Genomic DNA, 50,640 nt, shown 5'->3' on the forward strand with positions numbered 1-50,640 from the left:
TGGCCATATCAGTAAAGCGGTCGGGCAAATTCGGCAAGTCGGTCACCGTCTTACCCGCACGGCGAAGCGCGATAAAATCTTCGCAGGTATTTACCTCTTTCAAAGAATTATCACTTAATTTCAGCGAGATAGGTTGACTATCTTCTTGTAAAGGTTCACTAAAAACACTACCGGAAACGCATGCAAGCAACACACCCACGATAATTTTATAATTCATAATCCCTCTTTAAACACGAAATGTAAGGTGCAAAGACACAATATACTTTACATCGAATTCTGATACCCGCTACCCCCAAAATTCATGGCGCGCTCAGAATACCTGTTTTATTTGTATGGCTGATTTTTATGCCCAGTTAGTAATTCCTCAATCAACTGAGAGATAAAATGCGTACTTCCGCTCCTCGCTCTCAGCAGACCTTCAGCGTCACGTGTTTGTCTGCTGTGTGCCAGTCGCACGCGATCCCATGCTGATCGACGGTGTCTTTCAGATGTTGAAGTCCGTACTGTAAAAGGCGGCGATAAGTATGCGCCTGCTCCAGCTCAGCCGACGTGCTGCCGACGGTATGAGGCAAATCGATAACAAATCCCGAATTACGCGCCGAGGCATTATCCGCAACATCCAGCGCTTCAAGCACCACCACGTCTTCGTGCGGACGAAGTTCGGCAATTCGCCGTGCAAATACCAGCCCCGCAAACCCGGCGCCAATCACCAGCCAGTCAGCCGTAACCTTACCGTGCAAGCCGGGATGACGTGGCGTAATACCCCGCAGCGCGGCCCAACCATTGATATTTTGATCAAGAGGTAAATGTTTAATTTTCATGGGTGAGTCATATCGTTATCCCTGGTGGTGCGATCCTAATAGACAGCCGTATAGATGTCTAATACGTCATTGGGCTAACGATATGCCGCAGCAGGAGATCCGCGTGGGGTAATTTGCGCTTACAAAGGCGAGCGGAAGAAATAGTCTCTCTTCGACGATCGATCGGCCGATCCGGCTCGTATCTATAATTTCGATAGTGATATCGAAATTATCCGTTAGAGCAAAGATGAGAATTACTTTAATAATAGCAACGTGAGCATCGTGTTGAATATTTAGCATTATAACGAGAACACTTATTTCCATGAAATTGAAAAAATAATATGGAGTATTAAATGTTTATTCGGCCACTTAAATTAACTCAGCACGTCGACGTGCAGGGTCAAAAAAATGCAACTACGGTGGTGCTTCTTCATTCTTTGGGGACGGATTTGCACCTTTGGGATTTGCAAATGCCGCGTCTGAGTGAACGTTATCGCGTTGTTCGCCTGGACATTCGCGGGCATGGATTAAGCGCAGTCGACGCTCTGCCATTTTCAATGTCAGATTTGGCAGACGATGTCGTGGCGGCGCTGGATCATCTTCAAATCAATGAGTTCTATGTGGCAGGGGTGTCAATCGGCGGGACAATAGCGCAATGGATTGGATTTAAGATACCCAAACGAGTTAAGGGAATGATTATTATTGATACTGCACTTGTGAATGCCGCCCCGCCTTCGCTCTGGCGAGCCAGGGCTGAAGATGTATTCCACCACGGTGTCGAACATCTGGAGATGGGAATTTTAAGCAAATGGGTGACACCGAAATTTATCGACTCGCCTTACGCAGACGGGATGAAGCAGATGCTGCGCCGGACAACCGTTGAAGCCTTCGCGGGTTGCTCTTATGCCATCGCCGATACTGATCTGACCGATATGACTATTCCGGGGGTAAGGGCTGTTGTGGTGAGAGGGAGCGAGGATCAACTTACGCCCCCGGACTACGCGCAACGGCTGGCCGAAAAGCGTCATGCAGAATTGCATACCCTGCCCGACGCAGCGCATTTACCGAATTTTGAGCAACCCGAGGCGCTTACTGATGAAATCGTCTCGTTTATTGAGAAGAAGGATACGCATTAACACTCGGAGTGAATCTTATGAATCGTCGGTTGTTTATTGGCGCAAGCCTGAGCCTGTGCGCAGGTGCTTTAATGCTTCCTGCCGCATTAAAAGGGTTAATGGATCAGGAGGGCGATCTCCTCGAGATGGAACTGAAGGGGGGAACCGTCACCATCCGTTTATTTTCCGATTTAGCCCCCCGGCATGTTGAACGCATAAAATCTCTGGTGCAGGCCAAATTTTACGATGGCATGCCGTTTAGCCGGGTCATTGAGGGTTTTATGGCGCAAACGGGTGATCCGATAAAAGAGACAGGGCTGGATTACATGAGATTACCGGCGCTGACCGCAGAATTTAATCCTCTGCCTTTCGAGCGAGGTACAGTCGGCATGGCCAGATCACGGCATCCACACAGCGCCAGCCATCAGTTTTTTATCACCTCCGCCAGAGCAGGGTATTTAGACCAAAAATACACGGCTTTTGGGCAAGTCACGCGTGGCATTGAGTTAATTGATAAGCTCCGCCAGGGGGAGCCTGAAATAGGCACGGTGGTTAATCCGGATATCATAAAAAGCATGAGGTTAGTCTCTGCCAGAGCAGTATAAACCGCCCACGGGTTAATTATTCATTCGAAGGAGTCGATGTAAAATGCCCAGCATTACGCTCTATACGTCTGCAAGCCATCGGTTAGATGCAGATTCTTTTGCGGAATTTTCAACCGCTTTAGCCCTTCTCGCCAAAGAGATACTGAAAGCGAAAGAAAATAATATTCACATCAGCGTTCTCACCGCAGAGATAGGTTTTGGCACGCCGGTCTACTTTGAAGCCAGGCTCAGGCAGGAAGTTTTCCGAACGGTGTCCGTGCTGGATGAATTCATGCATCAGGTGGATTTATTAATTAAGGAGAAGACAGGAGTCACAGCGAGAATTCGTTGTTTCTCTTTTGACGCGAGTAATATTTATGCAAAGAACTAAGGAACAGATTATGAATGCCAATTTTCCAACCAGAGATCTCGGCGATACAGAGGTCATAGCGGTGAGCGATGGATATTTGCAGGTCGGGTTCGGAATGCTTTCAAATGTGGATGAACAAGAGTGCGAGGAAATTCAGCGCAGCGCACAAGTCAGTGAACTCAATGCGGTGCATATCAATACCTTCTTAATACGCAGGAAAGGAAAAAATACTCTTATTGATAGCGGGGCAGGTGGTGTTAAGGGATGGGGAGGCAGGCTGATTGCCAATCTCGCCAGGCTGGATATACAACCTGACGATATTGACGCCGTTCTTCTCACCCACGCACATCCAGACCATATTGGCGGTTTATTAAGTGCAGAAGGTGAAGCTGTATTTTCGAATGCCGAATTGATCATCAATGGCGATGAATTTAATTATCTGGAAGACGATGAAAATTTCGCTGCCGTCAGTGACCGGATAAAAGGTAATTTCCTGTTAGCGCGGAGCATATTTAAAAAGTATCAGAAAAGTCTTCGCCTGGTCGACAATGGCGAGATATTTCCCGGCGTTTTTGCCATCCCGCTGAAAGGTCACACGCCGGGGCATACGGGGTACCGGATTGAGGGCAGCAAAAGCAGTCTGTTGATTTGGGGTGATATTGTTCATTTCCCTCATATTCAACTGCTTAAACCGGAGGTTGCCATTGCCTTTGACTATGATCCTCAACTGGCGGCAGAGACACGTACTCACCTGCTTGAGAGGGTTAGCCTGGACAAGATCCTGGTCGGTGGTATGCATTTTGGTGAGCAAGGATTTGGTTATATTGAAAAGCGTAAATCGGGATATGGGATCGTCGATATCGAATAGTTAACAACTGTAGGTATGACGTTCTGCTCTGAAATGAATTTATTTCCTGACCGGCAACGCAACGTGGCATTTTTGGCGATATACCAGACCCACTGACGTTGCCTTGCCGTTATTAATTTTTTCCTGTGTAACATTGTCGCTATACAACTGAATAAATTTTCCGGCATAAAATCCTATCCTCAGGGGGAACGCAATGAATCCTGCAATAAAGAGAGAAATAAGTCTTGATGCTATTCACGGTGACGTAAATGAAGTAGAGAGTCGTAAGTCAATCACGACAGATAAATTACCGCCACCGCCAAAATTGCCATCGCTTACGGGAAGCAGATTCTGGGCTGCTTTTTTAGTATTTTTATTTCACTCATCGCTGGCCAGCGATCTCGCTCCATTTTCAGATCCCACTGTTCAGCATATTTTCACTGTTATCATGGGTAAAGCGGGTTGGCTGGGTGTTTCATATTTCTTCATACTCAGCGGATTTATTATGGTGTGGTCCGCGAAAGATAACGACACCGTGGGTGATTTTTACCTGCGACGGTTTGCAAAGATTTATCCCACCCACTGTCTGACCCTGGTAATGGCGTTCATTATTGGTGCCATCAGCATATATCAATATAAACTATGGACATCAAATCTTCTGCTATTGAATACCTGGGTTGATGATGTTCACTATTTTTTTGTAGGTAACAGACCCAGCTGGTCTCTTTGCATAGAGGCAATGTTTTATCTCTCTTTTCCCTTTCTTTTTAGAGTCATGAAGGCAATACCTAAAAAATTCGATTTACTTGGATTCACAATCGTTACCGCGGCATCCTTATTGGTTCAGACGTATATTTATCTTTGGGTTGAGCCAAACACGATGATGGGGGCGTTTCCTATTTCACAGCAGCACTTTTGGATTTCGTATATTTTTCCTCCATCACGCATCTTTGAGTTTCTGGCCGGTATGTTTGCAGCACGGTTGTTGATGAACGGACGAGCACTCGTACTGACGAAAACGGCTTCGCTTGCCCTGCTTGCCGTGACTTACATCGGATCCATGTACATCCCGTACCAATTCAGTATGAGTGTAGTTTTCATTATTCCTGTCTGTTTATTAATTATTTCGATTGCGGGTGATGATTTAAAAAACCGAAATACAATGCTGAACGCTAAAACGTCTGTGTGGTTAGGAGAGATATCTTATGCATTTTATATGGTTCATTTTTTAGTGCTCTTCTATTTCCTCAATCTCACTGCCGGGAGAAAATTCAGTTTACCGGAAGGTATTATGCTTCTCGTCGTTGCGTTAGTTCTCACCGTCTCATTTGCATCATTCTTGTATAAGTACTTTGAAGTGCCAATGATGAAGTTAATCCTGGAAAAGTGCAGAAAGAAAGGGTTTTTGATTCTGCGTAAGCCGGCATAATCTTTGGCAGGGAATTGATTCTCTCTTTATCAAAAAGCGTTTATTCCGAAAGATTTAGCATATTTTGAGTGGGAGGGCATACGCCAGAGGTATGCTCTCAACCTCTGTTTGATGAGTGGCCATCAATAAGATAGGGAATTTGTTCCTGTTTACGCCGAAAGAGTTAATAACCGATATTGTGCAGTCGGGGATCCTGAAAAACGGAGGTTATTATGCCTCTGAATTTAGTGCTATCCAGGTAAGGTGAATCGGTACGGTAAACAAGTTCTATTTTGAAGTCATTGAACTGGCCACAGAGTTCGTGAATTTTTATCTTGTTTTGCACTTCGCCGCTGATCGAACAACGTAATACTAACGACACGCCTTTTCCCGCAGCAATGCTCGAGAACAGCACGGGATAGGATCCGCATTCGACTACGCGCTTAGGGGTGATATGCCCTTCACTGAAAAGAACATTATAGTTGCGTGTAGTGGTTGCACATTTCTTGCTGCTAAGCAAAAAAACTTCCCCATCCAGACTCGAGATATCTTTTATGGTTGGGTAATCTTTCTCAGTGATAATGACCAGTTCACTGGAGAGTAATATGGAACGTGCATGTTGGGTATTTGAAAAACCTGCGCCGATGATGACCGCATCAAACTCGTTTTGATCAAAAGCGCTGAGTAAGCTTATGGTATTTCCAATTGAAATATCTATGTTCCAACCCAAATCATGTCCTAAATCGATCAGTGAAGTGACAATATAGGGTGGCAAACATTCTATAATGCCAATACGTATATTAAGTTGACTACTTTTAGAGTGGGAAATGTTGTTTTTACAATCATCTGCAAGGTTCAATATTTTAAGCGCGTAGTCATAAAGTATCTGGCCTTGCGCAGTCAGTGAGCATCCATCGTTTTTTCGATCTAATAGGGTGACATCCAGGTTATCCTCCAGGCTCCTGATTCGGTGGGAAATACTCGACTGCACTCGATTAAGACGTTCGGCTGCCTGGGTTATGTTCCCTGTCTCCACGACTGTCACGAACGCAAGAAGTTCACTTAGCTTCATTTGAGACCTCATGCTAAAAATTAGTTCACCGTCACAACAATTATTTATATTCTGTATTAATAAGTTTGTCACTATGTTTTAACCCCCCTGGAGATGCAGGTCCGATCACTTTTTGGCCACGTTAAGGGCGGGTCAGTATTATTACTCTTCAAACAGACATTAATTCTGAATTGTGAATTATAACAACAGACTCTGCTTACACTTCCCCTCAGTAGCTCATTTCCCTGACCAGCACATTATTTTCAATAGGAATATTGTTACGGCATCAATATTTTCGATGAATCCCTCGATTTTATTCGTTGGTATTTTATTGCCATGCCAATTAGGATTAGATTTGTGATGGCGAATTATTTCCATATAAATCAATTTGTTATCCATATCTATTTTCTGCATTTATATATTACTGGGTCTCCATGACTTGTATTTCGATAATTCATTTTTTGGTTATGGGATGAAATATGGCGCACGCAGAGTTTGATGAGCTAATGGTTCAGCTGGTTGACTATGCCTATGAGCAAGCAACTTTCGATAATGAGACTTTACAACTGGCCCGTTTTTGCCTTTTGGATTCGATAGGTTGCGCGATTGCCGCGTCTACCGATCATGACTGTATGAAACTGATGGGCGCTGCTCAGTTCAGCAAGAGCCGGGACGGTGTGCCGGTTGCCGGTACCGGGCTAAGACTAGGACCTGTCGAAGCGGCCTTTCATATCGGTTCGATGATCCGCTGGCTGGAGTTCAATGACACATGGCTTGCGCAAGAGTGGGGGCATCCGTCCGATAATCTGGGCGCTATCCTGGCGGCCGCAGCATGGCAGAGTCTGGCAGCCGCGGATAAGCCAGCGACTGACATGACGGCAGTGTTGAACACGATGATTCGCGCCTATGAGATCCATGGCGTGCTGTGTCTGTCGAACTGTTTTAATGCGCTGGGTATTGATCACGTTGTATTGGTTAAGGTGGCTTCAGCGATCGCCTCTGCTCAACTGCTCGGTTTGTCAAAAGACCAGGCATTAAGTGCACTTTCCAACGCGATTATCGACGGCCATTCTCTTCGAACCTACCGGCATGCGCCCAATGCGGGAACGCGTAAGTCCTGGGCCGCGGGTGACGCGACGGCGCGTGGCCTGCAACTGGCGCTGTTCGCGCAAAGTGGCGAAATGGGTTATCCCACTGCGCTGACGGTGAGTCGGTGGGGATTCGATGATGCGGTTTTGAGAGGCAAACCCTTTAATCTGTCGCGTAACCTGTCAGATTTTGTCATTAAGAATATCTTGTTCAAAGTCCCCAACCCTGCTGAATACCATGCCCAGACTGCGGTAGAAGCGGCCATTAATCTTCGTCAACGGATACTTGCCGCCGGTTTCTCTCCAGAAAGCATCGAGTACGTGCGGGTGGAGACAACGCGTCCGGCGATTCAGATCATTGATAAATCAGGGCCGCTGAATAACTCCGCCGATCGCGATCACTGTCTCCAGTACATGGTTGCGGTAGGGCTTCAAACCGGAAACCTGACGATTAAGGATTTCCACGAGCCGCTCGCCAGCGATCCTTTGCTGGATGCCCTGCGATTGAAGATTACCTGCACTGAACGTCCTTCCTTTACAGAGAGCTACTACGACGCAGAAAAGCGCGCCATTCCGAATGCGCTCTTTCTGAAATGTCATGGAATGACGGAGGAACTCTCTGAAACCATCGAATATCCGCTCGGACATGTCCGTCGTCGTGACGAGTGTTTCGAGGCGCTGCTCACCAAATTCCATCTGAATCTTTCGGACAGCCCGCTGGGTGACCGGTCCCATATTCTGGCCGAAACCCTGATTAGTGAATCGAAACTGGATGCCATGTCCGTTACCGACCTCCTGAGAATGTTTTCCTGGGACTAGGCCGCATCTAAAACACTTTCAGTTATTCCTTTAGCGCGAGGTAGTGAAATGAAAAAAGCAATACTGGTGGGTTGTGGAGCGGAGATCGGCGCAAACCTGCTGATTCAAAATGATCCGGCGAAGGATGGTTTTGCGATTCAAACTGTGGTCACGAATGCGCCTTCTTTAGATAAACATTATCCTGAACTGGGTCCGATTGATGGCATCGTTGCCCGTCTGGCGATGGCGCATCCCGGCATCCAGTCTCAGATCAACATTATCGATGGCAACACCCTCAACATCGACGGGCGTGAGGTGCACTTTTTCTTCGGCGATCTTGCCAAAGAACTTCCTCCGCAAACGGGTCGCTTCGACATTGGTTTTATCGCGACCAGCAAACTGGACATGGACAAGAACAGCCCTGTCGCCCGTAACATGCAAGAACTTGCCGATGTGGTGCTGGGCGTGGCAGAGGCCAATGAACTGCCGAGTATCTATGGCTGCCTGGAAGATCTTACCCGCGATGATATTGGCACGATACAGCGTCAGGTGGTCGATTCTGGCATGTATTGTCTCGGGTCGTGTCAGACGAATGGGATGCATGCCTCGCTGCGCGTATTGGCCGACGCACTGAGATCCATCAATTGCAATGCCTCGCATATCGTGTCGGTTGAAACCGATATCGTCCATCCGGATACGCCTAACGGTGTACTCGGTACCCGATCCTTCGAAGGCCGCCTTCAGGATGCGCGCGACAACCTCCGTCCGAGCTTCTCACAAATCGCCATGAGTCAGGACAAAGTGATGCCCTGGGCACCGTTAGTGAATACCGTTTCATTACGTGCACCGGTACATGCGCCGGGATATCAGATAAACCGTTTTATCGTAAAGGATGACGGCGCGTTGAACAGGGGGCTCATCGAGGAGGCGATTGAGCGAGTGAGCGAAACACATCCTCATGTTGTTAAGGCATCCCGAAGCCCTTTAGGGAGCCGTGCGTATGCTTACGAACGCAGGTGCTCAACGATTCTCTCAGACAAGAATCATCTGCTCATTCTCCGTCCTGCCTATCTGGCAAGCCAGAATTTGAGTGAAATCATTATCCAGTCGTTTGTTAATAACACCGTCGGCTATAGCGCTGTTGTTCGTGCCGTTGCGCGCAGCATCGCGCTTGGCCTGCCCGTTGCCACTTTCCAGGGGATTGAAAAATGACAAGCTCACACACAGTCGATTTCTTGAGTTCAGGCTTCGTCGTGAAGACAGCCATGTCCGAAATGTTCAATGGCAAGCTGAAAGCAGAAGTGGATCAGATACGCGCGTTGCACGATATCTATCCGGAACTGATGGTTCCGGTATTACACGACGGGCTGGCTGCCGGGCGGCAATTTTATATTCTCGAAAAGATGGATTCCCTGCCTTTGTGCAACATCGTGTTCGACGACCAGCGGTCGCTGGCTGAACGCCGGATGATCGTGAGAAATGCACTGGAAAGCGTGCAGAAAGCCATCGGCCTGGAGTCAGAGGCGCCGTCGACGATGACCCATGATATGCCCGCCAGATTATTGGAAGAGTGGGAAGGTACGCGTTTTGCACACGAGCTGTTTGATAAACCTATTCTGCTTAATGGCGCGCGATTTTGCATAACGGCAAGGGAGGTTTTCGAAAAATCTCTGGAACTGGCCAGAACCGAAGAGTTCAGATCGGTAGAAAAAGCCCATTTCAATTTTCATTTTGGCAATGTGCTTTATAACGAGGAACACGCTCAGACCCGCTTCATCGACCCTGATTTTTCGGTCAGGGGGCTTGACCCGCTTTTCGGCTTCTCCCGATTTGCCTTTTCGTTTTGGCATGAACTGGCGGCCGAAGTGAAAGATGCCGTCAAAATGGTCCCCATGACTGATGCACTGATGTTTGTGCTGGCGAAGCCAGACTACGGCAGCATCCTCAGCGAGATCCCGGAGTTAGGCGGTATTTCAGGTCTGCTGCCGCTGATGGGGGAAAGTATGCGAAACCGGTTCTATGTCCTCACGACCTATTGTTTCCTGAGAAGTATCCGGATCAACGGCAGCAAACAACCCTGGAAAGCACCGCGTTCTCCCGTTGTAGCCAGCCCCGAAGAAGTGTTGATGCTGGGTCTGCTGACCTACCTCGAAGGGCCGAGTGCCGAGACTGAAAGCCTCTGTGCGTGATTCCCATTCAATATAGGATGTTAAGGATATGTCGTTGGTAAGCAGCAGTACCTTAGAACAAGGATTTGAGGCCCCAAGGCGCTATATGGCAGCTGCGGCCATTTTGATTGGTGTGATAATGGCGGCGCTGGACAGTTCCATCGTCAATATCTCCTTACCCACTATTTCCGAAGCATTACAGGTGGATTCGGCCTCTGTCATCTGGGTGACCAACGGCTATCAGGTTGCCAGCGCTGCAACGATGTTGATCTGTGCATCGCTGGGTTCGAGGATAGGGGAGCGGCGCTTCTACACGGCGGGCATGGTGTTGTTTACGCTGGCATCGCTGGGTTGCAGCCTCTCCTCGACCTTTGGCATGCTGGTGGCCATGCGAGTCCTTCAGGGGGTGAGTTATGCGGTGATGATCAGTGTCGGGTTGGGTCTCTACCGCGTTATCTTTCCGCCGAATGCGTTGGGAACCATTTTAGGGCTGAATGCGCTGGCATTTGCGGTGGGTACGGCCATTGGTCCTGCGTTAGGTGGCCTGATCATCTCCTATCTTGACTGGCCCTGGTTGTTCTATATCAATATCCCGTTGGGCGTACTTGCCATTGTGTTCTCGCTTATCTCTTTGGGCGTCGATACCGAGAGGGAAAAAGGCTTCGATTGGGGAGGCGCTATCACTTCCGCCGCCGCCTTAGGGCTGATGGTCATGGCTGTTGATCAAATCGGACGCTGGGACAGCCGCATACTGATACTTTGTGGCGTCGCATCGGTGGCGCTGATCGCCATCTTTCTTAAAGCGCAGACGCGTTCAAAGAACCCGCTGCTGCCTCTCGATATATTTCGTTCCCGGAGATATAGCTTCGCGGTGATCTCTTCTGTCTCAATGTTTGTGGCTCAGGGGATGGCGCTGGTCGGTTTGCCCTTTGTACTGCAGCATGCCTATCACTATTCTGTCCTGGAATCGGCGTTCATCTTTACACCGTGGCCAATTGCCGTTGCAATCTGTGCCCCGGTCGCTGGCAGGTTGTCCAACCGTTTAAATCCTACTCAGATATCGACGGTCGGCGTGATGATTTTCTGCCTGGGTTTAGGGTCTCTGGCTCTGCTGCCGGAAGCGGCGACGGTGAATGATTTTCTTTGGCGTGTGGCGGTGTGTGGGGTGGGTTATGGACTCTTCTTGCCGCCGAACAACAAAGAGATGTTTTCCAATGTCGCAGGGAATCGAACAGTAACGGCCTCGGGGGTATTGTCGACCGCCAGAACTGCCGGACAATCTATTGGTGCGGCGTTGGTGGCAATGGTGATTGCACTTTTGAACGGATTGACGGGGCACGCGAGCGCGCAGTTTGGCGTCTATGTCTTTGGGCTGGCGTGCCTTATCTCCGCATTATCGACTTTCACAAGCATGTTACGCCTGCACCGGTAATAAACTGGACAGACATTCGGCTGCATTGTTCAGCGGCGAGGGTTTCTTCAGTAGCCGGGCATGAAAAGCAAAAAGCCCGCTTAAGTTTCCTTAAGCGGGCTTTTCTAATTTGGCTCCTCTGACTGGGATCGCATTTGCCAGTAACTGGCTAATATGAAAGCTAAATCTGAAAACTCTCCCTGTCAAGACCACCAGAATGACCACCAATTAAAACTGGTTAAATAAAACTGATTTGAGTAGTCCCGTGCATTTGGTGATCGCTATTATCGTCACATCTATAAGGGCTGTCAGTTATGTGCCAGAAGCGGACATCAAATCATGCTATCAACATAAATGATGGTTTAGTAAAACCTCAAAGAAGTTAACCGGAGTAAAAAATGCGTAGGATCATTGTTGTGGAGTATGAAGAGCAATGGCATACCCGATATGAGGCTGAAAGGGGCTTATTACAGAACACGCTGGGGAAGGTAATTTCACAGGTTCATCATATTGGCAGTACGTCTATACCGGGACTATCAGCAAAACCAATCATAGATATATTGCTGGAGGTATATGATCTGGATGAGCTGGATAAATTAAACTTTGCAATGGAGCGTGCCGGATACTGCGTTCGTGGTGAAAATGGAATTCCAAATCGAAGATATTTCACTAAAGGAGAAGAGCACCGTAGTCATCACGTTCATGCTTTTGGCGTAGGCAATCCTCAAATAGTAAAACATCTGGCGTTCCGCGATTATTTGAGAAAAAACAAGAAAGAAGCTGATGAGTATGCTGAGATAAAGCATGCTGCAGCACTGGCAAGTGAGGATAATATTCCTCTCTATAGTACTCTTAAAGCCGACTTTATCGCTCATCATCTCCGGCTGGCACTTAGAGACTACAAATAACAAAAGTTACTTTTGGCACAAATGCATGATGTGGTGGTATGTCCGCATTTCGCTCATAGCGGACCTTACTAACTTCATTTTAAGCTCATGCGCGGGGAGCAGGTCAGAGGAACTTCAATTACGCCTTAAATTAGTAATGCCTTGTGTGGTAAGGCCTCAGTTGGTGATCGACTATTGTTCAGAGTACTCAGCCCTTTGGAGCCGTGTTTCCCCCTCAAAAATGATCCACATTTTGCCCAAAACGCTAGGATTTGATGGGATTTATACAGTCTCGTACTACGGTATCTATTCCCGAAGATCTAGGCGGCTCGAGGCCTGAAGAAGTTCTCCTTATTCCATTCTGGAACTATTCATTCCTTTTCGTCATTTCAGATCAATTATTGCCTGCACGTATAGTCGGGATATTCATTCTGGTTATCAATTAAGGCTTTTGTGGACTATCTACCAATATTTGCCGACCTCAAACAACGCCCGGTACTGGTGATGGGAGGGGGCGAAGTCGCTGCTCGCAAAATCGATCTTCTCCTGCGTGCGGGCGCGCAAGTCCGGATAGTCGCGCAGGCACTTTCCTCTGAGCTGGAACAACGCAGACAGGCCGCGGAAGTCAGCTGGCTGGCGCAGGCTTTTCTGCCGGAACAGCTTGATGATGTATTTCTGGTGATTGCAGCCACCGACGATGCGGCGCTGAACGCGGAAGTGTTTGAGCAGGCCAATCAGCGCCACGTGCTGGCGAATGTGGTCGACGATCAGCCGAAGTGCTCCTTTATTTTCCCCTCGATTGTCGATCGCTCGCCGATTGTTGTCGCGATTTCCTCCAGCGGTAAAGCGCCGGTGCTCGCCAGAATGCTGCGAGAGAAGCTGGAAACCTTACTGCCCACCAGCCTGGGGCAAATGGCCGATATTGCCGGTCGCTGGCGTGAGAATGTGAAAACGCAGTTTACTTCGATGCGTGCCCGCCGGCGTTTCTGGGAACAGGCGTTTGCCGGACGTTTTGCCAGCCTCGCTTCTGCGGGAAAGCTCGCAGAAGCGGAGCAGGCGCTGCAACAGCAGCTGGAAAACGCGGAAGACATCTCGCAGAGCGGAAATGTCACGCTGGTCGGCGCAGGGCCGGGTGATGCAGGATTACTCACCCTTCGCGGGTTGCAGGTGATGCAGCAGGCCGACGTGGTGCTTTACGACCATCTGGTCAGCGAAGAAGTGCTGGATTTAGTCCGTCGTGATGCTGACAAAATTTGTGTCGGTAAACGTGCGGGCAGCCATTCTGTCGCGCAGGAAGAAACCAATCGTCTGCTGGTCGAACTGGCGCAGCAGGGGAAAAAAGTCGTACGCCTTAAAGGCGGTGACCCGTTTATTTTCGGGCGCGGCGGCGAAGAATTACAGGCGGTGCAGGCGGCGGGGATTCCATTCCAGGTGGTACCCGGCGTGACAGCCGCCGCAGGCGCCACGGCCTATGCCGGGATCCCGCTGACTCACCGTGATCATGCGCAGAGCGTGGTTTTCGTGACCGGGCATTGCCGCCCGGAAGACGACGGCGTGCAGTGGGAAACCCTCGCCAAAGACAAACAGACCGTGGCGATTTACATGGGCACGCTCAAAGCGGCTGAAATCAGCCAGCAACTGATTGCTCATGGACGCGCAGCGACAACACCCGTCGCGGTGATCGGACGGGGAACGCGTGCGGATCAGCAGGTGCTGACCGGTACGCTCGATAATCTTGAACATCTGGCTCAACAGGCGCCGACACCGGCGTTGCTGGTGATTGGTGAAGTGGTCGCACTTCATCAGCAACTGGCGTGGTTTGGGCATCATCCTGAGACTGACGGCACTCAACGCCCGTCGGTTGTGAATTTGGCTTAAAGGATCTGTTATGGACGAAAAACGACTGACTCATTTGCGGCAACTGGAAGCGGAGAGTATCCATATCATCCGTGAAGTGGCTGCTGAATTCGCCAACCCGGTGATGATGTATTCCATCGGGAAAGACTCCTCGGTCATGCTGCATCTGGCACGCAAAGCCTTCTTCCCCGGCACGCTGCCGTTCCCATTATTGCATGTGGATACCGGCTGGAAATTCCGCGAAATGTACGATTTCCGTGACCGTACGGCAAAGAATTACGGCTTTGAACTGATTGTGCATAAAAATCCGGAAGGCGTGGCAATGGGCATCAATCCGTTTGTCCACGGCAGCGCCAAACATACTGACATCATGAAAACCGAAGGGTTGAAACAGGCACTGAGTAAACACGGCTTTGATGCGGCTTTCGGCGGCGCGCGCCGTGACGAAGAGAAATCCCGTGCCAAAGAGCGTATCTACTCCTTCCGTGACCGTTTCCACCGCTGGGATCCTAAAAACCAGCGCCCTGAGCTGTGGCACAACTACAACGGCCAGATTAACAAAGGCGAAAGCATTCGTGTTTTCCCGCTCTCCAACTGGACTGAGTTGGATATCTGGCAGTACATCTATCTGGAAAACATCGAGATTGTTCCCCTGTATCTGGCCGCGCCGCGTCCGGTACTGGAGCGCGACGGTATGCTGCTGATGGTGGATGACGACCGTATTGATCTGCAACCGGGCGAAGTGATTGAGAAGAAGATGGTGCGTTTCCGTACGCTGGGCTGCTGGCCGCTGACCGGTGCCGTTGAATCTGAAGCGCAAACGCTGCCGGAGATCATCGAAGAGATGTTGGTATCAACGACCAGTGAACGACAAGGACGCGCCATCGACCGCGATCAGGCCGGTTCGATGGAAATGAAAAAGCGTCAAGGGTACTTCTGAGGAGCCGCAGCTAATGAATAACGCAATTGCACAACAAATCGCGGAGCAGGGCGGTGTCGAAGCTTACCTGCACGCTCAGCAACACAAAAGCCTGCTGCGCTTCCTGACCTGCGGCAGCGTCGATGATGGCAAAAGTACGCTGATCGGGCGACTGCTGCACGACACCCGTCAGATTTACGAAGATCAGCTGTCGTCGCTACATAACGACAGTAAGCGTCACGGGACGCAGGGCGAGAAAATCGATCTGGCATTGCTGGTGGACGGCTTACAGGCTGAACGCGAGCAGGGCATCACTATCGATGTCGCGTACCGTTACTTCTCCACCGAGAAACGTAAGTTCATCATCGCTGATACGCCGGGGCATGAGCAGTATACGCGTAACATGGCCACAGGCGCCTCGACCTGCGATCTGGCTATCCTGCTGATTGACGCCCGTAAAGGCGTGCTGGATCAAACCCGTCGCCACAGCTTCATCGCCACGTTACTCGGGATCCGCCATCTGGTTGTGGCCGTGAACAAAATGGATCTGGTGGAGTACAGCGAGAGCGTATTCGAACAATTTAAACAGGATTATCTGGATTTCGCTCAGCAGTTACCGACCGATCTGGATATCAAGTTTGTGCCACTTTCCGCACTGGAAGGCGACAACGTTGCCACGCCAAGCGACAAAATGAGCTGGTACACCGGCCCGACGCTGCTTGATGTGCTGGAAACCGTCAACATCATTAATATCCGCGAACAACAACCGATGCGTTTCCCGGTGCAATATGTAAACCGTCCTAACCTCGATTTCCGCGGGTATGCCGGTACGCTGGCATCCGGTTCCATTCGCGTCGGGCAGAAAGTGAAAGTGCTGCCCTCCGGTGTGGAATCAACCGTGGCACGTATCGTCACTTTCGACGGTGATTTGCAGGAAGCCTGGGCGGGCGAAGCCATTACGCTGGTGCTGGCCGATGAGCGGGATATCAGCCGTGGCGATATGCTGGTGGATGCGAATGAAACCGTGAAGTCAGTACAGAATGCCAAAGTTGACGTGGTCTGGATGGCGGAGCAGCCACTGAGCGTCGGCCAGAGCTATGACATCAAAGTGGGCGGCAAGAAAGCCCGCGCACGTGTAGAAAATATCGATTATCAGGTCGAGATCAATTCTCTGACACAGCGCGTTGTGGAAACACTGCCGCTCAACGGTATTGGTCTGGTGGAACTGGCCTTTGATGAACCGCTGGTGCTGGATAATTATCAGAGCAATGCGGTCACCGGAGGCATCATTTTCATCGACCGCCTGACCAATGTGACCGTCGGTGCCGGTCTGGTACGTGAAGCGCTTGAACAGGTTTATCAGGAGTCCGATAAATACAGCGCATTTGAGCTGGAGCTGAACAGCCTGGTTCGCCGCCACTTCCCGCACTGGGGCGCCCGCGACCTGCTGGGTGGCAAATAAGATGGCGTCACCGGATAGCCTTTCACTGAAAGATGACAATGTTGTCTGGCATCCGCACGCCGTTACGCGTGCGGATCGTGAAAAACAGCACGGTCATCGCGGGGCGGTCTTGTGGTTTACCGGGCTTTCAGGTTCGGGGAAATCCACGGTGGCCGGGGCGCTGGAGCAGGCGCTCCATGCCCTTGGCGTCAGCACCTATTTGCTCGATGGTGACAATGTGCGCCACGGGCTTTGCCGCGATCTGGGTTTTACCGATGACGATCGTCGTGAAAACATCCGCCGTGTGGGTGAAGTCGCCAAACTGATGGTGGATGCCGGGCAGGTGGTGCTTACCGCCTTTATCTCGCCGCATCGTGCCGAGCGTGACATGGTGCGCGAGTTGCTGGAAGACGGGCAGTTTATCGAAGTGTTTGTCGATACGCCGCTGGCCGTCTGCGAAGCGCGTGATCCGAAAGGGTTGTATAAAAAAGCGCGTGCCGGTGAGTTGAAAAACTTCACCGGTATCGATTCAGAATATCAGCCGCCAGAAGCGCCGGATGTGCATCTTGAAGGTGAACAATTGGTAACACATTTGGTTCCCCAATTATTAGATGTGATGCGCCGTCGCGGTATTATCAATCCCTGAATGTTGCCGGCCAAACGCCAGAGAGCGTGCCGGTTTACACTGAACACAGGGATCATCTATGCAGGCTTTATTCAGCAGACTGGTCAGCCGGATCTGGGTTGATCGTATCAGGGGAGACAACGCCCCGGTACCCCGGTTAGCGCAGACCTCAGACGGCGCAGAAAACGAAGATCCTTCTTACTCCATGCAGGGTGGATTTATCGGTTTCGTCTGTTACTGGCTGGCGCTGGCGATCCCTTTTTGGGTATATGGCTCCAACACTCTGTTTTTTCTCCTCTATACCTGGCCCTTCTTTCTGGCACTGATGCCGGTGTCGGTACTTATCGGTATCGCTTTCAGTATGCTTTTTCGCGGCGGATGGCTCATCACACCCGCAGCCACCGGTATTTGCGTGATTGGAATGTTCTGGACCGTCTTCTCATTTTTATCCGGCTGGTAACAGCAATGACCGCCTGGTGACAGCAATAAAGAGTACAAACCGGATCCTGTGAGGATCCTTTTTTTGCGGTGTTTTACTGGCGATTTTCCCGGCAATTCTTTTCCACGATGTAAGCCATTGTGTCATTCTCACCCATAATTGCGTGTGTAAGTCTGATTCTCACCGGCATTTATCCCGCCATAGTGGAGTCAGAAGGAAAGTTGTGGGATGATTGCCCGGCTTTTTTAGGGGGCGGGGATGGGCAAACTCACACTGCTGTTACTGATTTTACTTGGCTGGTTACAGTATTCACTGTGGCTGGGCAAGAATGGTATTCATGATTACGTTCGTGTAAACGATGACGTTGAAGTGCAACAAGCCAACAACGGCAAACTGAAATCACGTAACGATCAACTTTTCGCAGAAATCGACGATTTAAACGGCGGTCAGGAAGCGATTGAAGAACGCGCACGCAACGAACTGGGCATGTTAAAACCCGGCGAGACTTTCTATCGTCTGGTGCCAGACAATAAACGTGCTCCGGGCAGCAATGTTTCGCAAAATAATTCGAATCCATAGCCATGAGCCACACCGCAGTTTCCCTTCCGAAGGTCATTGCCGTTTTACCTGCTGCCGGGATCGGCAGCCGTATGCAGGCAGAATGCCCTAAGCAATACCTTTCTATCGGCGGTAAAACGCTGATAGAACATTCGATCCGCGCTTTATTGCACAACGACCAGGTCACTAAGGTGATCGTGGCGCTTAGCCCGCATGACACTCAGTTTGCGCAGTTGCCTGTTGCCTGCGACCCCCGGATTCAGGTGGTGACCGGCGGCGGCGAGCGTGCAGAATCTGTGATGGCAGGTCTTGATGCGGCGGGTTCCCACGGCTGGGTTTTAGTGCACGATGCTGCCCGCCCGTGTTTGCACCCGGATGATCTGAAAAATCTGCTGGCGATCTCCGCAACCAGTAAAACCGGCGGGATCCTCGCCGCACCGGTGCGCGATACCATGAAACGCGGTGAAACCGGCAGGCAGGCCATTGCCCATACTGTTGACCGGCAAGATCTCTGGCATGCGCTGACGCCACAATTTTTCCCTCTCGAATTACTGAAAATCTGCCTGCGCCGTGCGCTGAATGAAGGTGCCGTGGTCACAGATGAAGCTTCTGCAATGGAATATTGTGGTTATCATCCTGTGTTGATCCCGGCGCGGGCCGATAATATTAAAGTCACCAGGCCGGAAGATCTGGCGCTGGCTGAATTCTTTTTAACCCGCATATCCCACGAGGAGAACGCATAATGCGTATCGGTCACGGTTTTGATGTTCATAAGTTTGGCGGCGAAGGCCCGCTGGTGATCGGCGGTGTGCGTATTCCTTATCCGCAAGGTTTGCTGGCACATTCCGACGGCGATGTTGCATTGCATGCCGCCACTGATGCCCTGCTCGGCGCTGCTGCGCTGGGGGATATCGGTAAATTGTTCCCGGACACCGACCCGGCTTATAAAGGCGCGGACAGCCGCGAGCTGCTGCGCGAGGCTTACCGCCGCATTCGTGCAAAAGGTTACAAGCTGGGCAATCTGGATATCACCCTCATTGCTCAGGCACCTAAAATGGCACCGCATATCCCGCAGATGCGCGTATTTCTTGCCGAAGATTTACAGTGCCACATGGATGATGTGAACGTGAAAGCGACCACCACCGAACAGCTGGGCTTTACCGGCCGTGGCGAAGGTATCGCCTGCGAAGCCGTTGCCCTGCTGATTAAGGAATGATGTTGTGGAAGATTACCGCATGATAGATATGTCCCGTCTCACCTGGTTACTGGGCGAGCCCGTCGCCACCGGCCAGCTGAAAGCCAATCCGGAAGACTTTATTGTCGAAGAAGATCTGGGCTTTGAGCCGGACGACGAGGGTGAACATCTGTTAGTGCGGATCCGCAAAAACGGCTGTAATACACAGTTTGTTGCCGAACAGCTGGCGCGTTTTGCCAAAGTGCATCCGCGTGATGTCAGCTATGCCGGTTTGAAAGATCGTCATGCAGTCACTGAACAGTGGTTTTGCCTGCATTTGCCGGGCAAAGCCGATCCTGATTTAAGTCAGTTCAATCTCGAAGGTTGCGAAGTGATCCGCGCCTCACGCCATCGTAAAAAGATGCGTATCGGTACACTGAAAGGCAACGCGTTTACGCTGGTGCTTCGTCAGATAAGTGATATCGCCGATGTTGAAGCGCGTCTGGAAAAAATTACCCAATGCGGCGTGCCGAACTATTTCGGTACTCAGCGCTTTGGTCGCGGCGGCAATAATCTGGTGCAGGCGAAACGCTGGGCGACTAACGAAGCCCGTCCAAAAGAACGTGCCAAACGCAGTTTCTATCTTTCAGCCAGCCGCAGTGCCTTGTTCAACATTATTGCCAGTCAGCGACTGGCTGATAACACCGTTCGTCAGGCAATGCCTGGCGATGCGTTACAACTTAGCGGTCGCGGCAGCTGGTTTGTCGCGAAGGCCGACGAGTTCGACTCCATTCAACCGCGCGTGGAAAACGCAGAGCTGCTGGTGACGGCGCCTTTGCCCGGAGATGGCCCGCTGGGTACGCTGGAAGACGCTGAAAAATTTGAGCTGGCTTGCCTGAGTGAACAGGCTGATTTACTGTCGTTACTTAAACGCGAAAGAGTCGAGCCTGCACGTCGCGCCATCATGCTGTTGCCCTTGCATCTTAACTGGCAGCGCTGGGATGACGTCACTCTGGAACTCAAATTCTGGCTACCGGCCGGCAGTTACGCCACGAGCGTCGTGCGCGAGCTGATGAATCTGGATGAAAGCAATGCGGATATTACTGAGTAACGACGACGGTATTCTGGCTCCCGGCATTCAGGCGCTGGCGTCCGCGCTGCGTGAGTTTGCTGATGTGAAGCTGGTGGCCCCTGACCGTAACCGCAGCGGCGCATCCAATGCGCTGACGCTGGACGGCCCGTTACGCATTCAGTCCTATCCCAACGGCGATACCGCCGTGATTAACGGCACGCCCACCGATTGCGTGTATCTCGGTGTGAACACCCTGATGCGTCCGCGTCCGGACATCGTGGTATCGGGTATTAATGCCGGGCCAAATCTTGGCGATGACGTGATCTACTCCGGTACTGTGGCGGCGGCCATGGAAGGGCGCCATCTGGGCTTTCCTGCGCTGGCGGTATCACTCGACGGACATCAGCATTATGACACCGCCGCTATCATCACCTGTCGCATTCTCAGGGCGCTGGCCCGCGAGCCATTACGTACTGGCAAAATTCTGAATATTAACGTGCCTGATCTGCCTTTATCCGAGATCAAAGGCATCCGCGTGACCCGATGTGGTAGCCGACATCCGGCCGAAAAGGTATTTTGTCAGCAGGATCCCCGCGGGCAGGATATGTACTGGATCGGCCCGCCGGGCGATAAGTTTGATGTCGCCGCTGACACAGATTTTGCTGCTGTTGCACAAGGTTACGTTTCAGTCACGCCTCTTCAGGTAGATTTAACCGCCTATGCGGCTCAGGATGTCGTAGTCTCATGGTTGGAAAGAGCCGGGGTGAGCGCGAATGGTGAATAAGCCAATGTATAACCTGCTGGAACAGTTGCGGCAGCAGGGCATTCATGATGAGAAACTGCTGCATGCCATTGAGGCGGTGCCGCGTGAGCGCTTTGTGGATGAGGCGTTCCAGCATAAAGCCTATGAAAATACAGCGCTGCCGATTGGCTCCGGCCAGACCATCTCCCAGCCTTATACCGTGGCGAGAATGACTGAACTGCTGCGCCTTGAGCCTTCTTCGCGGGTGCTTGAGATAGGCACCGGCTCCGGTTATCAGACCGCGATTCTGGCCCATCTGGTAGAGCATGTCTTTTCGGTTGAACGGATTAAAGGGTTGCAGTGGCAGGCCAAAAGACGCCTCAAGCAACTTGATTTGCATAATGTCTCAACGCGTCACGGAGATGGCTGGCTGGGCTGGCCTTCGCGTGGGCCGTTCGACGCCATCATTGTCACCGCTGCTCCTCCTGAAATTCCCCAAGACCTGCTGAAACAACTCGATGACGGCGGGGTGATGATTCTGCCTGTCGGCGAAGAGAATCAGATCCTGCAACGTATCACCCGCCGCGGTGATGAGTTCACGGCCGAGACGATTGAAGCTGTTCGCTTTGTCCCGCTGGTGAAAGGCGAACTGGCCTGATTCAGACATCCGGCAGGACTAACCCCTTAAAATTTAAATACAACTGTTATATGGTGCTGTACTGGCTATGTTGATAGCATCCACTACAGTTTTTTATGGCACGGCGCATTCAGGAATTGACCTGAGTGGGCGTGTTGCCTGCCCGCACGGTATGACATGATACGAGAAGCGCCATCTGGCGCGGTGTGCGAGGTTAAAGCGTTATTCTGAGATTGCCGTAACGGGGGAAATATGAGCACGGGAAGCCCAATAAAAACACTAAGCCGCATTGCGGTCTGTACGTTTATCAGTGCCTGGATGGCGGGATGTTCGAACAATTCAACCACATCCGCACCCATCAGTAGTGTCAATGGCGGCGGCGGTGGTAGTCAGAATACTCCGAATTCAGCGACGCCAAATGCTCCTGCGGTCGCCCCCGGTGGACGCATTGTGTACAACCGTAGCTACAACGCTATCCCTAAAGGCAGCTACAGTGGCAGCACGTATCAGGTGAAGCGTGGCGACACCCTTTTTTACATCGCCTGGATCACCGGCAACGACTTCCGGGACCTTGCTGCGCGTAACAATATCGCCGCGCCCTACAGCCTGGAAGTTGGCCAAAACATCCAGATAAATAACGTCTCTTCTGCTGCCAGCACGGGGGGAACTTTAGCCGCGACAGACGCAACTTCTGGCGGTGTTCCTAAAGTGCCGACAGGCGGAATGCTCACAGGTTCTGTGGTTGCATCTCAACCAACTACCACGTATTCTGAATCTTCTGGTAAACAGAATGTAGGTAAGATGTTGCCTTCATCAGGTGCAGTTACTACTACCACACCTGTTGCCGTAGCCAGCACTCCCGTCGCCACTCCAGCAAATAATGGCGGTCCGGTTTCCACATGGAAATGGCCGACCGACGGGAAAATTATCGATAATTTCTCTGCTTCTGAAGGGGGAAATAAGGGGATCGATATTGCAGGTTCGCGCGGACAGTCTGTCGTCGCCACCGCCTCGGGGCGTGTAGTGTACGCAGGCAATGCTCTTCGCGGTTACGGTAATCTAATCATCATCAAACACAATGATGATTACCTGAGCGCCTATGCACATAACGATACAATGCTGGTCCGGGAACAACAAGAAGTGCAGGCGGGACAAAAAATAGCGACTATGGGTAGCACCGGAACCAGTTCAGTAAGATTGCATTTTGAAATTCGTTACAAGGGGAAATCCGTAAACCCGCTGCGTTATCTTCCGCAGCGATAACTCGGGCAGAGTCTTAAATTCTGCCCTCGGGACCACGGGTAGGAGCAGCTTATGAGTCAGAATACGCTGAAAGTTAACGAGTTACATGATGATGTAGATTTCGATGAGAACAGCGCTGAAGCCTTTGACGAGAAAGCCACAGTCGAAGAGACTGCCGATAACGACGCTGAAGAAGAGTTGTTGTCGCAGACTGTAAGCCAACGAGTGCTGGACGCAACTCAACTGTACCTTGGTGAGATCGGTTATTCCCCTCTGCTTACGGCAGAAGAGGAAGTTTATTTTGCAAGACGTGCGCTGCGTGGAGATGTTCCTTCGCGTCGCCGTATGATTGAAAGTAACCTGCGTTTGGTGGTTAAAATTGCCCGCCGCTACAGTAATCGCGGTCTGGCACTGCTGGATTTGATCGAGGAAGGTAACCTGGGTCTGATCCGTGCGGTTGAAAAATTTGACCCTGAGCGTGGATTCCGTTTTTCTACCTATGCGACATGGTGGATACGTCAGACCATTGAACGGGCGATCATGAATCAAACCCGTACCATTCGTTTGCCGATTCACATCGTGAAGGAACTGAACGTTTACCTGCGTACTGCACGTGAACTTGCGCATAAACTTGACCATGAGCCGAGCGCTGAAGAGATTGCAGAGCAACTCGACAAACCGGTACATGACGTCAGCCGTATGTTGCGCCTGAATGAGCGTATTACCTCTGTTGATACCCCGTTGGGTGGTGACTCGGAGAAAGCGCTGTTAGACATTCTGGCGGATGAGAAAGACAACGGCCCGGAAGACACCACGCAAGACGACGATATGAAACAGAGTATCGTGAAGTGGTTATTCGAGTTGAATGCAAAACAGCGTGAAGTGCTGGCGCGTCGTTTCGGCCTGTTAGGTTATGAAGCTGCAACGCTGGAAGATGTAGGTCGCGAAATTGGCCTGACACGTGAACGTGTTCGTCAGATTCAGGTAGAAGGTTTGCGTCGCCTGCGTGAGATTTTGCAGGGACAGGGGCTGAGCATCGAAGCTTTGTTCCGTGAGTAATTCGTTCGGCGAATCATTTACTTTTTAGGCAATACAGCATCAGATTTTGCATCAAAAAAACGGCGGGTTAATCTCCGCCGTTTTTTATGTCTGTCATTTCATTGGCGTTCTGCCGCTTCTACACCAACTCTTTCAAACGATAAATCCATTCCAGTGCCTGCCGTGGTGATAACGAATCCACATCAAGGGCTTCCAGCGCTTCAACTGCCGGAGAGACTTCCTCCGTCAGCAGCGTCAGTTGCGGGCCATCCACTTTGCTGGCGGCGGCGTTATTAGATAACGTTTCCAGCTCTTTCAGTTTTTGGCGTGCGCGCTTAATCACATCGCGCGGGACACCGGCCAGTGCGGCTACGGCCAGGCCATAGCTTTTACTTGCGGCACCGTCTTGCACGCTGTGCATAAAGGCAATGGTATCGCCATGTTCGATAGCATCCAGATGAACATTCACCGTGCCTTCCATTTTTTCCGGCAGCGTGGTCAGCTCGAAGTAATGGGTGGCAAACAGCGTCATGGCTTTTATGCGGCTGGCCAGATTCTCGGCACACGCCCAGGCCAGTGACAGGCCGTCGTAAGTAGAGGTACCGCGGCCGATTTCATCCATCAGCACCAGACTGTTTTCAGTGGCGTTATGCAGGATATTAGCCGTTTCGGTCATTTCCACCATGAAGGTTGAACGCCCTGACGCCAGATCGTCCGCAGCCCCCACGCGGGTGAAGATGCGATCGACAGGGCCAATCGTTGCCGACTCGGCGGGGACGTAGCTGCCAATATGTGCCATCAGAACGATCAGCGCCGCCTGACGCATGTAGGTACTTTTACCGCCCATGTTGGGGCCGGTGATGATCAGCATACGTCGCGCCGGAGACATGTTCAGCGGGTTGGAGATAAAGGGTTCACTGAGCACCTGTTCAACGACCGGGTGACGTCCGCCGGTGATGTTGATCCCCGGTTTCTCGCTCATGGTCGGGCAGGCGTAATTCAGCGTATAGGCACGTTCAGCCAGATTGCTCAGTACGTCCAGCTCAGCCAGTGCACCGGCACTTTGCTGTAAAGCAAACAGATGCGGCATCAGCAGATCAAAAAGCTCTTCGTACAGCGCTTTTTCCAGCGACAGTGCTTTGCCCTTAGACGTGAGAACTTTATCTTCGTACTCTTTCAGTTCCGGAATGATGTAGCGTTCGGCATTTTTTAACGTCTGGCGGCGGACATAGTGGATCGGCACAAGATGGCTCTGACCCCGGCTTACCTGAATGTAATAACCGTGAACGCCATTAAAACCGACCTTCAGCGTATCCAGCCCCAGTTTTTCGCGTTCGCGGATTTCGAGGCGATCGAGATAATCTGTCGCTCCGTCGGCCAGCGCACGCCATTCGTCCAGTTCAGCATTGTAGCCCGGTGCAATCACGCCACCATCACGAACCAGCACCGGAGGACTTTCGATCACTGCGCGTTCCAGCAGTTCCACCAGTTCAGTGAAGTCTCCGGTTTGCTCCACCAGCGTCTGAACATGCTGAGCGCGAGTTTCCTGCAAGATTGCCCGGATTTCCGGCAACTGCTGCAGAGCGTGTCGCATACGGGCCAGATCGCGCGGACGTGCGCTGCGCAGGGCGAGACGTGCCAGAATACGTTCCAGATCGCCGACCTGACGCAGAACGGGCTGTAAGTCCGCCGTGATATCCTGCAACGCACTGATGGTCTGCTGACGGTTTGTCAGCAGCCGGATGTCGCGGCTCGGCATGTGGATCCAGCGTTTGAGCATACGGCTGCCCATCGGCGTCACGGCCTGATCCAGCACCGCTGCGAGGGTGTTCTCCACCCCACCGGCCAGGTTTTGCGTCAGTTCAAGATTTCGGCGCGTGGCCGCATCCATAATGATGCCATCCTGCTGGCGCTCCATGGTCACACCGCGAATGTGGGGCAGGGCGGTGCGCTGGGTATCTTTTACATACTGCAGCAGACAACCGGCAGCGCGCAGAGCCTGAGACGCCTGCTCGACGCCAAAACCGCTCAAATCGCGGGTACCGAATTGCAGATTCAGCTGCTGCTTAGCCGTTTCCAGCTCAAACTCCCACATAGGACGACGGCGCAGGCCGCGGCGGGAAGAAATAAGCGACATGGCTTCAAAGCTTTCCGGATAGAGCAATTCTGCCGGATTGGTGCGTTGTAACTCAGCAGCCATTGTTTCCAGATCGTCCGGCTGGGCGACGCGAAAACGCCCGGAGCTGATGTCCAGCGTTGCGTAGCCGAAACCGCGCCCGTCCTGCCAGATAGCCGCCAGCAGGTTATCGTGGCGCTCGCTGAGTAATGCTTCATCACTGACCGTACCCGGTGTGACGATGCGTACTACTTTGCGGTCAACCGGCCCTTTGCTGAGTGCCGGATCGCCAATTTGTTCTGCGATAGCGACGGATTCACCCAGCTGCACCAGTTTCGCCAGATAGCCTTCTACCGCGTGATAAGGCACACCCGCCATAGGGATCGGCTCACCGGCAGAGGATCCGCGTTTGGTCAGCGAAATATCCATCAGCTGTGACGCACGTTTTGCATCGTCATAAAACAGTTCGTAAAAGTCGCCCATACGGTAAAACAGCAAAACTTCCGGGTTCTCTGCTTTAAGACGCAGGTATTGCTGCATCATGGGGGTGTGGGCTTCCAGTCCGCTCATTGTGTTATGCTTTTTATTGATTTCATTCAATTTTTATTCATCCTGTTGGCTCGCAGCGCCTGATGCAACGACTTTACAACGGATCCTAACGTGAGTGGAGGTAAAAAACCACGTTGCTTACTGAAGATGCGTAACGTCACGCAATTTACGGTAAACGTGAATATCCGGCATCCATGTAAAGACGTTGATTTTCAGTTTTTTCGGCTCTGATAATGCTCTAACATGTCGTCACCTCTTTTATTGCATGGTTACGGACATCCGATGCGCCTTCTGGCAGTCATTCTTCCCCTGGTTTTTACACTTTCTGCATGTAGCAGTCATAAGCCTTCGGCTCAGCCTGACGGCCCGCGCAACCCTTTCTCTGACGGAAGAAATGCGAGTGCCAATACGGCACCCAGCGGCGGTTTTCTGTTGCAGGCTGAACATACCGGTGCCGTTCAGAACGGTGACTTTGCTTACGATCCGGCCATGAATCAGTTTGTTGATAAAATGGTCCGCGAACACGGATTCGACCGTCAGCAGTTGCACGACGTGCTGGCGCAAACCAAACGTCTGGGTTTTGTGCTCAGACTGATGGATCAGCAGGCGCCTTCTGGCGGGCCATCGACCGTACCGAACGGAGCATGGAACCGTTATCGGAGTAAATTCATTACACCGGATAACGTCCAGAATGGTGTGGTTTTCTGGAACCAATATCAGGATGCGCTGCAACGCGCTGAGCAGATTTACGGCGTTCCACCGGAAATCATTGTCGGTATTATCGGCGTTGAAACCCGCTGGGGCCGCGTGATGGGTAAAACACGCATTATTGATGCGCTGGCGACACTTTCCTTTGCGTATCCGCGCCGGGCTGAATACTTCTCCGGTGAGCTGGAAACCTTCCTGCTGATGTCACGTCGTGAAGGTGACGATCCGCTGAGTCTGCGGGGTTCCTTCGCAGGCGCGATGGGGTATGGGCAGTTTATGCCATCCTCCTACAGAGACTACGCCGTGGACTTTAACGGCGACGGACACGCGAATCTGTGGGATCCCGTCGACGCCATCGGCAGCGTGGCTAATTACTTTAAAGCACATGGCTGGACGAAAGGCGCACCGATTGCGGTTCCCGCAGCCGGTCAGGCACCCCTGTTAGAGAATGGTTTCAAAACCAAATATCCGCTGTTTACATTGAAAGCAGCCGGACTCAGCCCGTTAGGCTCGCTCGGCAACTATCAGGAAGCGAGTCTGCTACGCCTTGATATGGGTACCAATTACCAGTACTGGTACGGGTTACCTAACTTCTACACCATCACCCGCTACAACCATAGCGTGCATTATGCGATGGCGGTGTGGCAGCTGGGTGTTGCGGTGAAAGCAGCGCGTTAATGCCCGTTTTTTATCATCTGAAGGCCGCCCGGTGCGGCCTTAGTTTTTGCGTTTAATTCTGATTCTGAATACATCGCGCAAAAAGCAGCGTCAGAACTCGCAGAGCAAAAGAGAAGTGCTAACATCAGGACAGATTCTGATGACCCGCCGGGAGAGGATATGAACGAAGATCGCTTGCATGAATTGAGTGCAGAAATAGGTGCCGAGCTGAAAGCACAAGGCCTGTGGATCACCTGTGCAGAATCGTGCACCGGGGGATGGATTGCTAAAGCCATTACCGACATTGCCGGCAGCTCTGCCTGGTTTGACCGCGGGTTTGTGACTTACAGCAACGCCGCCAAGCACGAACTGCTGGGGGTTTCCGAGAGTACGCTCGAACAGTATGGCGCCGTAAGTGAACAGGTCGTGCGCGAAATGGCGCAGGGTGTGTTGCATGCTGCAGGAGCGGATATCGCTCTGGCAGTCAGCGGTATTGCCGGGCCTGATGGTGGCTCGCAGGAAAAACCGGTCGGTACAGTGTGGTTTGGTTTTGCCGGGAAAGATGGCCGGATCGTGGCGGCAAAACAGCAGTTTTCTGGCGATCGCGACGCTGTACGTTTGCAAGCTGCTGTTTTTGCGCTACAAACAGCATTGTTTGAGTTTCTGCAAAATTAGGCTTGATACTGTATGAGCATACAGTATAATTACTGCCAATTACCTGTTCATAAATTATATTCAGTGATGCGGGCGGGATTTTCCCCTGCATCAGACGAGGAGTAGAAATGGCTATTGATGAGAACAAGCAAAAAGCGTTAGCTGCAGCACTGGGCCAGATTGAAAAGCAATTCGGTAAAGGCTCCATCATGCGTCTGGGTGAAGATCGCTCCATGGACGTTGAAACGATCTCTACCGGCTCTTTGTCCCTGGATATTGCATTGGGCGCTGGCGGTTTGCCGATGGGCCGTATCGTTGAGATTTACGGACCGGAATCTTCCGGTAAAACAACGCTGACCCTTCAGGTTATTGCCGCTGCACAGCGCGAAGGCAAAACCTGTGCCTTCATCGATGCGGAACATGCACTGGATCCGATCTACGCTAAAAAATTGGGCGTGGATATCGACAATCTGCTGTGTTCTCAGCCGGATACCGGCGAACAGGCTCTTGAGATTTGTGACGCGCTGACCCGTTCAGGCGCTGTTGACGTTATCATCGTTGACTCCGTTGCGGCACTGACACCTAAAGCAGAAATCGAAGGTGAAATTGGTGACTCTCACATGGGCCTCGCGGCACGTATGATGAGCCAGGCAATGCGTAAACTCGCAGGTAACCTGAAAAACGCCAACACTCTGCTGATCTTCATCAACCAGATCCGTATGAAAATCGGTGTGATGTTCGGTAACCCGGAAACCACCACCGGCGGTAACGCTCTGAAATTCTACGCTTCTGTCCGTCTTGATATCCGTCGTATCGGCGCTATCAAAGAAGGCGATGTGGTAGTAGGCAGTGAAACGCGCGTCAAAGTCGTGAAGAACAAAATTGCTGCACCGTTCAAACAAGCTGAATTCCAGATTTTATACGGCGAAGGTATCAACATTAATGGCGAACTGATTGACCTGGGCGTTAAGCACAAACTGGTCGAGAAAGCGGGCGCATGGTACAGCTACAACGGTGAAAAGATTGGTCAGGGTAAATCTAACTCCTGTAACTATCTGAAAGAAAATCCGAAAATTGCCGCGGAACTGGATAAAAAACTGCGTGACATGCTGCTGAGCGGCACGGGTGAACTGACCGCTGCTACGACTGCAGAAGTCGCAGACGACGATATGGAAACCAGCGAAGAGTTTTAATTTCGTGGTTGTCTGACAAAGACATTTGAATGATTGGGTTTTTCCCGTCATCTTCAAAAGTCGCTAAAATGCCAGTCTGGTTTCCAGACTGGCATTTTGCATATCAGGGGAAACCTTATGCCTGGTGAAAAAACACCAAATGAAAAAAACATCGATCTGAAAAAGCTGCTCGAAGAAGTCGCGCAAAACAGTGACTCTGGCCTGTTTGAACCTCAGAAAAAAGACGGCGATGCCGCCAAAATCAACACGCTGATTAGCCGTGCCATGCGACTGCTTGCTCAGCGCGACCATGGCGAAACAGAATTGCGCCGCAAGTTGCTCATTCCCCCGATGCCTTTTGTTAAACCGCAGAATAAGAAAAGCAGTTGGTCATCGCGTAAGAAGCAGGCGCAAAATGAGTTCGCCGAAGAAGACATCGTAAGAGCTAAACCGGAGCCACGTCCGGTACCTGAAGAGATCCCTGAAGAGCATGTTCAGGCCGTTATCGACTATTGCTATCAGCACCAGTGGCTGGATGATGCCAAATTTGCCGACCGGTATATTTCTGGGCGCAGTAACAAAGGTTATGGCGCTCAGCGTATCCGTTCAGAATTAATGCAAAAAGGTGTCGATAAAGAAATCATTACCACGGCTCTGGAGAATACTGAGGTCGACTGGTGCATTCTGGCGCGTGAGATTGCGGTCAGAAAATTTGGTGAGAATTTACCTACAGACTGGAAAGAAAAATCAAAAGTTCTGCGTTATTTACTCTATCGCGGCTTCTTTCAGGAAGAAATACAGTCTATTTATCGCGATTTTGACGATTGACCGCATACGGGATTTTACTTCCCCGCGCAGAAATTTTATCTTATCCGCACTTTTTCGTTCGTGAGCTGTACAGATTGCTGCCGTATGCAGCGTGATCCGGCTCAAGAGCCGTTCTTCCAGCATGATTCCGGGATATTTATGAGCAAGAGCACCGCTGAGATCCGTCAAGCGTTTCTCGATTTCTTCCAGAGCAAGGGACACAACGTTGTTTCAAGCAGTTCGCTTGTCCCGACAAACGATCCGACACTGTTGTTTACCAATGCCGGGATGAACCAATTCAAAGACGTTTTCCTCGGTCTGGATAAACGCGATTACAGCCGTGCCACCACGTCTCAACGCTGCGTACGCGCAGGCGGTAAACACAACGATCTCGAAAACGTCGGTTATACCGCTCGTCATCACACCTTCTTCGAAATGCTGGGCAACTTCAGTTTCGGTGATTACTTCAAGCATGATGCAATCAACTACGCCTGGGAATTACTGACCGGCGAAAACTGGTTTAACCTGCCGAAAGAAAAATTGTGGGTCACTGTCTATGAGACAGATGACGAAGCCTTTGAAATCTGGGAAAAAGAAGTTGGCGTTCCTAAAGAACGTATTATCCGCATTGGCGATAATAAAGGCGGCGCTTTCGCCTCTGACAACTTCTGGCAAATGGGCGACACCGGCCCTTGCGGCCCTTGTACTGAAATATTCTTCGATCATGGAGATCACATCTGGGGTGGCCCTCCGGGTTCAGCCGAAGAAGATGGCGACCGTTATATCGAAATCTGGAACATCGTGTTCATGCAGTTCAACCGTCAGTCTGACGGCACGATGCTGCCATTGCCAAAACCGTCCGTAGATACCGGGATGGGGCTTGAGCGCATCACCGCTGTTATGCAGCATGTGAACTCAAACTATGACATCGATTTATTCCAGAAGCTGATCGCCGCCGTGGCAGAAGTGACCGGCGCTACCGATCTGACCAGCAAATCCCTGCGTGTTATCGCCGACCATATTCGTTCGTGCGCATTCCTGATCGCTGACGGTGTGATCCCATCGAATGAAAACCGTGGCTATGTGCTGCGTCGTATCATTCGTCGTGCGATCCGTCACGGCAACATGCTGGGCGCCAAAGATACTTTCTTCTTCAAACTGGTTGCCCCACTGATCGACGTGATGGGCCCGGCGGCTGCGGAACTGAAAGAACAGCAGGCAATGGTTGAACAATTGCTGAAAACTGAAGAAGAGCAGTTTGCCCGCACACTGGAACGTGGTCTGGCATTGCTGGACGATGAACTGTCCGCAATGACGGGTGACACTCTGGACGGTGAAATTGCTTTCCGTCTGTACGACACCTTCGGTTTCCCGCTGGATCTGACTGCCGATGTTTGCCGCGAGCGTAATCTGAAAGTCGATGAAGTCGGTTTTGAGAAAGCGATGGAAGTTCAGCGTCGCCGTGCTCGTGAGTCCAGCGGTTTCAGCGCAGACTACAACAGCATGGTTCGTGTGGACGGTGTGACTCAGTTCTCCGGATACGAACATCTGCAACGCAATTCCAAAGTGGTGGCATTGTTTATCGACGGTCAGTCAGTGAACGAGATTCAGGCGGGTGATAATGCCATCGTGGTACTGGATGACACGCCATTTTATGGTGAATCCGGTGGACAGGTGGGCGATAAAGGCATCCTGAAAACGTCAGCTGGTATCTTCTCTGTTTCCGATACTCAGAAATACGGCAAAGCGATTGGTCATCAGGGTTCCCTGAATGCCGGTAAGCTTAGCGTTGGCGACAGCGTTGAAGCTGAAGTGGATGTGGCTCGTCGTGACCGTATCCGTCTGAACCACTCAGCCACTCACTTACTGCACGCAGCATTGCGTCAGGTGCTGGGTAAACACGTCGCACAGAAAGGGTCACTGGTTAACGATAACTATCTGCGTTTCGACTTCTCACATTTTGAAGCCATGAAGCCTGAAGAAATTCGTCAGGTTGAAGATCTGGTGAATGCGCAAATTCGTCGTAATCTGCCTATCCAGACCACCATCATGGATTTGGACGAAGCCAAAGAAAAAGGTGCAATGGCACTGTTTGGTGAAAAATACGAAGACAGCGTCCGTGTCTTGAGCATGGGCGATTTCTCCACAGAACTGTGTGGCGGAACTCACGCCAGCCGTACCGGCGATATTGGCCTGTTCCGTATCCAGAGCGAGTCGGGCACTGCGGCAGGCATTCGTCGTATCGAAGGGATCACGGGTGAGAATGCGATCAATGCACTGCATCAGCAAAGTGATTTGCTGCAAGATGTCGCACACCTGGTAAAAGGTGATGTCAACAGTATTACCGATAAGATCCGATCCCTGATCGAACGTTCGCGCGTGCTGGAAAGAGAACTTCAGCAAGTGAAAGGTCAGCAGGCTGCGCAGGAAAGCGCATCTCTGTCGGGCCAGACCAAAGAAGTGAAAGGCGTTAAGCTGTTAGTTCGTCAGCTGGATAATGTAGAGCCTAAAATTCTGCGTACGATGGTTGATGATCTGAAAAACCAGTTAGGTTCAGTGATCATTGTTCTGGCAACCATCGCTGACGATAAAGTCAGCCTGATTGCCGGTGTCACAAAAGATCTGACTGACCGTGTCAAAGCGGGGGATCTGATTGCTTCTGTTGCCCAGCAGGTGGGCGGCAAGGGCGGTGGTCGTCCTGACATGGCACAAGCAGGGGGAAGCGATGTTCAGGCTTTACCGGCAGCCCTGGCTACCGTAGAAGCCTGGGTGGAATCCAAGCTGTAAGAAGAAATAAATCGCTAACCTGGAAAGCGCCATAATGTATTGTGCAATATGGCGTTTTCAGTCTTAATGGTGGGGTAGGCTTCGCGGCAAGGTCGCGACAACGTTGATTTCAGCTAAACTAAAAGTACTCATGGCTGAAGTTGCAGGCCGCTTACAGTTAATGTAAGGGTCATGGCTTACGTTTTACCCGCTTATGATCGATAATGGCCGGGAAACTGAGAGACCCGACTCTTTTAATTATTCAAGGAGCAAAGAATGCTGATTCTAACTCGCCGAGTTGGTGAAACCCTCATGATTGGCGATGAGGTTACTGTTACCGTTTTAGGTGTCAAAGGTAATCAGGTACGTATTGGTGTGAATGCGCCAAAAGAGGTTTCCGTTCACCGTGAAGAGATCTATCAGCGTATTCAGGCTGAAAAATCTCAACAGACGAGTTACTGATTTACGAGGCGTCTCGCTGACGGCGAGGCGCTGATCCTCTTTTCTGCGTATTTCTGATTTTCCTGCCTGACTTTCTCTGTATTTTTATCTGTTTCATTCTTTACGAGCGCTGCTCTGTGATCCCCTTTGCGTAAAAAAGAACGTGGTTTTTATGCGTTTTGCCCTCTTTTTTGCCTTCAAACTGTGCAGGTTGCGCGTGAAATGTCCAAACGAGTGATTGTGTGGAAAAAAGGGTTTGACTTATAAGGGCCAGAAAGTAATATGTGCGCCACGCAGTGCCGATGAGCTTGAACAAAGTTAGTCAGCACACTCGCAAGAGGCGTATGGTGAGGTGGCCGAGAGGCTGAAGGCGCTCCCCTGCTAAGGGAGTATGCGGTCAAAAGCTGCATCCGGGGTTCGAATCCCCGCCTCACCGCCATTTAAAATGCACCCATAGCTCAGCTGGATAGAGTACTCGGCTACGAACCGAGCGGTCGGAAGTTCGAATCTTCCTGGGTGCACCATACTTTCCAAAGCGTATGTTGATTTGCAATCAAATGAGCGTGATGGGCAGAAGCTAACGCTGATGTAGTACGGAAAAATGGTTGGGTAAAATCTGCAGTAAGAATCAAAATGCACCCATAGCTCAGCTGGATAGAGTACTCGGCTACGAACCGAGCGGTCGGAAGTTCGAATCTTCCTGGGTGCACCATTCTTTATCTCTACTTTTCCCGCATCGAATAAAATCTGTAGTAAACACACTTTGCACCCATAGCTCAGCTGGATAGAGTACTCGGCTACGAACCGAGCGGTCGGAAGTTCGAATCTTCCTGGGTGCACCATATTCCAAACATGTTGCAGCGACCATTTTCACATAAGGTCCTCCGGCATGAAGGCAGCACGAAGAAAGATAACGTTGCTTTAGCAACGGCCTGCAGGGCGAGCCCTTGCCAATATCTTCTAGGGTGCCGCCTGTCAGAGAAACCCGCTTCGGCGGGTTTTTTGCTTTCTGCGTTTCATCTCTGCGTTTTCCACTTCATTTCCCTGATTTTTTCAACGTGTTCGGATGTGCTCTGTGAACGGACAAAATGCGACTTTCGGCAGACTTTGCGATAAAGTAGTTTTCCCGTTTTTTTCGTGAGCATGGAGCATTCGATGTACGATCGATACGAAGGGCTAATATTTGATATGGATGGCACCATATTGGATACCGAGCCTACGCACCGTAAGGCATGGCATCAGGTATTAACCAAATACAGTATGCAGTACGATGTCGAATCCATGGTTGCCCTGAATGGTTCCCCGACATGGCGCATCGCCAAGTTTGTTATCGACAGTAATCATGTTGAGATGGACCCTCATCTTCTTGCCGCTGAGAAAACCGCCGCAGTACAGGAAATGTTACTCGATACCGTTCGTCCGCTGCCTCTGATTGATGTCGTTAAGGCCTACCGTGGTCGACGTCCGATGGCCGTAGGAACGGGCAGTGAACACTGGATGGCGGATGCTCTGTTGCGTCATTTGGGTTTACGCGATTGCTTTGATGCCATTGTCGGCGCGAATGACGTGCAGAACCATAAACCCGCACCAGATACATTTTTGCGCTGCGCTGAACTCATCGGCGTGCCTCCTGAAAAATGCGTTGTGTTCGAAGACGCCGATTTTGGTATTGAGGCGGCCAAACGCGCCAATATGGCTTTTGTGGATGTGCGTACGTTGTGAGTAGCGCCGTAGCGCTGGCGTCCTTATTTGGCAGTAGCTTTTTAAGTGCCACGTTGTTACCAGGCAACTCAGAAGTATTATTAGTGGCTTTATTGTCAGCTGGCAGTGCAATGCCGGCGGCACTGGTTTTGTCTGCATCTGTTGGCAATACCTTAGGTGGCATAACCAACGTCATCATCGGACGCTTCTTGCCGCAGCTTAAGCCTCAACGTGGGCTACAGGTTGCAGAAGGCTGGCTGAAACGCTTTGGACCGGCCGCCTTGTTGCTGAGCTGGTTACCGGTGATTGGTGATGTGTTATGCGTATTAGCAGGTTGGCTGCGAATGCCGTGGGGCTCAGTGGTCTTTTTCATGTTGATTGGAAAAGCAGTGCGTTACGTTTTTATTACGGTGGTAACGCTACAGGGGCTTTCATGGTTCAGTTAGATTGGCATCAGTCATCAATTATGGTCACATCTATGCAGACACGCTTTGCTTGCAAATCAATGAGTTCAGAGAGCGGGAGGTCAATTTGATCCCGGATGTATCACAGGCGCTTTCCTGGCTGGAAGCCCATCCTCAGGCATTAAAAGGTATTCGTCGCGGTATTGAGCGTGAAACGCTGCGTGTTAATCCCGATGGTTCATTAGCGAAAACCGGCCATCCGGAATCTCTTGGTGCGGCACTGACGCATCGCTGGATCACCACCGATTTTGCCGAAGCCTTATTAGAATTTATTACCCCCGTCGATGACAATATTGATCATCTGATGGCATTTTTGCGTGACATTCATCGTCACGTGGCCCGTGAGCTCGGCGAAGAGCGCATGTGGCCGTTCAGCATGCCGTGTTTTATTGATTCCGGACAGGATATTGAACTGGCGCAGTACGGTTCATCCAACGTGGGACGCATGAAAACATTGTATCGCGAAGGCCTGAAGAATCGTTATGGCGCGCTGATGCAGGTGATTTCCGGCATTCACTATAATTTCTCGCTGCCGCTGTCGTTCTGGCAGGAGCGTCTGGGCGTGACCGATACCGAAAGCGGTAAAGAGGCGATTTCAGCCGGTTATTTTAAGCTGATCCGTAACTATTACCGTTTTGGCTGGGTGATTCCGTATCTGTTTGGTGCATCACCGGCGATCTGTTCGTCATTCCTTAAAGGTCGTAAAACCGATCTGCCTTTCGAATATACCGAGGGCGGCTTATGTTATCTGCCCTATGCGACGTCGCTGCGCTTGAGTGATTTAGGATATACCAATAAATCGCAGAGTAACCTAGGCATCACCTTTAACGATCTCGAGACTTACGTTAAAGGCGTTAAAAAAGCGATTCGCACACCTTCTGCAGAATATGCAGAGATGGGTGTGAAAAAAGACGGTAAGTATCTGCAACTGAACACGAATGTGTTACAGATTGAGAACGAGCTTTATGCGCCTATCCGTCCTAAACGCGTCACCAAATCAGGTGAAACACCTTCTGATGCGCTGATGCGCAGCGGGATTGAGTACATTGAAGTGCGATCGCTGGACGTTAACCCGTTCTCTCCGGTCGGTATTGATGCGACGCAGGCGCGTTTCCTCGATCTGTTTTTGGTATGGTGTGCCCTGGCCGATGCCCCGGAAATGAGTAGCGATGAGCTGCTTTGCACGCGCCAAAACTGGAACCGTGTGATCCTTGAAGGGCGTAAACCCGGACAGACCATCGGTATCGGCTGCAATGATGATCGTAAGCCGCTGGCTCAGGTGGGCAAAGATTTGTTCGCTGATTTAAACCGGGTCGCGCAGGTGATGGATAGCCAAAATGGCGATCATCTCTATCAGGACGTATGCAAAGAGTTGGTTGCGGCGTTCGATGATCCGGAACTGACTTATTCCGCGCGTATCCTGAAAGAATTGAAACAGCAGGGCGTGGGTAATTTAGGACTGGAGCTGGCCGAGAAATATCGTCAGATGCTGATCAGTGAACCGCTGGAAGTATTGGATGAAAGCGCGTTACTGGCAGAACAAGACGGTTCCTGGCAACGTCAGCGCGACATGGAAGCCGGTGACAAGCTAAGCTTAGAAGACTATCTGGCCGCTCACGCGGGCGGTACCGAAGAGTAGAAAAGAAAAAGGCCACAATTAATGTGGCCAAATAAACATCTCTGTTTACAGGGATGATGATAACAAATGCGCGTCTTTCACTAATTAAGACCTGCATGCTGGGAAAAGGTTTCCTGATTTCGTAAAAAAATTTAATTTATTTTGGAGAGGTGACGATATGCCACTGTTGGATAGCTTTACCGTAGACCATACCCGTATGGCAGCACCTGCTGTTCGCGTCGCAAAAACCATGAAAACCCCACACGGGGATACCATCACTGTGTTCGACCTGCGTTTTTGCCGCCCGAACATTGAAGTGATGCCAGAGCGTGGTATTCACACGCTGGAGCACCTGTTTGCAGGCTTCATGCGTAATCACCTGAACGGAAATGGCGTTGAGATCATCGATATTTCTCCGATGGGTTGCCGTACCGGTTTCTACATGAGCCTGATCGGTGTGCCGGAAGAGCAATTGGTTGCTGATTCCTGGAAAGCGGCGATGGCGGATGTTCTGAAAGTAAAAGAGCAACGTCAGATCCCTGAGCTGAACGAATATCAGTGCGGTACCTACGAGATGCATTCTCTTAAAGAAGCGCAGGAAATCGCGCAGCACATTCTCGATCACGATGTTGTCGTGAACCGTAATGACGATCTGGCTCTGCCGAAAGAAAAACTGTCTGAACTGCACATCTAGTTCGTTCAGCGGAAGCAAAAAAGACGCGAAATTCGCGTCTTTTTTATGTCTGGAATTTGAGTGGGTTAGTGCTGGTTTACACTGGTCTGTAAAGGATGCAATGGACGGACCTGCACTTGTTTGATCATGTTGTCCTGCACATCCAGAATTTCGACTTCATAATCTTCAATGCGTAAGTTGGTGCCGATTTTAGGGATCTCTTCCAGCACCTCCAGTAACATACCATTCATGGTTCTCGGCCCGTCGGCAGGCAGCGTCCAGTTAAAGGCTTTGTTCAGCTCACGAACGTTCGCACTGCCTTCAATCACCACGGAACCATCGCTTTGCGGCGTCACTTCTTCGGCCAGCGTCGGTGACATCGACGTCGTGAAATCACCGACAATCTCTTCGAGAATATCCTCGACGGTGACCAGCCCCTGAATGTCGCCATATTCATCGACAACAATCCCGACTTTCTTCTTATTACGCTGGAATTTCACCAGCTGAATATTCAGCGGTGTACCTTCGGGTATGTAGTAAATCTCATCGGCAGCGCGCAGCAGATTTTCTTTGGTGAACTCTTTCCGCTCCGTCATCAGCCGATAAGCTTCACGCAGGCGCAGCATGCCGATGGCATCGTCGAGTGAATCCCGGTAAAGCATAATGCGGCCATGCGGTGAGTGCGTCAGCTGGCGGATGATCGATTTCCAGTCATCGTTAATATCAATCCCGACAATCTCATTGCGCGGCACCATGATGTCATCGACCGTGACTTTCTCAAGATCCAGCACTGAAAGCAGCATGTCCTGATTGCGACGGGAGATGTTCGAGCGCGATTCATTCACAATGGTTCTCAGCTCTTCTTTACTCATCGCATCGCTGAGGCTGGTGTTGGTTTTGACACCGCACATTCTCATCAGCAGACGTGAAAGGCTGTTCAGGATCCACACTAACGGCATCATGATGGTCTGCAGAGGACGCAACAGCAGGCTGCTTGGAAAAGCGATACGTTCCGGGTTAAGCGCGGCGAAGGTTTTCGGCAGCACTTCAGCAAACAGCAGCACCACGAAGGTCAGCACGCCGGTCGCAATGGCCACACCGGCATCGCCATATAAACGGATGCCCACAATGGTTGCCAGAGCGGAAGCAAGGATGTTGACCAGGTTGTTGCCGATAAGTACGAGGCTTATAAGCTGATCCGGGCGTTTTAACAGCTTTTCGACGCGACGCGCACCCCGGTTACCTTGTTTGGCAAGGTGACGTAACCGGTAACGGTTGAGTGTCATCATACCGGTTTCGGAGGCTGAAAAATAAGCCGAAACCACCACCATGATGATCAGTGTGATGATCAGGGTTGTTGTCGAGACGTGCTCCAACGGGTATTCCTTTTAATTAATGAACCATGATTTGCTGGATCAGGCGGCTGCCAAAATAGGCGAGAGTGAGCAGGATGGCGCCCGCCATGCTGAACCATACCACGCGGCGGCCACGCCAGCCTTCGTGATAATGGCCCCACAGCAGGACGATATAAACGAACCATGCAAGTATCGACAAAACGGCCTTATCGATATTTTCCGGGCTGAACAGGTTGTTCAGATACAGCAATCCGGTGCACAGCGTCAGCGTCAGTAAAATGACGCCAATCTGGGTGATGTGAAAAAGTTTCCGCTCGATGCTCATCAGCGGCGGCATATCAGCGGTAAATGTCAGACGTTTATTCTTCAGCTGATAATCAAGCCATGCCAGCTGCAGTGCATATAGCGCGGCAATCATCAGAGTCGCATAGGAGAAAAGCGCCAGGCCAATATGGACCAGTAAGCCTTTACTTTCCTCGAGATGCGTAATGAACTCGCCCGGCAGGAAGGTGACGAACGCCAGATTGATCAGCGAAAAACTATACACAATAGGCAGAACAAACCAGCCGCGGTTGCGCGAGGCAACAATGGTCATCACCGTGCCAATAATTAAACTCACGACGGAACCAATATTCACCAGGCTCAGGTTCTGGCCGGTGCTGACATCGAAAATGCGTTGTTGCAGGGCGACCGCATGGCAGACCAGCGCGACGACCACGGAAATCAGTGCCAGACGTCGGTATGCGCTGTTCTTCCGGATGATGCTCGGAATGATCAGTGCGAGGCTGAACAGATAGGCCAACATGGCGACGAGAGCGAAAACTGACATAGCGTTTCAGTGGCATCGAAAAGTGAATGAGAATCGCAGTATAACGTTACCCGCGTCACGCTCCAACCTATCTGAGATACCAAAGCAGAGATCGTCCTCGCTTCGTGTTATAATCCCGCAATTACGTCGCAAAAGCGGCCTGTCATTACGTTGAGCAAGAGACGATGTTTGAGAATTTAAGCGATCGATTGTCGCGCACACTGCGCAATATCAGCGGCCGCGGGCGGCTGACCGAAGAAAATATCAAAGAGACGTTGCGTGAAGTTCGCATGGCGTTACTGGAAGCTGACGTTGCGCTGCCAGTCGTTCGCGACTTCATCAACCGGGTGAAAGAGAGTGCTGTTGGCCATGAGGTCAATAAAAGTCTTACGCCGGGTCAGGAATTCGTCAAAATTGTCCAGAAAGAGCTGGAAAACGCGATGGGCGAGGCGAATACCGAGCTCAATTTAGCGGCACAGCCACCGGCTGTCGTGCTGATGGCAGGTTTACAAGGTGCCGGTAAAACCACCAGCGTCGGTAAACTGGCGAAATTCCTGAAAGAGAAGAAAAAGAAAAAAGTGCTGGTGGTGTCTGCTGACGTGTATCGCCCTGCGGCGATCAAACAGCTGGAAACCCTGGCGCAGCAAGTTGAAGTGGATTTCTTTCCGTCAGATGTACAGGAAAAACCGGTCGATATCGTTCGCCGTGCGCTTCAGCAAGCCAAACTGAAATTTTATGATGTCCTGATTGTCGATACCGCGGGTCGTTTACACGTCGACGAAGCGATGATGGACGAAATCAAACAGGTTCACGCCGCGATTAATCCGGTTGAAACCCTGTTTGTTGTCGATGCCATGACCGGTCAGGATGCCGCAAATACGGCAAAAGCCTTTAACGAAGCGCTGCCACTTACCGGTGTGATCCTGACGAAAGTGGATGGTGACGCGCGCGGCGGTGCCGCGTTGTCGATTCGCCACATCACCGGCAAGCCGATTAAATTCCTGGGTATGGGTGAAAAAAACGATGCCCTTGAGCCGTTCCACCCTGATCGTATCGCTTCACGTATTTTGGGTATGGGCGACGTTCTCTCTCTTATCGAAGACATTGAGAGTAAAGTCGACCGCGCACAGGCTGAAAAACTGGCCAACAAGCTCAAGAAGGGCGACGGTTTCGATCTGACCGACTTCCTCGATCAGCTCAAGCAAATGCGCAATATGGGCGGTATGGCGAGTATGATGAGTAAATTGCCGGGTGTTGGCCAACTGCCAGACAACGTCAAATCTCAGATGGACGATAAGGTACTGGTGCGAATGGAAGCGATCATCAATTCGATGACGATGAAAGAGCGCGCTAAGCCCGAAATTATTAAAGGTTCCCGCAAGCGTCGTATCGCGCTGGGTTCCGGCATGCAGGTGCAGGATGTTAACCGCTTACTCAAGCAGTTTGACGATATGCAGCGCATGATGAAGAAAATGAAGAATGGCGGTATGGCGAAAATGATGCGTGGCATGAAGGGTATGATGCCACCAGGTTTCCCAGGCCGCTAATCGACAACACTGGCTATTTATCAGCCACATAAACGGCCCCAAATGTGCTCAGGCAAATAGCGACGGAGGCAATCTACGCTTTCGATTGCTTTTTGCGCCAAAATGAGTAAAATTTTGGGGCTTTTTATATTGCAACCAGACCCCGTTCCCCGATGGGGTCTGGTTGTTTTATTAACTAAAGAGGATGTTATGGTAACAATTCGTTTAGCACGTGGCGGCGCAAAAAAGCGTCCGTTTTATCAAGTAGTAGTGACCGACAGCCGCAACGCTCGTGACGGTCGTTTCATCGAACGCGTAGGTTTCTTCAACCCATTGGCTTCTGGCCAGGCTGAAGCTCTGCGTCTGGACCTGGATCGTGTTGCCCATTGGGTAGATCTGGGTGCAACCGTTTCTGATCGCGTTTCTGCGCTGATCAAAGACGCTAAGAAAGCAGCTTAATCTGTCGCGGTGGTGGCAATGAGCAAGCAATCCAATCCAGTGGTACCCGCTGAGCCGTTAGTTCTCGGCAAAATGGGTTCAACATACGGCATTCGTGGTTGGCTCAGAGTGTTTTCATCCACCGAAGACGCTGAAAGCATCTTCGAATACCAGCCCTGGTTTATCCAGCGTGCCGGTAAGTGGCAGGTTATCGAGCTGGAAGGCTGGAAACGCCACACTCAGGATCTGATTATCAAAGTCAAAGGCGTTGATGATCGGGATGCTGCGAATCTTCTGACTAATTGCGAAATTGTCGTCGATTCAAAGCAACTACCTGTACTGGAAGACGGTGACTATTACTGGAAAGACCTTTTTGGTTGCCAGGTAGTGACGACTTCCGGTTACGAGCTGGGCAAAATCATCGATATGATGGAAACCGGTTCTAACGATGTCATGGTAGTGAAAGCCAACCTGAAAGATGCCTTCGGACTCAAGGAGCGGTTAATTCCGTTCCTCGATGGGCAGGTTATCAAGAAAGTCGATCTCGCTACTCGCACTGTTGAAGTAGATTGGGATCCTGGTTTTTGACCTCCGTAGTGTTTACTGATGTAAACAACGTCTGGTTGAGCGGTCAAACATTTGGAAGGGGTAGGCTATGTGGATCGGTATAATTAGCCTGTTTCCTGAAATGTTCCGCGCAATTACGGATTACGGGGTAACTGGCCGGGCAGTTAAGAATGGCCTGTTGAGCGTAAATTGCTGGAGTCCTCGTGACTTCGCATACGACCGACATCGTACCGTGGATGAGCGCCCTTACGGCGGTGGTCCCGGCATGCTGATGATGGTGCAACCCTTGCGGGAAGCGATTCATGCAGCAAAAGCAGCGGCAGGCGAAGGTGTGAAAGTGATTTATCTTTCACCTCAGGGTCGCAAACTGGATCAAACCGGTGTTTGCGAACTGGCGGCCCACCAGAAAATTATTCTGGTTTGTGGTCGTTATGAAGGGATTGATGAGCGCGTAATCAAAACCGAAATTGATGAAGAATGGTCAATTGGTGATTATGTTCTCAGCGGTGGTGAGTTGCCGGCAATGACTCTGATTGATTCAGTTTCCCGCTTTATACCGGGCGTTCTGGGTCGTCAGGCTTCAGCAGAAGAAGATTCTTTCGCTGACGGATTGCTCGATTGCCCCCACTATACCCGCCCTGAAGTGCTGGAAGGCATGGAGGTACCGCCGGTTTTACTGTCGGGAAATCATGCTGATATACGTCGCTGGCGCCTGAAACAGTCGCTGGGTCGAACCTGGCTTAGAAGACCTGAACTTCTGGAAAACCTAGCTCTGACTGACGAGCAAGAGGTGTTACTGAGAGAGTTCCAAAAGGAACATCGACTTAGTTAACAAAACTATGAAGGGACCGCTTGAGCACGTTGCCAGGCCTTCCCGATATATCAGTTTACCTAGGGTAAGAGACATATTATGAGCAATATCATTAAACAAATCGAACAAGAGCAGATGAAGCAAGACGTACCTGCATTCCGTCCGGGTGATTCCGTGGAAGTTAAGGTATGGGTCGTTGAAGGTTCTAAAAAGCGTCTGCAGGCATTCGAGGGCGTGGTTATCGCTATTCGTAACCGCGGTCTGCACTCTGCATTCACTGTTCGCAAAATTTCTAACGGCGAAGGTGTTGAGCGTGTATTCCAGACTCACTCCCCAGTAATCGACAGCATTGCTGTTAAACGTCGTGGTGCCGTTCGTAAAGCTAAACTGTACTACCTGCGTGAGCGTACTGGTAAGTCAGCTCGTATCAAAGAGCGTCTTAACTAAGGTATCGCTAACGCGACATCTACTAGTTAATATAGAACAAGGGGTTAGCCATCGGCTAACCCCTTTTTTTTTTGCATCAGTGACGACAAATTGACTATGCCGCAGATGGCTGGTTTCCGCCGGGTTTAGAGATAACCCTGGCGACGGACTCATGTGTGGCAAACGTGCAACTGCACTGAATATTCTGACACTGATGATACCGTTCCTTGGTTGATTCACTCAGATAACGGCTTGAACGTGTGTGGGCAACTTTTCCACAAAGCGGGCAATGCATCATAAAAACCTCCGGCATGACAGTTAGGCGATGAGGTGATTATGAATTCATTAACTTGCAAAAGCAAGTTTATAATGCCGTTATGGATGACTGATAAGTAATATCCGCGGTGTAAACCTTCAAATTCAAGGTGGTAGTGAATCCTTTCTCATTGAGATTATGCACGACAGAGTTAATCACCCACCGCTGGCGGTCTATCACATCCTTGAAACCCTGCACGGTCACGGGCATTTGTGCGCTGAGATCGGCGCGCCCCAGCGCCAGTTTTATGCTGAAGGTTGAAGATTCTGTCTGGATTCGATTGAAGACAGAATCCGCCGCACGCCTGGCAGATTGTTCATCGGGATACAGGGTCGTCAGCAGCAGAACTTTATTACCAGACCCTGCGATATAGCTTTTTGTCTGCTCTTTGGCCGGCGTATTCAATTCTGCTGACGGCGTTACCGATGCAGGATGTTGCTTTTGCGAGTTTGAAGTCTGCGTTGATGTCCGTTTCAGCGCTACGCTCGTCGTTGCTGCTTTCTTCACATCATGCCACTGGGCTTTTACGCTCTCATAGGCCAGCGTATCAACCAGTTTAAACGTGTGGGAATCACCGTCGCTGCGCACCAGCGTGTTCCATGGCAACGCCTGCCCGGAGGCTGTCCGGCCAGTAAAAGGTTTAAAAAACAGGATCGAGCCATTTTTGACCGTGGCCTGGGCTCCGTAGTTTTGCGCCAGTCGTGTGAGAAAGTAGCCATCGTTTTCATCCGTCTGATCAATATGCGGGATCGGAATATTATCGAGATCCTGATCTATAACCGGCAGAGGGAAGTTATTGCGGCTCGCGATAATTCTGACGATCGCGCCCAGCGTATAGTCGTCATAAGACTGACTCCGCTTGGTTTCAAATGAGCCACGAAAATCTGCGCTGCGGGCAGTGACGGCGATTCTGTCAGGGCTTCCGGAATGGGTGACAGTGTCCACCGTAAAATAACCACAATCGTATAAAGCCTGTTTAGACCACCCCATATGCAGGTGTAAAACGGTACCTCTGGCGGGCATCTCCAGCTGCCGGTCGCCGTCGTCAAACGTCAGCGTCAGGGTGTCTGCAGCAAAGCCACTGTAATCGGTCACCGTCAGATTGATCACCCGCTCAGTGATATTCTCTTCCAGGACCTTATTTTTTATCTTAAGGGTAAACACCGGGGCGATGCGTGCGCCGGCGGGCAACTGAAGATCCGTAAGCATGGTTTAGACTCCTGCGATAACACTGCTGACTGCCGAACTCGCCTTGTTATATAAGCCCTCGGCCTGAGCGAGGAGATCGCCAAACATTGCCGCCTGGGATTCATCGACGCGTTTTAAGTTGAGGGTAAAAGTAATAGTGCGCGCCTGACCGCGGGTATTAAATTCGCCGCTGTCCTTGACCAGACTCTCAATGATAAACATGCCATAAATGGTGCCGGTACCTTCAATAAGGGGCCACGCACGGCCCGAGTCCGCCATACTTTGCAATGCCTGCAGATACCGCACTCCCCCGGTGAGCTCCGGTAACAGCTGGCCCTTCAGCGTCAACTTCTCCTGGCCCAAACCGAGAAACTGTGAAACCGCCCGCTGACCAAAACGAGCATTTTCGCCCCAGTTGTAATTCACCTGATGGTTAATATTCTGATAGGGCAGGGAGCTTAATTTGAATACAAATAAGCCCAGCGACATCATCATGAGTAAAACCCTCCATTATCAAACACACTGTGTTGCGCATTTTCGTTATTCCAGTCGCGCTCGTTGAGCGTCCGGGTAATAAAGCTCTGAATTTGCTGGTAATCCGTTTCCGGTGTGGCAGTGAAACTGACATTCATCGTGGTGGTCCGATTATCCGTCAGGCTATTCGCCACGCTGGCTTTGGCCGGTTGATACAGGCTGAGTGTGCCGCCCGTCGCCGATAAAGCGGGATTAAACGCTGCAGGCGGATTTTGAGCTTCTGTCTGTTCGTCAGTGTCGCTGCTGAAAATGTTAAGCACGGAATCGACACTTTTGCGCGCCCAGTTAAATACTTCACCGATTTGAGACACTGCTTTATTCAGCGTCACGAAAATTTCACCGATGGCTGCCCCGACCAATTTGCCGATATCGGTGTAGCCACGCAGTTCGTCCTGAGTGAATTTAATGGGTGCCAGAAGATCGGTAATCCAGCCGAGGGCCGATTTAAAGGGGGCAAAGGCATTGCTTAACGGCCCCATGACTGAACTGAATCCGGCGATCATTCCGCTGACGAAGGCGCTGATCGGCTCCCAGAGTTTCACCACCGCAATCCCGATCCCTGCAATCAACGCGATGACCGGCAACAGCGGCAATCCGATAGCGGTAAACGCAGCAGCGATCACGCCGCCGGTGCTGGTGAAGACTGTGCCCAGCAATCCGGCGCCAGCCATCATCATGTTGACGCCGCTGAGTACCGGCGCGATGGCCATGCCGAGCGAACCCAGCCCGCCAATCACTCCGGTGATCCCCAGCGCCATGCCGAGCAGCGCGTTGACCAGTTGAGGATTATCGGTGACCCAGGTATTGAGCGTGGTCAGCCATTGAGTGGCGGTTTGTGTGAGTTCGCGCAGCGCCGCACTTTGCCCTTCGAAGAGATTGATGCGCAGCGTGTCCCAGGTGGCAAAGAGTTTGGTTATGTCGCCATCCAGATTGTCGCCTTTTACGGTGATGGCCGTTTGTGCCGCCGGCGTTGAACCGTTGAGTTCCCCCGGCGTCTGTGCCAGAACCTGATTGGCATCGAGCCCGCTATCCGCTAACTTTTTCTGCGCGGCCACCACGTCCGCCGGTGAATGACCTGATGTCGCCATCGACAGACTTTGCTGACGCAACGCCGCAACGCGCGGATCTTCTTTTTGCAGGCCCAGCCCCGACTGAAGCTCAGAAAGGCTGACTTGCAGATCCGCGCCGGGTTTGAGAAAGTTTTTTGCCAGTTCCAGCTGAGGCAGGGCGAAGCTGATAGCATCTGAGCTGGCCGATTTCAGTTGCCCGATAATTTCCTCGCGATGCGTAAACTGCTCGCCAGGTTCCATGACTTTCTGCTCAACAACGGCCCGGCGCCCAGCCGAAATACTTTCCGCGCTTCTGCGTTCGGACGCGTATGGATTAACTGGTTTGGCGGGTTTAACTGATTCCTGATCTCCCGCCGACAGCTCAACATACGGTTTCAGGAAATGCGCCAGCGGGCGTGACTGATTATCTAAAGATCTGAGTTCCCAGATAACGTCGCTGATGTCTTCTGACATCGCGTTGTATAAGCTTTTCTTCGGCAGCGTGGTAAACGTCTGCCAGGCGTTCGCCGTGGCCGCTTTCAGCGATTTCAGCTGTTTATTTATTTTCCCCAACGTCGTGGGTAATTGTTCGACATTACTCATCTGTTTTTACTCCGCTGCGTTGCAATGCCTTATAGCGCCAGCTCAACAGATCGGTGAGCGACATGCCGTCCATTTCGGACGGCGGCCAGTGGAAAATCACCGCGATGTCAGCCATCAGATCATCCACGGTGAGGCGGGGGGAGAGCGTTACTCCGCCGGTTTCGGTGATAAAAAACCAATCACCTTGCCTGCCAGCGCAATCAGGTCCGGAAGCTCGAGGCGTGAGCACTCTTCTTTGGTCAGGTTGGGATAAGTGATGCGGGGCAAAAGCGTAATCAGCGCATCGACGTCGGCATTCGCCAGCGCGGCAAGCCCGATGCCACGCAGGCTGCCTGCCGTCGGTTTGGTCACCTGAATTTCAGTAATGTCGGTGTCGCCACGTTTTAGCGGCACATCCAGAATCACGGTGTTGTTGTTGTCAGTCTGGCTCATGCGTTTTCCTGTTTAAGCACAAGTGAAGCCGGCAATGTCTGCCGGCTCTGGGAGGGGGAATTACAGGCCGAGCGCGGTGCGGTGTTGCGCCAGGCGATCAACGCCATTGACGATTTCCACCATATTGACGGTGTCGATCTCAATCAGCTGCTTGCCGTCGATAGTCAGTTTGAAGTAGGTGCACTGGGTGGTGACTTTGGTTTCGGTGTCTTCACCTTGCTTATATTCACCAAAATCAAACTCCTTGTGACGGCCGCGCATCATCACTTCGACCGCTGAGACATCACCGGTATCGTCGCGTTGCAGGGAACCGGCAAAGCGCAGCGGGATATCGGAAACGCTGCCCCATTGTTGCAGAACCAGTTCATCCAGACCGCCGATAGACCATTCCAGCGTCAGTGCATCGTCATCCAGACCGAAATCCACCGCGACTGAACCGCTCATGCCGCCGCCGCGATAGTTTTCAAGCTTGCGGGTCAGTTTCGGCAGGGTGAGTGAGGAAACTAGGCCGAGGTAGCTGTTCCCGTCGTTGAACAGGTTCAGGTATTTTAATTTTTTAGGAAGTGCCATGAGTCATTGTCTCCTTAACTGTTGATGGACGCGGCAAAGTTCACCAGATAAGAGTCGGTGATGCGCTGGCGCAAGGTCAGGTCTTCCAGCGGAGGAACCGGGGTGTAGTCGTAGTCGATATACAATTTGCCGGCTTTCAGTGTTTCCGCTGTGTTTGCGGCTTCGTCGTACCAGCAGTCGCCGTCAATGATGTAACCCGCTGATTTCATTTCACGCATTTTGGCTTTGATGCCGTCGATCATGTCGCGTACCAGCGTCGGGGTCATCGGTTTATCGACCGCCCACATATGCGCTTCGGCCATGGTGTCTGCCAGCACTTGCGCGGTACGGGTGTAGTTTTCGAAAATGAACAGTGAATCGTCGCTGCAGGTACGGTTGCCCCAGAAACGGAAACCGTCTTTGCGCACCAGCGTCGTCACACCCGCCTGGTTCAGCAGATCTGCATCAGTACCACTGGCCTGCAAATCCCAGAACACGCTGGCCGACAGACCGGTCACGCCGTTCACACCCACGTTTGACAGGGTTTTATGCCAGCCGGTTTCCTGGTCGATTTTGGCGCGCAAGCCCAAAGCGCGTGCAGTGGCGTAAGCAATATCAGACTGGCTGGTCGCCGTATTCCAGTTCACAAAATCCGGCCAGATCAGCATCAGTTCACGCTGGCTGAAGTTGTCGCGGTATTTGATTGCATCGGAAAGCGTTTTTGCGCCGTAAGCGCTGATATAACCGAAGGCACGCAGCTGCTGGCAAACGGCTGCCAGCGCGGTTGCGACAGCCTGATTATCCAGCCCAGGGACGCCCAGAATTCGCGGCTTCACGCCCAGTTCTGCCTGCGCAGAAAGCAGTGCCTTCATGCCTGTGTAACGGCCATTGGCATCAGAACCGCCAATGATATTGCTGGTGGTCGCGGCCTCGTCATCGCCAGTGGCAACACGTACCACGACGGTGACCGGTTTACACTGGTCAGCAATCGCCAGAAGCGCAGCGCGCAACGTCCCGCTGGTGCCGGCTTTCCCGCTGGCCGCCAGAACGTCAGTGATAAGAACCGGCGTGTTGAGAGGAAATACAGTGGCATCCGCATCTTCTGCGGTACAAACCATGCCGATAATTGCGGTGGAAACGGTAGAAATAACGCGGGTGCCGTCGTTGATTTCAACGACACGTACGCCGTGATGATAATCAGCCATCAGGGTGACTCTCTCTGTTGTGGGTGGTGAAGCAAGGATGCCGGTTCACAACAAAAAGCGCATTCGATCAGGGGCGTGGGGGCGGTGGCACAACATTGAAATAAAAAAAATCCGTTTATTTCAAATAAACGGATTTTAGAACTAATGTCGATACTGGGATTCTTAGCTTAATAAATATTAAAGTTATTGGTTATGTCTTCAAGTTTTAATGAGAAAATTTAGGATGATTTAAATAA

Annotated in this window: 51 protein-coding genes, 4 tRNA genes and 1 pseudogene; 42 read left to right on the forward strand and 14 right to left on the reverse strand. The window is 51.2% G+C overall.

All coding sequences use genetic code 11. The features are described 5' to 3' along the window. Both J1779_RS01565 and J1779_RS01570 read right to left on the reverse strand, forming a co-directional pair. Positions 1–217 (reverse strand): annotated as a pseudogene (locus tag J1779_RS01565) (hypothetical protein); the annotation flags it as partial. Between the two features lie 190 nt (positions 218–407). Next, a complete protein-coding gene (locus J1779_RS01570) occupies positions 408–821 on the reverse strand; it encodes an FAD-dependent oxidoreductase (protein WP_238485023.1) in 414 nt (137 codons plus the stop codon). A 332-nt stretch (positions 822–1,153) separates the two neighbouring features. Between J1779_RS01570 and J1779_RS01575 the strand changes: the two genes are divergently transcribed. The 5 genes from J1779_RS01575 to J1779_RS01595 all read left to right on the forward strand — a co-directional run bounded on the left by J1779_RS01575 (position 1,154) and on the right by J1779_RS01595 (position 5,145). Continuing rightward, positions 1,154–1,936 carry an alpha/beta fold hydrolase gene (locus tag J1779_RS01575; RefSeq protein ID WP_122096442.1) on the forward strand — a complete coding sequence of 261 codons (783 nt, stop codon included), beginning with the start codon at positions 1,154–1,156 and terminating at the stop codon, positions 1,934–1,936. 17 nt (positions 1,937–1,953) lie between these two features. Further along, on the forward strand, positions 1,954–2,520 hold the full coding sequence (locus J1779_RS01580; protein ID WP_136377489.1) for a peptidylprolyl isomerase: 567 nt from the start codon (positions 1,954–1,956) through the stop codon (positions 2,518–2,520). Positions 2,521–2,563: 43 nt separating this feature from the next. Then, a complete protein-coding gene (locus tag J1779_RS01585) occupies positions 2,564–2,890 on the forward strand; it encodes a hypothetical protein (protein WP_217202696.1) in 327 nt (108 codons plus the stop codon). 10 nt (positions 2,891–2,900) lie between these two features. After that, positions 2,901–3,737, forward strand: a complete 837-nt coding sequence (locus tag J1779_RS01590) for an MBL fold metallo-hydrolase (protein WP_217202697.1) — start codon at positions 2,901–2,903, stop codon at positions 3,735–3,737. Positions 3,738–3,930: 193 nt separating this feature from the next. After that, a complete protein-coding gene (locus tag J1779_RS01595; protein WP_217202698.1) occupies positions 3,931–5,145 on the forward strand; it encodes an acyltransferase family protein in 1,215 nt (404 codons plus the stop codon). A gap of 163 nt (positions 5,146–5,308) precedes the next feature. On the opposite strand, the gene J1779_RS01600 is transcribed toward J1779_RS01595, so the two are convergent. Further along, the gene (locus J1779_RS01600) at positions 5,309–6,196 is read right to left on the reverse strand and encodes a LysR family transcriptional regulator (RefSeq protein WP_217202699.1); all 888 of its coding nucleotides are present in this window, start codon (positions 6,194–6,196) and stop codon (positions 5,309–5,311) included. 458 nt (positions 6,197–6,654) lie between these two features. Between J1779_RS01600 and J1779_RS01605 the strand changes: the two genes are divergently transcribed. The 18 genes from J1779_RS01605 to rpoS all read left to right on the forward strand — a co-directional run bounded on the left by J1779_RS01605 (position 6,655) and on the right by rpoS (position 24,292). After that, entirely contained in the window at positions 6,655–8,082 is a 1,428-nt protein-coding gene (locus J1779_RS01605; RefSeq protein ID WP_122096437.1) for a bifunctional 2-methylcitrate dehydratase/aconitate hydratase, read from the forward strand. Positions 8,083–8,130: 48 nt separating this feature from the next. Then, positions 8,131–9,273, forward strand: a complete 1,143-nt coding sequence (locus J1779_RS01610) for a hypothetical protein (RefSeq protein WP_122096436.1) — start codon at positions 8,131–8,133, stop codon at positions 9,271–9,273. A gap of 53 nt (positions 9,274–9,326) precedes the next feature. Continuing rightward, complete coding sequence (locus J1779_RS01615) at positions 9,327–10,250, forward strand: aminoglycoside phosphotransferase family protein (RefSeq protein ID WP_238485024.1); 924 nt, start codon at positions 9,327–9,329, stop codon at positions 10,248–10,250. A 28-nt stretch (positions 10,251–10,278) separates the two neighbouring features. Then, positions 10,279–11,661 (forward strand): MFS transporter, encoded by a 1,383-nt coding sequence (locus J1779_RS01620; protein ID WP_122096434.1) that lies wholly within the window; start codon positions 10,279–10,281, stop codon positions 11,659–11,661. A 377-nt stretch (positions 11,662–12,038) separates the two neighbouring features. Next, a complete protein-coding gene (locus tag J1779_RS01625) occupies positions 12,039–12,548 on the forward strand; it encodes a GrpB family protein (RefSeq protein ID WP_013578386.1) in 510 nt (169 codons plus the stop codon). A gap of 432 nt (positions 12,549–12,980) precedes the next feature. Further along, entirely contained in the window at positions 12,981–14,405 is a 1,425-nt protein-coding gene (gene cysG / locus J1779_RS01630) for a siroheme synthase CysG (protein WP_217202700.1), read from the forward strand. A 10-nt stretch (positions 14,406–14,415) separates the two neighbouring features. Further along, positions 14,416–15,324: a sulfate adenylyltransferase subunit CysD gene (gene cysD, locus J1779_RS01635; RefSeq protein ID WP_056772835.1), complete on the forward strand. Its 909-nt coding sequence runs from the start codon at positions 14,416–14,418 to the stop codon at positions 15,322–15,324. A gap of 13 nt (positions 15,325–15,337) precedes the next feature. After that, the gene (cysN, locus tag J1779_RS01640) at positions 15,338–16,765 is read left to right on the forward strand and encodes a sulfate adenylyltransferase subunit CysN (protein ID WP_056772832.1); all 1,428 of its coding nucleotides are present in this window, start codon (positions 15,338–15,340) and stop codon (positions 16,763–16,765) included. A 1-nt stretch (position 16,766) separates the two neighbouring features. Next, positions 16,767–17,390 carry an adenylyl-sulfate kinase gene (gene cysC / locus J1779_RS01645; RefSeq protein WP_056772831.1) on the forward strand — a complete coding sequence of 208 codons (624 nt, stop codon included), beginning with the start codon at positions 16,767–16,769 and terminating at the stop codon, positions 17,388–17,390. 58 nt (positions 17,391–17,448) lie between these two features. Further along, on the forward strand, positions 17,449–17,829 hold the full coding sequence (locus J1779_RS01650; protein WP_082465706.1) for a DUF3561 family protein: 381 nt from the start codon (positions 17,449–17,451) through the stop codon (positions 17,827–17,829). A 237-nt stretch (positions 17,830–18,066) separates the two neighbouring features. Next, the gene (ftsB, locus tag J1779_RS01655) at positions 18,067–18,387 is read left to right on the forward strand and encodes a cell division protein FtsB (RefSeq protein WP_056772828.1); all 321 of its coding nucleotides are present in this window, start codon (positions 18,067–18,069) and stop codon (positions 18,385–18,387) included. A gap of 2 nt (positions 18,388–18,389) precedes the next feature. Then, positions 18,390–19,109 (forward strand): 2-C-methyl-D-erythritol 4-phosphate cytidylyltransferase, encoded by a 720-nt coding sequence (gene ispD, locus J1779_RS01660; protein WP_056772824.1) that lies wholly within the window; start codon positions 18,390–18,392, stop codon positions 19,107–19,109. Continuing rightward, entirely contained in the window at positions 19,109–19,582 is a 474-nt protein-coding gene (ispF, locus tag J1779_RS01665) for a 2-C-methyl-D-erythritol 2,4-cyclodiphosphate synthase (protein WP_136377443.1), read from the forward strand. Before ispD ends, ispF begins: the two co-directional genes overlap by 1 nt. Positions 19,583–19,604: 22 nt before the next feature. Beyond that, the gene (truD, locus tag J1779_RS01670) at positions 19,605–20,651 is read left to right on the forward strand and encodes a tRNA pseudouridine(13) synthase TruD (protein WP_217202706.1); all 1,047 of its coding nucleotides are present in this window, start codon (positions 19,605–19,607) and stop codon (positions 20,649–20,651) included. Next, positions 20,632–21,396, forward strand: a complete 765-nt coding sequence (surE, locus tag J1779_RS01675) for a 5'/3'-nucleotidase SurE (protein ID WP_122096432.1) — start codon at positions 20,632–20,634, stop codon at positions 21,394–21,396. Before truD ends, surE begins: the two co-directional genes overlap by 20 nt. Beyond that, positions 21,386–22,012 (forward strand): protein-L-isoaspartate(D-aspartate) O-methyltransferase, encoded by a 627-nt coding sequence (locus tag J1779_RS01680; RefSeq protein WP_056772817.1) that lies wholly within the window; start codon positions 21,386–21,388, stop codon positions 22,010–22,012. Before surE ends, J1779_RS01680 begins: the two co-directional genes overlap by 11 nt. A gap of 231 nt (positions 22,013–22,243) precedes the next feature. Next, positions 22,244–23,254 carry a murein hydrolase activator NlpD gene (nlpD, locus tag J1779_RS01685; RefSeq protein WP_122096431.1) on the forward strand — a complete coding sequence of 337 codons (1,011 nt, stop codon included), beginning with the start codon at positions 22,244–22,246 and terminating at the stop codon, positions 23,252–23,254. A gap of 51 nt (positions 23,255–23,305) precedes the next feature. After that, complete coding sequence (gene rpoS / locus J1779_RS01690; RefSeq protein ID WP_056772811.1) at positions 23,306–24,292, forward strand: RNA polymerase sigma factor RpoS; 987 nt, start codon at positions 23,306–23,308, stop codon at positions 24,290–24,292. Positions 24,293–24,410: 118 nt separating this feature from the next. Here the strand turns inward: rpoS and mutS are convergent, their stop codons facing one another. After that, complete coding sequence (gene mutS / locus J1779_RS01695) at positions 24,411–26,957, reverse strand: DNA mismatch repair protein MutS (RefSeq protein ID WP_217202701.1); 2,547 nt, start codon at positions 26,955–26,957, stop codon at positions 24,411–24,413. 261 nt (positions 26,958–27,218) lie between these two features. Between mutS and mltB the strand changes: the two genes are divergently transcribed. The 14 genes from mltB to luxS all read left to right on the forward strand — a co-directional run bounded on the left by mltB (position 27,219) and on the right by luxS (position 38,618). Next, a complete protein-coding gene (gene mltB, locus J1779_RS01700) occupies positions 27,219–28,322 on the forward strand; it encodes a lytic murein transglycosylase B (RefSeq protein WP_122096376.1) in 1,104 nt (367 codons plus the stop codon). Between the two features lie 159 nt (positions 28,323–28,481). After that, positions 28,482–28,976 carry a nicotinamide-nucleotide amidase gene (gene pncC, locus J1779_RS01705; protein WP_217202702.1) on the forward strand — a complete coding sequence of 165 codons (495 nt, stop codon included), beginning with the start codon at positions 28,482–28,484 and terminating at the stop codon, positions 28,974–28,976. A gap of 107 nt (positions 28,977–29,083) precedes the next feature. After that, positions 29,084–30,148, forward strand: a complete 1,065-nt coding sequence (gene recA / locus J1779_RS01710; RefSeq protein WP_056772804.1) for a recombinase RecA — start codon at positions 29,084–29,086, stop codon at positions 30,146–30,148. Between the two features lie 240 nt (positions 30,149–30,388). Continuing rightward, positions 30,389–30,955 carry a recombination regulator RecX gene (recX, locus tag J1779_RS01715; protein WP_056773067.1) on the forward strand — a complete coding sequence of 189 codons (567 nt, stop codon included), beginning with the start codon at positions 30,389–30,391 and terminating at the stop codon, positions 30,953–30,955. 138 nt (positions 30,956–31,093) lie between these two features. Beyond that, on the forward strand, positions 31,094–33,721 hold the full coding sequence (gene alaS / locus J1779_RS01720; RefSeq protein WP_217202703.1) for an alanine--tRNA ligase: 2,628 nt from the start codon (positions 31,094–31,096) through the stop codon (positions 33,719–33,721). Between the two features lie 255 nt (positions 33,722–33,976). Beyond that, a complete protein-coding gene (csrA, locus tag J1779_RS01725) occupies positions 33,977–34,162 on the forward strand; it encodes a carbon storage regulator CsrA (RefSeq protein WP_013574027.1) in 186 nt (61 codons plus the stop codon). Between the two features lie 325 nt (positions 34,163–34,487). After that, positions 34,488–34,580, forward strand: a tRNA-Ser gene (locus tag J1779_RS01730). A gap of 8 nt (positions 34,581–34,588) precedes the next feature. Then, positions 34,589–34,665: transfer RNA gene (locus J1779_RS01735), tRNA-Arg, on the forward strand. Between the two features lie 111 nt (positions 34,666–34,776). Beyond that, positions 34,777–34,853 (forward strand) — tRNA-Arg (locus J1779_RS01740). A 53-nt stretch (positions 34,854–34,906) separates the two neighbouring features. Then, a tRNA-Arg gene (locus J1779_RS01745) sits at positions 34,907–34,983 on the forward strand. 313 nt (positions 34,984–35,296) lie between these two features. Next, positions 35,297–35,863 carry a fructose-1-phosphate/6-phosphogluconate phosphatase gene (gene yqaB / locus J1779_RS01750; protein WP_056772800.1) on the forward strand — a complete coding sequence of 189 codons (567 nt, stop codon included), beginning with the start codon at positions 35,297–35,299 and terminating at the stop codon, positions 35,861–35,863. Next, a complete protein-coding gene (locus J1779_RS01755) occupies positions 35,860–36,288 on the forward strand; it encodes a YqaA family protein (protein ID WP_056772797.1) in 429 nt (142 codons plus the stop codon). Before yqaB ends, J1779_RS01755 begins: the two co-directional genes overlap by 4 nt. Before the next feature lie 85 nt (positions 36,289–36,373). Beyond that, positions 36,374–37,945 carry a glutamate--cysteine ligase gene (gene gshA, locus J1779_RS01760; RefSeq protein WP_056772794.1) on the forward strand — a complete coding sequence of 524 codons (1,572 nt, stop codon included), beginning with the start codon at positions 36,374–36,376 and terminating at the stop codon, positions 37,943–37,945. 157 nt (positions 37,946–38,102) lie between these two features. Next, positions 38,103–38,618, forward strand: coding sequence for an S-ribosylhomocysteine lyase (gene luxS / locus J1779_RS01765; RefSeq protein WP_056772793.1), 516 nt, complete (start codon positions 38,103–38,105; stop codon positions 38,616–38,618). 65 nt (positions 38,619–38,683) lie between these two features. Here luxS and J1779_RS01770 read toward each other — a convergent pair whose 3' ends face one another. Together J1779_RS01770 and J1779_RS01775 are read right to left on the reverse strand one after the other, a co-directional pair. Further along, positions 38,684–39,973: an HlyC/CorC family transporter gene (locus J1779_RS01770; RefSeq protein ID WP_056772791.1), complete on the reverse strand. Its 1,290-nt coding sequence runs from the start codon at positions 39,971–39,973 to the stop codon at positions 38,684–38,686. Positions 39,974–39,989: 16 nt separating this feature from the next. Continuing rightward, positions 39,990–40,781: a cytochrome C assembly family protein gene (locus J1779_RS01775; protein WP_056772789.1), complete on the reverse strand. Its 792-nt coding sequence runs from the start codon at positions 40,779–40,781 to the stop codon at positions 39,990–39,992. Between the two features lie 164 nt (positions 40,782–40,945). Here J1779_RS01775 and ffh point away from each other — a divergent pair, with 164 nt between their 5' ends. From ffh to rplS, 5 genes are all read left to right on the forward strand, one after another. After that, positions 40,946–42,307 (forward strand): signal recognition particle protein, encoded by a 1,362-nt coding sequence (ffh, locus tag J1779_RS01780; RefSeq protein ID WP_056772787.1) that lies wholly within the window; start codon positions 40,946–40,948, stop codon positions 42,305–42,307. Positions 42,308–42,496: 189 nt separating this feature from the next. Further along, entirely contained in the window at positions 42,497–42,745 is a 249-nt protein-coding gene (gene rpsP, locus J1779_RS01785) for a 30S ribosomal protein S16 (RefSeq protein WP_056772785.1), read from the forward strand. Positions 42,746–42,763: 18 nt separating this feature from the next. Further along, positions 42,764–43,312 (forward strand): ribosome maturation factor RimM, encoded by a 549-nt coding sequence (gene rimM / locus J1779_RS01790; RefSeq protein WP_056772783.1) that lies wholly within the window; start codon positions 42,764–42,766, stop codon positions 43,310–43,312. A 67-nt stretch (positions 43,313–43,379) separates the two neighbouring features. Further along, positions 43,380–44,123, forward strand: a complete 744-nt coding sequence (gene trmD, locus J1779_RS01795; protein ID WP_122096371.1) for a tRNA (guanosine(37)-N1)-methyltransferase TrmD — start codon at positions 43,380–43,382, stop codon at positions 44,121–44,123. A 78-nt stretch (positions 44,124–44,201) separates the two neighbouring features. After that, a complete protein-coding gene (gene rplS, locus J1779_RS01800; protein ID WP_056772777.1) occupies positions 44,202–44,549 on the forward strand; it encodes a 50S ribosomal protein L19 in 348 nt (115 codons plus the stop codon). A gap of 94 nt (positions 44,550–44,643) precedes the next feature. Here the strand turns inward: rplS and J1779_RS01805 are convergent, their stop codons facing one another. From J1779_RS01805 to J1779_RS01840, 8 genes are all read right to left on the reverse strand, one after another. Next, positions 44,644–44,826, reverse strand: a complete 183-nt coding sequence (locus J1779_RS01805; RefSeq protein ID WP_072158068.1) for an ogr/Delta-like zinc finger family protein — start codon at positions 44,824–44,826, stop codon at positions 44,644–44,646. A gap of 66 nt (positions 44,827–44,892) precedes the next feature. Beyond that, positions 44,893–46,053, reverse strand: a complete 1,161-nt coding sequence (locus tag J1779_RS01810; RefSeq protein WP_217202704.1) for a contractile injection system protein, VgrG/Pvc8 family — start codon at positions 46,051–46,053, stop codon at positions 44,893–44,895. A 3-nt stretch (positions 46,054–46,056) separates the two neighbouring features. Further along, positions 46,057–46,527: a phage tail protein gene (locus J1779_RS01815; RefSeq protein ID WP_056772772.1), complete on the reverse strand. Its 471-nt coding sequence runs from the start codon at positions 46,525–46,527 to the stop codon at positions 46,057–46,059. After that, positions 46,524–48,218: a phage tail tape measure protein gene (locus tag J1779_RS01820; protein ID WP_217202705.1), complete on the reverse strand. Its 1,695-nt coding sequence runs from the start codon at positions 48,216–48,218 to the stop codon at positions 46,524–46,526. Before J1779_RS01820 ends, J1779_RS01815 begins: the two co-directional genes overlap by 4 nt. Beyond that, complete coding sequence (locus J1779_RS01825; protein WP_200930282.1) at positions 48,211–48,333, reverse strand: GpE family phage tail protein; 123 nt, start codon at positions 48,331–48,333, stop codon at positions 48,211–48,213. Before J1779_RS01825 ends, J1779_RS01820 begins: the two co-directional genes overlap by 8 nt. A gap of 32 nt (positions 48,334–48,365) precedes the next feature. Beyond that, a complete protein-coding gene (locus J1779_RS01830; protein ID WP_056772765.1) occupies positions 48,366–48,650 on the reverse strand; it encodes a phage tail assembly protein in 285 nt (94 codons plus the stop codon). A gap of 60 nt (positions 48,651–48,710) precedes the next feature. After that, positions 48,711–49,220 carry a phage major tail tube protein gene (locus J1779_RS01835; protein WP_056772763.1) on the reverse strand — a complete coding sequence of 170 codons (510 nt, stop codon included), beginning with the start codon at positions 49,218–49,220 and terminating at the stop codon, positions 48,711–48,713. Between the two features lie 14 nt (positions 49,221–49,234). Further along, entirely contained in the window at positions 49,235–50,404 is a 1,170-nt protein-coding gene (locus tag J1779_RS01840; protein WP_122096163.1) for a phage tail sheath protein, read from the reverse strand. Between the last annotated feature and the right edge of the window lie 236 nt (positions 50,405–50,640).

Source organism: Rahnella rivi (genome assembly GCF_019049655.1).
In the GTDB taxonomy this organism is placed as follows: Bacteria; Pseudomonadota; Gammaproteobacteria; order Enterobacterales; family Enterobacteriaceae; genus Rahnella; species Rahnella rivi.

What these genes read in the sequence shown, in the direction of transcription:
- J1779_RS01585 (WP_217202696.1), top strand. Translation starts at nt 2,564, where the DNA reads ATGCCCAGCATTACGCTCTATACGTCTGCAAGCCATCGGTTAGATGCA.
- ftsB (WP_056772828.1), top strand. Translation starts at nt 18,067, where the DNA reads ATGGGCAAACTCACACTGCTGTTACTGATTTTACTTGGCTGGTTACAG.
- J1779_RS01620 (WP_122096434.1), top strand. Translation starts at nt 10,279, where the DNA reads ATGTCGTTGGTAAGCAGCAGTACCTTAGAACAAGGATTTGAGGCCCCA.
- luxS (WP_056772793.1), top strand. Translation starts at nt 38,103, where the DNA reads ATGCCACTGTTGGATAGCTTTACCGTAGACCATACCCGTATGGCAGCA.
- trmD (WP_122096371.1), top strand. Translation starts at nt 43,380, where the DNA reads ATGTGGATCGGTATAATTAGCCTGTTTCCTGAAATGTTCCGCGCAATT.
- recA (WP_056772804.1), top strand. Translation starts at nt 29,084, where the DNA reads ATGGCTATTGATGAGAACAAGCAAAAAGCGTTAGCTGCAGCACTGGGC.
- J1779_RS01680 (WP_056772817.1), top strand. Translation starts at nt 21,386, where the DNA reads ATGGTGAATAAGCCAATGTATAACCTGCTGGAACAGTTGCGGCAGCAG.
- cysD (WP_056772835.1), top strand. Translation starts at nt 14,416, where the DNA reads ATGGACGAAAAACGACTGACTCATTTGCGGCAACTGGAAGCGGAGAGT.
- mltB (WP_122096376.1), top strand. Translation starts at nt 27,219, where the DNA reads ATGCGCCTTCTGGCAGTCATTCTTCCCCTGGTTTTTACACTTTCTGCA.
- rplS (WP_056772777.1), top strand. Translation starts at nt 44,202, where the DNA reads ATGAGCAATATCATTAAACAAATCGAACAAGAGCAGATGAAGCAAGAC.
- alaS (WP_217202703.1), top strand. Translation starts at nt 31,094, where the DNA reads ATGAGCAAGAGCACCGCTGAGATCCGTCAAGCGTTTCTCGATTTCTTC.
- ispF (WP_136377443.1), top strand. Translation starts at nt 19,109, where the DNA reads ATGCGTATCGGTCACGGTTTTGATGTTCATAAGTTTGGCGGCGAAGGC.
- yqaB (WP_056772800.1), top strand. Translation starts at nt 35,297, where the DNA reads ATGTACGATCGATACGAAGGGCTAATATTTGATATGGATGGCACCATA.
- J1779_RS01600 (WP_217202699.1), bottom strand. Translation starts at nt 6,196, where the DNA reads ATGAAGCTAAGTGAACTTCTTGCGTTCGTGACAGTCGTGGAGACAGGG.
- J1779_RS01815 (WP_056772772.1), bottom strand. Translation starts at nt 46,527, where the DNA reads ATGATGATGTCGCTGGGCTTATTTGTATTCAAATTAAGCTCCCTGCCC.
- J1779_RS01775 (WP_056772789.1), bottom strand. Translation starts at nt 40,781, where the DNA reads ATGTCAGTTTTCGCTCTCGTCGCCATGTTGGCCTATCTGTTCAGCCTC.
- J1779_RS01615 (WP_238485024.1), top strand. Translation starts at nt 9,327, where the DNA reads ATGTCCGAAATGTTCAATGGCAAGCTGAAAGCAGAAGTGGATCAGATA.
- J1779_RS01835 (WP_056772763.1), bottom strand. Translation starts at nt 49,220, where the DNA reads ATGGCACTTCCTAAAAAATTAAAATACCTGAACCTGTTCAACGACGGG.
- J1779_RS01650 (WP_082465706.1), top strand. Translation starts at nt 17,449, where the DNA reads ATGCAGGCTTTATTCAGCAGACTGGTCAGCCGGATCTGGGTTGATCGT.
- J1779_RS01825 (WP_200930282.1), bottom strand. Translation starts at nt 48,333, where the DNA reads ATGGCTGACATCGCGGTGATTTTCCACTGGCCGCCGTCCGAAATGGAC.
- nlpD (WP_122096431.1), top strand. Translation starts at nt 22,244, where the DNA reads ATGAGCACGGGAAGCCCAATAAAAACACTAAGCCGCATTGCGGTCTGT.
- J1779_RS01830 (WP_056772765.1), bottom strand. Translation starts at nt 48,650, where the DNA reads ATGAGCCAGACTGACAACAACAACACCGTGATTCTGGATGTGCCGCTA.
- rpsP (WP_056772785.1), top strand. Translation starts at nt 42,497, where the DNA reads ATGGTAACAATTCGTTTAGCACGTGGCGGCGCAAAAAAGCGTCCGTTT.
- rpoS (WP_056772811.1), top strand. Translation starts at nt 23,306, where the DNA reads ATGAGTCAGAATACGCTGAAAGTTAACGAGTTACATGATGATGTAGAT.
- J1779_RS01595 (WP_217202698.1), top strand. Translation starts at nt 3,931, where the DNA reads ATGAATCCTGCAATAAAGAGAGAAATAAGTCTTGATGCTATTCACGGT.
- J1779_RS01605 (WP_122096437.1), top strand. Translation starts at nt 6,655, where the DNA reads ATGGCGCACGCAGAGTTTGATGAGCTAATGGTTCAGCTGGTTGACTAT.
- surE (WP_122096432.1), top strand. Translation starts at nt 20,632, where the DNA reads ATGCGGATATTACTGAGTAACGACGACGGTATTCTGGCTCCCGGCATT.
- cysC (WP_056772831.1), top strand. Translation starts at nt 16,767, where the DNA reads ATGGCGTCACCGGATAGCCTTTCACTGAAAGATGACAATGTTGTCTGG.
- J1779_RS01840 (WP_122096163.1), bottom strand. Translation starts at nt 50,404, where the DNA reads ATGGCTGATTATCATCACGGCGTACGTGTCGTTGAAATCAACGACGGC.
- ffh (WP_056772787.1), top strand. Translation starts at nt 40,946, where the DNA reads ATGTTTGAGAATTTAAGCGATCGATTGTCGCGCACACTGCGCAATATC.
- pncC (WP_217202702.1), top strand. Translation starts at nt 28,482, where the DNA reads ATGAACGAAGATCGCTTGCATGAATTGAGTGCAGAAATAGGTGCCGAG.
- J1779_RS01625 (WP_013578386.1), top strand. Translation starts at nt 12,039, where the DNA reads ATGCGTAGGATCATTGTTGTGGAGTATGAAGAGCAATGGCATACCCGA.
- J1779_RS01810 (WP_217202704.1), bottom strand. Translation starts at nt 46,053, where the DNA reads ATGCTTACGGATCTTCAGTTGCCCGCCGGCGCACGCATCGCCCCGGTG.
- mutS (WP_217202701.1), bottom strand. Translation starts at nt 26,957, where the DNA reads ATGAGCGGACTGGAAGCCCACACCCCCATGATGCAGCAATACCTGCGT.
- J1779_RS01805 (WP_072158068.1), bottom strand. Translation starts at nt 44,826, where the DNA reads ATGATGCATTGCCCGCTTTGTGGAAAAGTTGCCCACACACGTTCAAGC.
- J1779_RS01570 (WP_238485023.1), bottom strand. Translation starts at nt 821, where the DNA reads ATGAAAATTAAACATTTACCTCTTGATCAAAATATCAATGGTTGGGCC.
- cysN (WP_056772832.1), top strand. Translation starts at nt 15,338, where the DNA reads ATGAATAACGCAATTGCACAACAAATCGCGGAGCAGGGCGGTGTCGAA.
- J1779_RS01610 (WP_122096436.1), top strand. Translation starts at nt 8,131, where the DNA reads ATGAAAAAAGCAATACTGGTGGGTTGTGGAGCGGAGATCGGCGCAAAC.
- csrA (WP_013574027.1), top strand. Translation starts at nt 33,977, where the DNA reads ATGCTGATTCTAACTCGCCGAGTTGGTGAAACCCTCATGATTGGCGAT.
- rimM (WP_056772783.1), top strand. Translation starts at nt 42,764, where the DNA reads ATGAGCAAGCAATCCAATCCAGTGGTACCCGCTGAGCCGTTAGTTCTC.
- J1779_RS01590 (WP_217202697.1), top strand. Translation starts at nt 2,901, where the DNA reads ATGAATGCCAATTTTCCAACCAGAGATCTCGGCGATACAGAGGTCATA.
- J1779_RS01580 (WP_136377489.1), top strand. Translation starts at nt 1,954, where the DNA reads ATGAATCGTCGGTTGTTTATTGGCGCAAGCCTGAGCCTGTGCGCAGGT.
- ispD (WP_056772824.1), top strand. Translation starts at nt 18,390, where the DNA reads ATGAGCCACACCGCAGTTTCCCTTCCGAAGGTCATTGCCGTTTTACCT.
- J1779_RS01575 (WP_122096442.1), top strand. Translation starts at nt 1,154, where the DNA reads ATGTTTATTCGGCCACTTAAATTAACTCAGCACGTCGACGTGCAGGGT.
- J1779_RS01820 (WP_217202705.1), bottom strand. Translation starts at nt 48,218, where the DNA reads ATGAGTAATGTCGAACAATTACCCACGACGTTGGGGAAAATAAATAAA.